This window comes from Phycisphaerales bacterium (genome assembly GCA_029268515.1).
In the GTDB taxonomy this organism is placed as follows: Bacteria; Planctomycetota; Phycisphaerae; order Phycisphaerales; family SM1A02; genus JAQWNP01.
This window is the reverse complement of the sequence record JAQWNP010000003.1, coordinates 57,672-115,342: the sequence shown is the minus strand read 5'-3', so window position 1 is coordinate 115,342 and position 57,671 is coordinate 57,672. Positions and strand designations below refer to the sequence as shown.

At 51.4% G+C, this 57,671-nt stretch carries 44 protein-coding genes and 2 tRNA genes (1 of these 46 only partly in view); 28 read left to right on the top strand and 18 right to left on the bottom strand.

The genetic code is table 11. The features are described 5' to 3' along the window. Positions 1-222 precede the first annotated feature (222 nt). Both P8J86_02840 and P8J86_02835 read right to left on the bottom strand, forming a co-directional pair. Complete coding sequence (locus P8J86_02840) at positions 223-1,188, bottom strand: hypothetical protein (GenBank protein MDG2053621.1); 966 nt, start codon at positions 1,186-1,188, stop codon at positions 223-225. A 76-nt stretch (positions 1,189-1,264) separates the two neighbouring features. Continuing rightward, positions 1,265-2,011, bottom strand: coding sequence for an SPOR domain-containing protein (locus tag P8J86_02835; protein MDG2053620.1), 747 nt, complete (start codon positions 2,009-2,011; stop codon positions 1,265-1,267). 161 nt (positions 2,012-2,172) lie between these two features. On the opposite strand from P8J86_02835, the gene P8J86_02830 reads away from it, so the two are divergent. From P8J86_02830 to P8J86_02820, 3 genes are all read left to right on the top strand, one after another. Then, on the top strand, positions 2,173-3,663 hold the full coding sequence (locus P8J86_02830) for an AMP-binding protein (GenBank protein ID MDG2053619.1): 1,491 nt from the start codon (positions 2,173-2,175) through the stop codon (positions 3,661-3,663). Then, entirely contained in the window at positions 3,660-4,577 is a 918-nt protein-coding gene (locus P8J86_02825; protein ID MDG2053618.1) for an ABC transporter substrate-binding protein, read from the top strand. Before P8J86_02830 ends, P8J86_02825 begins: the two co-directional genes overlap by 4 nt. A gap of 131 nt (positions 4,578-4,708) precedes the next feature. After that, positions 4,709-5,179, top strand: a complete 471-nt coding sequence (locus tag P8J86_02820; GenBank protein ID MDG2053617.1) for a hypothetical protein — start codon at positions 4,709-4,711, stop codon at positions 5,177-5,179. Positions 5,180-5,221: 42 nt separating this feature from the next. On the opposite strand, the gene P8J86_02815 is transcribed toward P8J86_02820, so the two are convergent. Beyond that, positions 5,222-6,736 (bottom strand): peptidylprolyl isomerase, encoded by a 1,515-nt coding sequence (locus tag P8J86_02815; protein ID MDG2053616.1) that lies wholly within the window; start codon positions 6,734-6,736, stop codon positions 5,222-5,224. A gap of 489 nt (positions 6,737-7,225) precedes the next feature. On the opposite strand from P8J86_02815, the gene P8J86_02810 reads away from it, so the two are divergent. After that, on the top strand, positions 7,226-7,966 hold the full coding sequence (locus P8J86_02810; protein ID MDG2053615.1) for a YdjY domain-containing protein: 741 nt from the start codon (positions 7,226-7,228) through the stop codon (positions 7,964-7,966). On the opposite strand, the gene P8J86_02805 is transcribed toward P8J86_02810, so the two are convergent. Both P8J86_02805 and P8J86_02800 read right to left on the bottom strand, forming a co-directional pair. Next, a complete protein-coding gene (locus tag P8J86_02805) occupies positions 7,941-8,474 on the bottom strand; it encodes a crossover junction endodeoxyribonuclease RuvC (protein ID MDG2053614.1) in 534 nt (177 codons plus the stop codon). The genes P8J86_02810 and P8J86_02805 overlap by 26 nt on opposite strands. After that, the gene (locus P8J86_02800; protein MDG2053613.1) at positions 8,471-9,205 is read right to left on the bottom strand and encodes an ABC transporter ATP-binding protein; all 735 of its coding nucleotides are present in this window, start codon (positions 9,203-9,205) and stop codon (positions 8,471-8,473) included. Before P8J86_02800 ends, P8J86_02805 begins: the two co-directional genes overlap by 4 nt. 78 nt (positions 9,206-9,283) lie before the next feature. Between P8J86_02800 and trpE the strand changes: the two genes are divergently transcribed. Continuing rightward, positions 9,284-10,831: an anthranilate synthase component I gene (gene trpE / locus P8J86_02795; GenBank protein ID MDG2053612.1), complete on the top strand. Its 1,548-nt coding sequence runs from the start codon at positions 9,284-9,286 to the stop codon at positions 10,829-10,831. On the opposite strand, the gene P8J86_02790 is transcribed toward trpE, so the two are convergent. Continuing rightward, positions 10,832-11,728, bottom strand: a complete 897-nt coding sequence (locus tag P8J86_02790; GenBank protein MDG2053611.1) for an NAD(P)-dependent oxidoreductase — start codon at positions 11,726-11,728, stop codon at positions 10,832-10,834. Positions 11,729-11,777: 49 nt separating this feature from the next. Between P8J86_02790 and P8J86_02785 the strand changes: the two genes are divergently transcribed. Genes P8J86_02785 through fahA form a run of 7 tightly spaced genes read left to right on the top strand, consistent with a single transcriptional unit; the run spans position 11,778 to position 23,050 of the window. After that, positions 11,778-16,187 carry a hypothetical protein gene (locus tag P8J86_02785; protein ID MDG2053610.1) on the top strand — a complete coding sequence of 1,470 codons (4,410 nt, stop codon included), beginning with the start codon at positions 11,778-11,780 and terminating at the stop codon, positions 16,185-16,187. Positions 16,188-16,194: 7 nt separating this feature from the next. Next, positions 16,195-17,244 (top strand): TIGR00730 family Rossman fold protein, encoded by a 1,050-nt coding sequence (locus tag P8J86_02780; protein MDG2053609.1) that lies wholly within the window; start codon positions 16,195-16,197, stop codon positions 17,242-17,244. Next, a complete protein-coding gene (locus P8J86_02775; protein ID MDG2053608.1) occupies positions 17,241-18,065 on the top strand; it encodes a hypothetical protein in 825 nt (274 codons plus the stop codon). Before P8J86_02780 ends, P8J86_02775 begins: the two co-directional genes overlap by 4 nt. 40 nt (positions 18,066-18,105) lie before the next feature. Beyond that, on the top strand, positions 18,106-19,044 hold the full coding sequence (locus P8J86_02770; GenBank protein ID MDG2053607.1) for a CDP-alcohol phosphatidyltransferase family protein: 939 nt from the start codon (positions 18,106-18,108) through the stop codon (positions 19,042-19,044). 39 nt (positions 19,045-19,083) lie between these two features. Continuing rightward, on the top strand, positions 19,084-20,769 hold the full coding sequence (gene gltX / locus P8J86_02765) for a glutamate--tRNA ligase (protein MDG2053606.1): 1,686 nt from the start codon (positions 19,084-19,086) through the stop codon (positions 20,767-20,769). Between the two features lie 13 nt (positions 20,770-20,782). Further along, the gene (locus P8J86_02760; GenBank protein ID MDG2053605.1) at positions 20,783-21,736 is read left to right on the top strand and encodes a hypothetical protein; all 954 of its coding nucleotides are present in this window, start codon (positions 20,783-20,785) and stop codon (positions 21,734-21,736) included. Between the two features lie 21 nt (positions 21,737-21,757). Further along, on the top strand, positions 21,758-23,050 hold the full coding sequence (fahA, locus tag P8J86_02755; protein MDG2053604.1) for a fumarylacetoacetase: 1,293 nt from the start codon (positions 21,758-21,760) through the stop codon (positions 23,048-23,050). 40 nt (positions 23,051-23,090) lie between these two features. Here the strand turns inward: fahA and P8J86_02750 are convergent, their stop codons facing one another. From P8J86_02750 to hppD, 3 genes are read right to left on the bottom strand one after another with little or no spacing between them, the layout of a single operon-like run. Continuing rightward, the gene (locus P8J86_02750; GenBank protein ID MDG2053603.1) at positions 23,091-23,930 is read right to left on the bottom strand and encodes a glycosyltransferase family 2 protein; all 840 of its coding nucleotides are present in this window, start codon (positions 23,928-23,930) and stop codon (positions 23,091-23,093) included. A 43-nt stretch (positions 23,931-23,973) separates the two neighbouring features. After that, the gene (locus P8J86_02745) at positions 23,974-25,206 is read right to left on the bottom strand and encodes a homogentisate 1,2-dioxygenase (GenBank protein ID MDG2053602.1); all 1,233 of its coding nucleotides are present in this window, start codon (positions 25,204-25,206) and stop codon (positions 23,974-23,976) included. Between the two features lie 19 nt (positions 25,207-25,225). Beyond that, positions 25,226-26,401, bottom strand: a complete 1,176-nt coding sequence (gene hppD, locus P8J86_02740; GenBank protein ID MDG2053601.1) for a 4-hydroxyphenylpyruvate dioxygenase — start codon at positions 26,399-26,401, stop codon at positions 25,226-25,228. 220 nt (positions 26,402-26,621) lie between these two features. Between hppD and P8J86_02735 the strand changes: the two genes are divergently transcribed. The 10 genes from P8J86_02735 to accC all read left to right on the top strand — a co-directional run bounded on the left by P8J86_02735 (position 26,622) and on the right by accC (position 36,713). Continuing rightward, on the top strand, positions 26,622-26,945 hold the full coding sequence (locus tag P8J86_02735) for a co-chaperone GroES (GenBank protein ID MDG2053600.1): 324 nt from the start codon (positions 26,622-26,624) through the stop codon (positions 26,943-26,945). A 30-nt stretch (positions 26,946-26,975) separates the two neighbouring features. After that, the gene (gene aroA, locus P8J86_02730; protein ID MDG2053599.1) at positions 26,976-28,271 is read left to right on the top strand and encodes a 3-phosphoshikimate 1-carboxyvinyltransferase; all 1,296 of its coding nucleotides are present in this window, start codon (positions 26,976-26,978) and stop codon (positions 28,269-28,271) included. A gap of 58 nt (positions 28,272-28,329) precedes the next feature. Then, positions 28,330-30,159: an ABC transporter ATP-binding protein gene (locus tag P8J86_02725; GenBank protein ID MDG2053598.1), complete on the top strand. Its 1,830-nt coding sequence runs from the start codon at positions 28,330-28,332 to the stop codon at positions 30,157-30,159. Between the two features lie 5 nt (positions 30,160-30,164). After that, on the top strand, positions 30,165-31,067 hold the full coding sequence (locus P8J86_02720) for a helical backbone metal receptor (protein MDG2053597.1): 903 nt from the start codon (positions 30,165-30,167) through the stop codon (positions 31,065-31,067). Next, positions 31,060-32,070, top strand: a complete 1,011-nt coding sequence (locus tag P8J86_02715) for an iron ABC transporter permease (protein ID MDG2053596.1) — start codon at positions 31,060-31,062, stop codon at positions 32,068-32,070. Before P8J86_02720 ends, P8J86_02715 begins: the two co-directional genes overlap by 8 nt. Then, positions 32,067-32,864, top strand: coding sequence for an ABC transporter ATP-binding protein (locus P8J86_02710; protein ID MDG2053595.1), 798 nt, complete (start codon positions 32,067-32,069; stop codon positions 32,862-32,864). Before P8J86_02715 ends, P8J86_02710 begins: the two co-directional genes overlap by 4 nt. Before the next feature lie 34 nt (positions 32,865-32,898). After that, positions 32,899-33,543: a hypothetical protein gene (locus P8J86_02705; protein ID MDG2053594.1), complete on the top strand. Its 645-nt coding sequence runs from the start codon at positions 32,899-32,901 to the stop codon at positions 33,541-33,543. Positions 33,544-33,636: 93 nt separating this feature from the next. Next, a complete protein-coding gene (locus P8J86_02700; GenBank protein MDG2053593.1) occupies positions 33,637-34,788 on the top strand; it encodes a Xaa-Pro peptidase family protein in 1,152 nt (383 codons plus the stop codon). 38 nt (positions 34,789-34,826) lie between these two features. Then, on the top strand, positions 34,827-35,306 hold the full coding sequence (gene accB / locus P8J86_02695) for an acetyl-CoA carboxylase biotin carboxyl carrier protein (GenBank protein MDG2053592.1): 480 nt from the start codon (positions 34,827-34,829) through the stop codon (positions 35,304-35,306). 54 nt (positions 35,307-35,360) lie between these two features. Continuing rightward, positions 35,361-36,713 carry an acetyl-CoA carboxylase biotin carboxylase subunit gene (gene accC / locus P8J86_02690; GenBank protein MDG2053591.1) on the top strand — a complete coding sequence of 451 codons (1,353 nt, stop codon included), beginning with the start codon at positions 35,361-35,363 and terminating at the stop codon, positions 36,711-36,713. Between the two features lie 4 nt (positions 36,714-36,717). On the opposite strand, the gene P8J86_02685 is transcribed toward accC, so the two are convergent. The 4 genes from P8J86_02685 to P8J86_02670 are packed head-to-tail and all read right to left on the bottom strand — an operon-like array spanning position 36,718 to position 41,666. Beyond that, positions 36,718-37,380 (bottom strand): hypothetical protein, encoded by a 663-nt coding sequence (locus tag P8J86_02685; protein MDG2053590.1) that lies wholly within the window; start codon positions 37,378-37,380, stop codon positions 36,718-36,720. A 40-nt stretch (positions 37,381-37,420) separates the two neighbouring features. Next, a complete protein-coding gene (locus P8J86_02680) occupies positions 37,421-38,782 on the bottom strand; it encodes a hypothetical protein (protein ID MDG2053589.1) in 1,362 nt (453 codons plus the stop codon). Positions 38,783-38,821: 39 nt separating this feature from the next. Further along, positions 38,822-40,507, bottom strand: coding sequence for an ATPase, T2SS/T4P/T4SS family (locus tag P8J86_02675; protein MDG2053588.1), 1,686 nt, complete (start codon positions 40,505-40,507; stop codon positions 38,822-38,824). A 13-nt stretch (positions 40,508-40,520) separates the two neighbouring features. Then, positions 40,521-41,666 (bottom strand): PilT/PilU family type 4a pilus ATPase, encoded by a 1,146-nt coding sequence (locus P8J86_02670; protein ID MDG2053587.1) that lies wholly within the window; start codon positions 41,664-41,666, stop codon positions 40,521-40,523. A 204-nt stretch (positions 41,667-41,870) separates the two neighbouring features. On the opposite strand from P8J86_02670, the gene guaB reads away from it, so the two are divergent. After that, positions 41,871-43,352, top strand: a complete 1,482-nt coding sequence (gene guaB / locus P8J86_02665; protein MDG2053586.1) for an IMP dehydrogenase — start codon at positions 41,871-41,873, stop codon at positions 43,350-43,352. Between the two features lie 30 nt (positions 43,353-43,382). Here the strand turns inward: guaB and P8J86_02660 are convergent. Beyond that, positions 43,383-43,456, bottom strand: a tRNA-Arg gene (locus P8J86_02660). Positions 43,457-43,543: 87 nt separating this feature from the next. Here P8J86_02660 and P8J86_02655 point away from each other — a divergent pair. Further along, positions 43,544-44,818, top strand: coding sequence for an MFS transporter (locus P8J86_02655; GenBank protein ID MDG2053585.1), 1,275 nt, complete (start codon positions 43,544-43,546; stop codon positions 44,816-44,818). Between the two features lie 10 nt (positions 44,819-44,828). Here the strand turns inward: P8J86_02655 and P8J86_02650 are convergent, their stop codons facing one another. After that, a complete protein-coding gene (locus tag P8J86_02650) occupies positions 44,829-46,880 on the bottom strand; it encodes a myxococcus cysteine-rich repeat containing protein (protein ID MDG2053584.1) in 2,052 nt (683 codons plus the stop codon). A 628-nt stretch (positions 46,881-47,508) separates the two neighbouring features. Between P8J86_02650 and P8J86_02645 the strand changes: the two genes are divergently transcribed. After that, on the top strand, positions 47,509-50,559 hold the full coding sequence (locus P8J86_02645; GenBank protein MDG2053583.1) for a zinc-dependent metalloprotease: 3,051 nt from the start codon (positions 47,509-47,511) through the stop codon (positions 50,557-50,559). A 114-nt stretch (positions 50,560-50,673) separates the two neighbouring features. Next, a complete protein-coding gene (locus P8J86_02640) occupies positions 50,674-52,317 on the top strand; it encodes a SpoIIE family protein phosphatase (protein MDG2053582.1) in 1,644 nt (547 codons plus the stop codon). Here P8J86_02640 and P8J86_02635 read toward each other — a convergent pair whose 3' ends face one another. Further along, positions 52,318-52,848 (bottom strand): hypothetical protein, encoded by a 531-nt coding sequence (locus P8J86_02635; protein ID MDG2053581.1) that lies wholly within the window; start codon positions 52,846-52,848, stop codon positions 52,318-52,320. Beyond that, positions 52,845-54,014, bottom strand: coding sequence for a hypothetical protein (locus tag P8J86_02630; GenBank protein MDG2053580.1), 1,170 nt, complete (start codon positions 54,012-54,014; stop codon positions 52,845-52,847). Before P8J86_02630 ends, P8J86_02635 begins: the two co-directional genes overlap by 4 nt. 191 nt (positions 54,015-54,205) lie before the next feature. Here P8J86_02630 and P8J86_02625 point away from each other — a divergent pair, with 191 nt between their 5' ends. Further along, positions 54,206-56,668, top strand: coding sequence for a protein kinase (locus tag P8J86_02625; GenBank protein ID MDG2053579.1), 2,463 nt, complete (start codon positions 54,206-54,208; stop codon positions 56,666-56,668). A gap of 34 nt (positions 56,669-56,702) precedes the next feature. Here the strand turns inward: P8J86_02625 and P8J86_02620 are convergent. After that, positions 56,703-56,789 (bottom strand) — tRNA-Ser (locus P8J86_02620). A gap of 445 nt (positions 56,790-57,234) precedes the next feature. Here P8J86_02620 and P8J86_02615 point away from each other — a divergent pair. Further along, positions 57,235-57,671: the beginning of a PQQ-dependent sugar dehydrogenase gene (locus tag P8J86_02615; GenBank protein MDG2053578.1), read on the top strand. It continues 3,232 nt past the right edge of the window; 437 of the gene's 3,669 nt are visible here — the first part of the coding sequence; the start codon lies at positions 57,235-57,237; its stop codon lies beyond the right edge, outside the window.

Below are 57,671 nucleotides of genomic sequence, written 5' to 3'. Positions count from 1 at the left end.
AGCCATACGAACCCCCCACAAATTTAGAGCCCCCCATGCAACCCCCCCCAAAGGGGTCGAATTAGGCTCTCTGTGAGTTCGCATGGCTTTCCGCCAGGACTTCAAGAGCGTCGAAATCGACTTCGTAGATGGTTACACATCTATAAAGGAACGTCAAGCATTGGTTTCCGCAAACGTTGTTTTAATTACCGATTCAACCAAGCAATATGCTTTAGGCTGCTTTCAGGGGCTTGTTGAGATATTGGATAGGCCCGATGATGTGTGGATTGTGGATGCTGGTAAGTAGATATCGTTGTACCAGGCCTGCCAACAGGGGAGATTCCATTCGCATTGGGGTGCTTCAATCCCTGGTAATGAGCCCGTCATGGCGATGAGCGAATCATTGACCACCGTTCGATACTCGATGACGACCGCATCAAGCACCCGCATCACAACGCCTTCATTCAGGACGCTGACGACCGGCTGGAAGGCGCCTGCGTTATCTCCGATGACCGGTATGAGGCCTGAGATATAGGCTGTTTGGGTCACGATCGCAATTTGAGCAATATCACCTCGTCCACCAGCACTGGGCGTGCCAGCATTTTGATTGCCGCTGGTGATCACCTGGGAGGTAATGAGCAGGGGAATCAGTTCGGTGATATTGAGTGTATGAGCGAGGTATGCAGCAACATTGGCTGGTTGATGTGCCTCGCTTCGCAAGGCTTCTTCCAGAATTGCGATGACAGGAGGAGGCGCTGGTTCAGTGAGTTCTAGAGCGGCTAATTCGTCAAAAGTCGCATCGTCACCATAAACAGCAATACGGGCCAGCTCGATTTGGCCTGGAATTCCCTGGTTTGCTAAGTGCTCAATGAGGGCCTCTTGGACATTTGGCAAGCAATGAGCCAGCTCCTCAGCCAGTGGGGCGAGTGCCAAGGGATCGCTCATTCGTTGGATTTGTTCAATCCCTTGAGCCTGGAGGGCCTCGCTCGCATTGCTTGAGAAGTGCTTATAACGCAGCGCGCGAACTTGTTGCCGTAGTTGGAGGGTTCGGCGTCGATTGGCTAGCAGGATCTCTTGGTCGACCTCTGGCGTGGTAACGATGGTGTTGATTTCAAAGCTATCTGGAATCGGCTGTGGACTAGAGATACCCGTTGACGGTTCAGCAGCAGTTGTCAGCCATAGACTGAGGAATATCGTTTGAATAAGCATAAGTCGCTCTCCTGCTCGCTTAAGTGTACACCACTAAAGGAGCGGGATTACAGGTTTTTATCTTTCCTAAGATTGCTCAGCGACTGCCAGAGGGAACAACAATGCAGCCCAGGCTCGCCAGCTTGTCCCGGTCGATATTGGCCATTTTTCGATCTTCATAGAGACCCATCTGCACCAGATAGAGGCCATCACCTTGTTTCGATGAAATGACATTGACTCGGCCGAGTTTGATCACTCGTGGATTCTTGACAAGACTGTTTTGGGCGCGGCGGGCTCGGGTCTCGCTTGCAAATGCACCAAATTGAATCGCCCATTCTCCGGTCGCGACTGTATCGCTGACACCGGCAAGTCTGCGAGCTGTATTGGCCCACCTTCTCGACTTAGAGGCGTCTGGTTCTTTTAATGCTTGGGCCGCAATGTCAAAGTGTGCGGCGGCTTGCTTGTAACGGGAATCACCAAGCGCGATTTGGCCGAGCATCGCATGAGCGCCTCCATTAGTCGCTCGGTCACTGCCATTCTTCGCATCGAGGAAGAGGATCCTCGCGTCAGATTCCTCGTCAAGGTTCCATGCAGCCAGGCCGGCTACATAGGCAGCAGTATGACGTTGTTCGCTATCGGGGCCTTTTCGGGCAAGATCTGCATAAATCTGAGCCTGGCGAAAGTCATTTCGGTCGTAAGCGGTGATGGCGGTATCAAGTGTTTGAGATTGGCGGCTGCTGCCACTGGTCTGGCAGGCAGTCAATCCCAAGGAGGCCACGGCCAAGGCGCCTAGGAAGAAGTATCTGATAGCCTTGAATGAGTCAATGGCGGTGGTTTGGGGCATGTCGTCATCCTGAAAAGGCGGCATTCATGAAAGGGGTGGGGTACAGTGCCTGCAGCCACGGTGATCTCGTACAGGTTGTATCGAACCAATAGCGGAGTGGGCCTGAACTTTGGCAAGCAGTCTGGTGATTTAGTCGTTTTTGCGTAGTGGGAGAGAGCATCATGGGACCGGTCCATTTAGCACTTCGGCGTTTGCTTTGGCGGCCTTTTCGGGTTGTTGCCATTGATGATCATCGGAGTTGGAGAGGTATTCACCTTTACCTAGGGGCTTTACATCTCGCTTCGATTATTGAGAAGGCAACAGATAACCAGAAGGTAGGCATTATGTTGCCAACATCTGGGTTCTTTTCCATGTCATTGCTGGCGACCTGGATGCTAGGGCGAACCGTTGTGCCTCTGAACTATCTTCTTAGTGAAAAAGAGCGGGCTTATATCTGTGAAGATGCAGGGCTTGATACGGTCATTACGGTTGGGCAGATGATTGAAGCAGTTGGCGATTTGCCGGCATCGATCAAGCAGATTCGCCTTGAAGATGAGTCCTTTAAGGGGCTGCCGAAATTTCGCAGGGCTGCGCGCATGCCGGATGATGCGAAGGCGGTCATCCTGTACACCTCGGGAACATCAGGTAAACCGAAGGGTGTGGTGCTCACGAGTAAAAATATCGCCGCCAATGTCATGCAGTGTGTGGAGTGGGCTGAACTCAACCGGCAGATTGTTTTTCTGGGGTTGTTGCCGCAATTCCATAGCTTCGGGTTTACGGTCATGACAGTGCTGCCACTGATGGTTGGATGTCGCGTTGTGTACTCAGCAAGATTTCAACCATCTCGGGTATTAGGGTTGATTCGTAAGCACAAGCCGACAGCAATGTTTGCCATACCATCAATGTTCAATGCGCTTCTTGCAGCCAAAGATGCCAAACCAGATGACTTTGAACACTTTATCTATCTGGTTTCTGGTGGTGAGCCTTTACCAGAAGCAGTTTCAGAGGGGTATCAGAAGCGTTTTGGGGTGACCATTGATCAGGGGTATGGACTCACTGAGACGGCGCCTGTTACGAATTGGTGCCGTCCTCAAGATCGGCGAAAGGGCTCAGTTGGCCAGGCGTTGCCGCGTGTGGAAGAACGAATTGTCGACACAAATGAAGTCGTGCTTGGTCCTAATGAAGATGGTGAAATTCGAATTAAGGGTCCGAACGTGATGCAGGGCTACTACAAGCTTCCAGACGAGACGGCATCAGTCTTTGATGGCGATGGGTTTTTTAAGACAGGCGATATGGGACGAATTGATGATGATGGGCATCTTTACATTACGGGTCGCATTAAAGAGATGCTCATTATTGGTGGTGAGAATGTTTTTCCTCGAGAAATCGAGGAAGTGCTCAATGCTCATCCAGATGTGCATGACTGTGCAGTGATTGGGCAGCAGGATCCGAATAGGGGTGAAGTTCCTTTGGCTTTTGTTGAACTCTTGGATGGGGCGGTCTTCGATTCGATGGCCATTCGAAAATTCTGTCGCAATGGTCTTCCTCAATTCAAGGTGCCGCGAGAAATTCGTCGGGTTGAATCCCTGCCACGGAATCCGACAGGCAAGATTATGCGAAGAATGCTGAGTCCCGATACACCATGTATTGAATCAGGTGTGGCAAACTCATGAGCAAAGATGCTGTAGAAACAATGGATGTTCGGCTTGGTCATAGCCCCGATGCGGACGATATTTTTATGTGGTGGCCGTTGGCTGGAACGGAAGATCAGCCCGCGGTCATTGACACGGCGCCCTTTCGTTTTGAGCTCGTGCCTGCAGACATCGAGGAGCTTAATGTTCGGGCTGAGAGCGGCGAACTTGAAATCACTGGAATCAGCATGGCGCATTATCCAGCTATTTCAAAGGACTACGCACTGACCACCTGTGGTTCTTCGTTTGGTTTGGGGTATGGTCCCAAGCTTGTGTCGCGGAAGCCGGTCTCAGTAGAAGAACTCCAAAAGCATGGCGGCGTGATCGGCGTCGCCGGTATGCGCACCAGTGGATATGCAACGGCGAGGCTTTTGCTTGGCGATCACAATCTAAGTTATTTGCCAATGGCGTTTGAGGCGATTCCAGACGCAGTTTGCAATGGGCAGGTTGATGCGGGTGTTGTTATCCACGAAGGGCAGCTCACCTACATGGATTCAGGCCTGCATCTTGTCAGTGATCTTGGGCAGTGGTGGCAACAGCATTCGGGCGGCCCATTGCCTTTGGGAGGTAATGTAATTCGCCGCGATTTAGATAAGCGATGGGGGCCTGGGTCTGCAGCACGTATCGTGGGTCTGTTGCGGCAGAGTATTGCTTACTCGATGGCGAATCGTCAGGTCGCGCTTGATCAGTGTCTGGCGTTTGAGCAGAGCGATCAGCGGCCAGCTGATCGAAGGCAGACAATCGATCGCTTTGTTGAGATGTACGTGAATCAACTCACGCTCGATCTTGGGGATGCTGGTCGGCAGGCTGTCGAGCAGCTTCTCAGCGAGATGGCAAGAGCAGGATTTGCGCCAGCTGTGGCTGAGGTCGCCTTTGTGGATCCAGAAGGCATCTAGAACTTATTCCTCATTTGTTTTTCTTGCCTTAGCGGATCTTTGAATGTTAGACTTTGGAGCTGTGGTCACTGTGCTACTGGGCATCCAGGGCATGGTTTATCGAACAGAGTGGTCGGGTTACTGAGGTGACTATGAGTCAGTTTAATGCTGCGGAAACGTTGCAGAGATATGCGCCGCCAACCGTTCGGCAGTTCAGTGTGTTTCTTGATAATAAGCCTGGTAAGTTGCTAGAGATGCTTCGGCATTTTGAGGACTCAATCACAGTCCATCTGTGCGCCTTTAGTGTCCAGGAGTCTTCCGATCACGCGGTCATTAGACTCATTCCCAATAATGCTGATGGTGCTCGCCAGTTGTTACGAGAACGTTCCCTCGCATTTACAGAAGTGGAGCTGCTCGTTGTGGAATTGGCCGAAGACCATTCATTGGCCAGCATGTGCATGCATCTGTTGGGAGCAGAGCTGAACATTAGGTTTGCATATCCATTGATGCTACGGCCAAATGGTACGCCAACAATTGCACTGTCTGTTGACGACTACGTGCTAGCGGGGCAGATTCTTCGACGCAAAGAGTTTAGGCTTGTTGGTGAGGCAGAACTTCCCTAGTGTGCTTTAGGGCGGTGCGAGCCCAATTCATATTTTGCAGTCTTATGGTGTCGTCGGGGTCAGCGTCGTGGGTGTCGTTTCGTTGAGTGGTTCAGCGTTGAAGAGCTGCTTCGGTGTGGCACCTTTGATCGGGCCATCTTTTGTGAAGTTCATATTGGTGTAAATCTTTGTGACCTCGTAGTCGTGATCACGCTTGCGAAGCACCATTGCGGATTCAATAATGTCCCCGCGATTGAGTGATCGGGCAATGTCCAGTCCGTCAATAACACGACCAAAGATTGGATGGAACTGGTCCCGACCAGGTAGTCGCTTGGAGGCCAAGAAAAACTGGCTGGATGTGGAGTCAGCTGCTTCATTGACAGGCGTGCTGCGCGAGTACATGCCAAGGCTGCCGGAAAACATTGGTCGACCTATTTCGTCGGGTATCCGGTATCTTACGCCCCATCGATCATCACCGGCGAGCCAAGCACCTTCATCTGGGGTCGGAGCGCCGGCGAATATTTGACCATTGGGTGTCAGGCGATTGAATTTGTTCTGGTTGTAGAAACCATCTTCTACAAGCTCAATAAAATTAGCAGTCGTGTTTGGGGCGTCATCCTCAAACAACTCTAGGATAATGCGTCCTTTGTTGGTAATAAATAGGATCTGAGGGTTGTTGTCTTCGGCCTCTTCTTCTGAGCGGCGGGCCTGTTCGGTGGTCCATAGCTCAGCAGAGCGATTAAGTTTAGTTTCGATGCTGGTGATCTGCTTTTGTTTAGCCTGATCATCATTTTGGTTCTGGATCGCTTTGGCCTTTGCGTAACTTTCTAAGGCATTCGAATACTGATCTTCCGCTTGAAAGGCATCTAGCTCGGCCATCAGCATTCCGAACGTCAGGTTGCCGTTGTCGGATTGGTAGCCAGCAAGCCAGTCATGGACTTGGCGATACTCGTTGATGCTGTTGAGCGTGTTTAATCTCATCTCAAGGAAAGTTGTGTCATCGCGAGCTTCAGTGGCCATGAGTTGCTCGAGGATCTCTTTGAGTTGATCTCTGTCTTTCATTCTGTAAGCAAATTCAATCCAGTTTTGGCGTAGTTGTTGATCTGCTGGATACGCGGCGTTTAACTTTTGATAGGTATTCAGTACATCATCACTCGAACCATTCTTTTTATTCAGTTCAAGCCAGTAGTCACCAAGTTTTCGATTGTCTTGTGCGGTCCGCCAGAGTTTTTCTGTGAGTTCATTGACTCTCGCGTTTTCACCCAGCCATAGTGACAATTGAATTTCCTGGGCCAATCCGGCCTGGTAATTCGGGTGTGCTTCATTGAACTGTCGCGTCTTCTCACAGAGCGTTTCAATCGTTGCTCGGTCTGATGGCTTCATGCCGCCTTGGCGATTGATCGCGCGAGAAAGGCGATTGAACGTCTCCCTGAGCCGGGCGAATTCTTCGTTCGTAGTTTTCGGCGCTGTAATAGCTGCTTGCCCATTGTCCGCAGCCTGGGCTTCTATTGGACTGGCTTGTTGTAGGGCGTTGCTATGGAAAGCAACGATGAGTGACGAGATCATCAACAGTGACATGGGGGCGATCCTCAGTTTTTTTATTCAGTGACAGTGATTTGGTGTGTAGTACGGTTCAGGTCGAGTCTTATTGCTCATTAGACATTAGTCCAAAATTCTAAGTCATGGCAAGCGTTATACGCTCTAAAGCCAACCGTGGTTGGGCCTTAGAAAGGCGATCGCATGGGATTAGATAAATAGTGGCCATGCTGTCGTAGCAGTCTTGAATGTGCCGCCTGCTTGAGTGTCCTGTATTAAAGGTGCCGTTAGGGCCGATGAGGCCGGTCATTTCCAGTGTGGAAAACATGTCTCGTTCAGAGTTCAGATAGCCATAATCCGATAACCTCAAGTGTAGCGGAGCGTGATCTCGCTCGCTGCTTTCTATGCCCCCGGAAGGGCTCGGTATGAAGCTCGTCTTCTGCCGGGCCTTTTTTATTGGCGGTGCCGGCCCCCATCAGAATAAAGTAATCCATGACCAAATATGCCGTGCGATCGGGGAGGACCAGAGCGATGCAAATGGAAACAGGCATCAGTCTGAGGCTGATTGTTTTGATATTGATCATACTGGCCATCGGTAGTGGTTGTCGGGCCTCCCCAAAAGGTGAGCGCCAGCAGCACCAAAGTCAAGAGCAGATCGTTCCGGTTGGCCAATACATCTCGGTTGACCTTGGTCGGAGACATGTGTTGTTGCAGGGCGTCACATGCTTGGAATCTGGCTGGCTGGAACAGGTCGTATGTGGTGTTGGTTCGCGAGAGCATGAATCCTTGGTGGTCACATCTGCTTTAGGCAGTGAGTTGCATGCAGCGCTGTTGCTTTCTGGTTTTCGCCCTGGATCGCCTGGGTATTGGCGTCATGGCCCAAGCGATCCAAATCTGATTGCGGTGGCGCCCACAGGAGATCTGATTGAGATCAGTCTCCTTTGGCAGGACGAACAAGGGCAGCAGCAGCAGCAGGTCAGTTCATGGATTAAGCAAGAGCAGGGCCAGCCCTCTGATCACAAGTGGGTATTTGCAGGTTCAAAGATGGCGCCACCCCCAGGGCAGGATTCTGGCGCAGAATTCTATTACGCGGATAGCTCGGGGTCACTTGTTGGCCTCGTTACCTTCGGTGATGAGGTAGTTGCCCATCGTGCAGTGGTTTCAGATCAGGTAGAGGTGATGGCGCCAATGTGGTCAGTTAACGAAAAAGCTATTCCCCCAGTAGGGACCCCAGTGACAGTCCAGTTTAAACCTGCGGTCTCGAATCCTTAGTCGCCTGTTTCGTGAGTTGGCTTGTGGCAAGGCGGCGAGCTGCGCAGAGTGCGATTGCCAGCGCATCAGCCACATCAGCAGGAGTCGGTGGCTCTGCGAGGCCGAGTTGCTCGGCAACGGAAAGTTGCATTTGAGCCTTGGTTGCGCGGCCGTTGCCAGCAATTGCCTTTTTGACGGCTGGAGCGGTGAGCTCATCAAATGCAATTCCACGGGATTCACCAGCCAAGAGAACTACGCCTCTGGCGTGCCCCATGATGATTGCTGTTTTTACCTGGCGAACATGCGAGAAGAGGGTTTCCACCACCATGAGATCAGGCTTTAGATCATCCAGGACACAACAAAGATCATCATTAAGTTGCTTTAGGCGATAGTTCATTGATCGCGAGGCAGTCAGTTTAATGGCCCCGCCTTCTACAAGCCGTGGCTCCATAGCGCCTTCGTCGAGATCGAGGCATCCGTAGCCGGTAATCACAAGGCCTGGGTCGATACCAAGGACACGCACGGTCATTGGTCTGCACCATTGGCCAGTAATTTGCTTTTGGGTTTTTTGGGCACGTCACGATCAATCAAGCCATCCTTGAGGTGGATTGATCGATCGCACCTATCTGCAACACTATTGTCATGAGTCACCGTAAGTATGGTTAGGCCCTGCTCATGAAGTTCATCAAGAAGTTTAAGGATGGCGAGGCCGGTTTTAGAGTCAAGGTTGCCCGTCGGTTCATCGGCAAGAACCATTGTGGGGCTTGTGACCAGTGCGCGGGCTATCGCGACGCGCTGTTGTTGTCCGCCGGATAGTTCTCTAGGGCGGTGCGTGAGCCGATCGCTAAGGCCGACCTTGTCGAGGTGCTCAATCGCCAGTTGGCGTCGTTCCTGGCGGCTTACTCCTTGGTAGAAAAGTGGTACTTCGACATTCTCGACGATGCTCATTTCACTAATCAGGTTAAACGCCTGAAACACGAAGCCAATTTTCTTTCCGCGAATTCGACTGAGTTGGTGGTCATCGAGATCTGAAATTCGCTCGCCATCAAGTTGATAAATTCCATCAGTAGGCTGGTCTAGGCAGCCGAGAAGGTTCATAAGCGTGCTCTTGCCGGAGCCCGATGGTCCCATGATGGCTAGGTATTCGCCGGGATCGATGCTCAAGTCAACGCCACGCAGTGCCTCAACAAGGATTCCACCGTCTGGACGGAAGTAGGTCTTGGTGACCTGCTGGAGTTGAATTAAGGGGCTCTGGGGCATGGGTTCTATTTCTCTCCTCTCTTATTGTACGGGGCGAGCCGAGGAGTGGCGGGCTTTGGTGGCTACACTGCTGAAGCAATGAGCACCATAGATCAATCCCAGTTTGAGCGTCTCTGCGAGCATGGCAATGTGATCGCTTTGCATCGGCAGATCACGAGTGATCAATTGACTCCGGTTCTCGCGTACCGTCGCTTGGTCGCACCCGACGATCGGCTTGCCCCCAGTTTTCTCTTGGAATCAGTCGTGAACGGCAAGATCATTGGCCGTCACTCTCTCATTGGTTCGCGGCCCATTGTAGAGGTTCTTGCTCGAGGGAATCAGTTGACGGTGATCGATCACCGAGCCGGCTCAAAGGAAGTCAGTGAAGTTGAGAATCCTATTCTTTCAGTCCGCGAGATAACGGGGGACTGGTTGGTCGCCGACGTACCTCCGCCTGATGCGCCCAACTTTCGTGGTGGCTGGGTTGGCTATGCAGGCTATGACACCGCTCGGTATAGCGAGCCAGGGAAGCTCCCTTTTTCAGCGGCACCACTTGATGATCGAATGCTTCCCGATCTGCATTTTTCACTGTATCTCGATCTCATTACCTTTGATCACGTTAAGAAAATTATGACGCTGACCACACATGTTGAGATCGAACGGCACAGTACGCGGGCTGCTGCATTAGAAGTGGCGAATGCCAAGCTCGATGAAATGGAGTTGCGGATTAGTACCTCAGTGCAAGAGTTGCCTGGAGGACGGTTAGACATCGACCTGCGTCAAGGTGCAGGTGAAATGATGAAGTCAAATGTACAGCGCAGCGTGTTTGAAGATTCGGTGCGCCGTAGTAAGGAATACATTGCTGCGGGTGATGTTTTTCAGGTTGTGGTCAGCCAGCGTTTTGAGCGTCGTACCTCGGCGGATCCTTTTGATATCTACAGAGCGCTCCGGGTGGTGAATCCCAGCCCGTACATGATCTACTTACAGGCGGAGGGCACTATTCTCGTTGCATCAAGTCCTGAGTTGCTTGTGCAGACCCAGGACAATCAAGTGATTACCCGGCCTTTGGCAGGCACGAGACCGCGCGGAAAAACGGATGAAGAGGACCTTCGCCATGAGCAGGAACTTCTTGGTGATGAAAAAGAGCGAGCTGAGCATGTGATGTTGGTTGATCTGGGTCGCAATGACCTAGGTCGGGTCAGTGAGATTGCCTCGGTCGAGCTCGATCGTGTTTTGGAAGTTGAGCGCTACAGCCATGTCATGCACTTGAGCTCAACTGTTCGTGGTGAATTGCGGGCTGGACTGGATGGCTGGGACGCGCTTGCTTCCACACTTCCCGTGGGCACCGTGAGTGGGGCGCCCAAGGTGCGCGCCATGCAGATTATTGATGAGTTAGAAACAACGCGCCGTGGCCCGTATGCGGGAGGGATTGGAGTAGCTAACTTTAATGGTGAGGTCGATATGGCCATCGCCCTTCGTACCATGGTCATTCCGACCGCTGAACGCACTCCAGAGGGATGGATGGTTTACATTCAAGCTGGCGCTGGTTTGGTGGCCGATTCTGATCCCAAGCGTGAATTTGAAGAGACTGTTGCAAAGGCGGCAGCATTGGGGCGGGCGCTGGATCTTGCAGAGCGTGCGTTTTAATCAAGCGTCATCGTGAGACTGTTTTATAAGCTCGCGAACATGTTCTCGTATGCCCTCAATACCTCGTGACATGGAAACACCTAATTGACGCGTTGCTTTCTTGCAAAATATATTAGCGCTTTGGGCTGGGCTCTTATGTTCAGGGCTTTGAGGAAGGTCCAGCTCTTCAGCAATCAGCTGAGCCCAATCAGACCATCGAGCATAGCAGTCGGCCATATTGAAAATATGACCGTTCGCTTCGGGATTGCCAATACTTTTGACAACCACGCTGGCAACATCCTCAACATGAACAAATTTGCCGCCACCATTTCGTTGGTATTCGCCATCCTTTGCCATGGCTTTGACGATGGGATGGCCGATTGTTCTTGAGGGGCTTGGGTCAATGCCATAAACAGCAGCTGGACGAATAATTGTGATTGGCTGCTGTGATGCATTGTGCGAGGACCAGAGGTGGGCCTCAAGCGCGGCTTTGCAAGCGCCATACAGGCTGCTTGGGCGCAACGGATGTCTGGGATCAATGATGCCGTTCCACTGAGGCAAAATGGTGTGATGGACGGCCACGGAGCTAATGAGGATGCACTGGCGGGGTGCCATGGCAGCCATGAGTTCGATGCTACGGACCAGATTGCTTTGTAAGTGCTCCTGGAGACCGGCCTTGAGTGCTGCCCAATCAAAGCTGTTGTGGACAAGGCAGTCTGAATCGTCCAGCAGGCTTGGCCAGCAAGAGGGATCAGCCTGATCGCCGACGACAAAGCGGTTCACGTAGGTTTGGATATGATCCCGCCGGGAGGTCGGGCGAACAAGCGCAATCACGCTGTGGCCCGCTTCCGCAGCAGCTCGGCAGATGAAGGACCCTAAAAAACCAGATGCACCCGTTACAGCGATTGTCATGCTCATATGGGTAGAATAGGGTCCCGCACGCTCTTTGCACATGCGATCGAAATCTATGACAGAAACAACACTTATCTCAGAGAGGCCGAGGCGTTGGATATGGTGGTGTGGTGGTGCCGTTCTCGCGATTGCCCTCATTCTCATTGCACTCTGGTTCATTGTGACCAGCGGTTGGTTCTTGGCTTGGATGATCCGCCCTGAACTTGAGCGGCGGCTCGGTGGCAGTGTCACTATTCGCGGAGCCAACTTTGATACTGATGGCACCTTTCAGTTCAACGAACTCATTTTGAGCGTTCCGGACATCGATGGGCCACCTGGTGAGATTCTGCGACTGAACCATGGTCGTGTTGTTCTTGATTCGAGTCTTCTTTGGCGTGGTGAGATCGAGGTTCTGGAGGCAGAGATTGAGCAGGCTTTGATTCGAATTAGCGAGGATGTGCAGAAAATTGGAGATGTGAATATTGCCCATTTGCAGCCCAAATGGGAGGCTATTGATGAGCCGCCGAAGTCGCTTCCATCGCTGGTCACAATCAAAGATGCGACTGTGCAGGTGGGACGCCATCAAGGTGAAGTCTTTGAAGTGGTTGGGCAACGACACTTCAAGGGGCAAATGACGCGATCTGCAAGTGATCAATCACAATATGACTTTGAACTGATGGAGATTGATGCCCCGAATACCGGGCAGAGCTTAGCCTTTGACGGAAGCTGGAACCTCATAACGAGTGAATTCACATCTGCTCTTCATGGATTTCGCCTCGATGAACAAGTGCGAGAAATGTGTCCGCCAGTTGCTCGTGCCTGGTGGGATCAAGTCAATCCGCATGGCGCCGTTGAGCTTCTGGAGTTTACGTCTAGTCCAGAAAAGGGGCTTGGGCTTAAGGTCACTGTGGATGATCTGGCATTGACCCTTCCTATTAATCCTGAGGGGGTCTGGGCTCGTTTTTCAGGCGGAAAACTTTACCCGACCGCCAGTCGGCCAAGAATGCAAGTGAGTCGTGGCACGATTGAGTTAGATCACTCCAAGCTCATTTTTGAAAATATGGTGGGAACGCTAGGTAGTTCTCAGCAGCAAAGCGGACTCGGATCAGTTCCATATCGTTTTGACTTCAAAATGACCGATCTGCCTGAGCCCACTTGGGGTACTGATTCACGTTGGATTGAACAGGTGATTGATGAAGCCCCATTCGTAATGACTTTTTCGACGAAGGGTTTTCAACTCGGGTCAGAAGTTGACGGAAGCAATGTGCCGATCGATCTTCCGTATGCAGTCGCCGATGTTCTGCAGCGATTTCAACTCACCGGTGGTAGCCTTGAGATGGAAATATCGCTCGCTCGTAGTCGATCAGATCAGCCAGGCGAATCGACAGAGATTGCTATCAATGGAAAGACATGGGTTCGAGATGCGACCGGTGCCTATGAGTATTTTCCATATCTGCTTGAGGAAGTAGATGCATATATTGACTTTAATACTGATGCCGCCAACATCCAATTCTTGACTGGTAGCGGCTCAGATGGTGCTACCGTTCGTGTGGCAGGAAACATAACGCCGCTGAATGATGATGCATCAGTCAGTTTGTCAATTGCAACATCTCCAGCACCAATTGATGATCGTCTTCGTGCTGCGATGCCACCAGAGCATCAGAAAATTTTGGATTCCCTGTTTTCCAGAAAGGCATACGAGCTACTTCATAAAGATGGTCTGCTTCCTGATCAGGCATGGCTGAAAGATATAGAAGCAGAGCGAAAGGATATTGTTTCCAAAATAAGAGCTTTGCAGGAACAAGATGTTGCCGACGAGAGGTTGGTTCCACTGCGGATGAAACGTGCCCGCCTCGACAAGCTGTTGGAAATGGGTGCGTTTGACATGGGTGGGCTGGTCGTGCTTGACCTGCATGTCAGTAGAGCTGAGGGTGAGGATAGGCCCACCTTTGTAACGGGTACTGTCGAGGGTAGTAAGGTTGGCCTGCTCTATGAAGAGTTTCCTTATCCGGTCTGGCTGATTGATTCTGTCCTTCGTTGGACCCAGGATGCGATTTATCTTGAGAGTAAATTGCCGGATAGCGAATCAGATGATGGCCTTTATGTCGTGACTTCGGGTGGCGGGCAGGGCGCCATGCGAGGGCGATTTGGCCTTGAGGTGATTGGTGACCAGGTGCTGCTTTCTCCTGAGCTGGATGTGCAAGTTCTGGGTGACCGAGTCACACCATTTCTAGAGAGCGCTATTCCTCCGATAGGTGCTATTCCGCCTGAGGAAACAGACCTGTTGAGTGGGGGCGGAGGCAAGGCGCTGATGTCAGCATTGAATCTCAATGCTGACCTTGATTACATCGGGCAAGTGACAGGCATCAATCCTGATGGAGGTGGAGCGATCTATGACGTGATGGTGCGTCTTGAAAATGGCTCAGCTGTGCCGCAGGGCGATCTTGCGTCCTTGGTTGGCGCTGCCGGTTTATTCTGGCCAGCAGGCTTTTCCTTGACGGATTTATTTGGACGGATTCACGTCAAGCCCGGATCGGTTGAGCTCATTGATTTAACAGGCCGGCATGATAGTGGAGGTGATATAGAGGGCGGTCAGGTCAGTGCTGAAATCAGTATTGCGCGGCGCGTTATTGATGGTGGCAGTGCAGCAGTCGATGCAAAAATCTCGTTTGAGGATCTGGCTCTTGGTTCTTATCTCATTAATTTGGCGCCCACCACCGAACTTGAGCAAGCTCGAAAACTTTGGAATCAGTATCGGCCGCAAGGGCGATTTGATGCTGTTGTCAATCTAGAGTCTCAACAAAGAGGTCCTTCAAGACTTCGTGTAGATATTGTCCCCAAGCAAATGGAACTTAATATCGATGGCTATCATGTTGAGTTTAGTCACACTGGCGGTGCTTTTGACATTAGTGATGCAGCAGTCAGGGCTCAGGAGCTGGCATTTGATGTGACGACTGATAGCCGGAAGGATGGCAAGATCACGCTTAATGGTTCTTATGGTTTGTCAGGAGAGAAGACAGAGGCGTTGGCACTTTCGGGTTCTTGGCTGAGTGGACAGTTTTCCAGTCCAGTGATACCTCAACTTCTGAGATTGATCGGAGATGGCAAGCAGGCTGACCAATACCTTTCATATGATCCAGATGGGCGTTTTAATGCAACATTTCAGTATGACACTCTTCCGGGCCGGTTGCAGACTGATTACGCCCTCGTCATTGAGCCAATCAACATTGGTTTGACCATTCAGGATGTGCGTGTTGTGGCCACACTTGATCCTGGCTCGAGTTTAGTTCTATCGCCCCGGCGTGTTGGTATTACCAAGCTAAGCGGCGCTCTCATGGAAGGTCGATTTGAGGCAATTGGTGATGTTGAGTTTGGTGAAGACCTCTTACTTCAGATGGCATTTGAGTACGATGGACCGCTCAGCAGATCGCTTATGACAACGCTTCTTCCTGCCGAAGCGCGTGATGCGATCGATGCGATTTCTTTCCAAGAGCATGGCATCAGCTCCTTGGCCAATTGCACGCTCAGGATTCAACAGGCCAAAGATGGGCCCAGACATATGCGATTCGGTGGGCGCCTTGAGACATCGGACATCTCCTTCAAGGCCGGGATTGACTTTGGTCGTGTTCAGGGCCGAACAGATCTGGTTGTCACAGCGAATCAGGATGGCACATTCTGGACCGCAGATGGCGTGGTCGATGCGATGCGGTTGCAGGGAAACTTGATTGAGCATGCTGAGTTCGGTGTGGCGATGAAACCAATACTGAATTCTGGTTCCTCCCGTATTGAGTTGAAGTCTGTTATCGGGGAGGCATATGGTGGCACACTGTATGGTCGAGCTTGGTACGACACGGGTAGCCAAGACTACGATGCCGAAGTGGAGGCGATGGATATATCACTCGACCAGTGGTTTGATGACCAGCCGGAAGGCGAGGCTGATCAGGATGAAAAAGCAGTGCCATCAGTTGGGAAAGGTTTGCTCTTTGGTCGATTGAGCGTTGCTGGACAGGGCAGTGACGCTGGCACGCGTCGTGGGCGTGGGTTGATTCAGATTCGTAAGGGGAATATGGCTGACAATCCAGTGACACTAGGGTTGGTGCAATTGGCCCAGCTCGGCCTGCCAGTTGCCAGCCGATTGGATTTTCTCAATGCCCCATTTTACTTGGCAGGAAGCCACTTGTTTTTCGAAGATATTCTCTTGGAGGCGACCGCTGGGGATAGCACTTGGTTGATGCTTAAGGGCGAAGGGACATTAGAGCTGGGTACCTGGGAGCTTGATACAAGGCTTCATTCACGCAGCGGCATGAGCATGTTGCTGAGCCCAATTGCTGATTTGGGCGATCAGTTTATTGCCATCAGCGTAAGTGGGGATCTACGGAAGCCAGAGACGGGCCTTATTGGATTCCCTGGGCTCTCAAATGCCACGCTCTTGGATAATGCGTGGTACCGTCACAGCGAGTTAGGCGACATGCCACCCCAGGAGTAATGAATCGATGGCAAGTGATCCAATTGATGTCCCCGGTGTTAACAACCCAAAGATTGAAGCCAGTATTGGCGAACTGATTGACCGTGTGGGCAGTGGTTGCACCAGTATCGAAAAAGATCTGGTAACGCAGATGATGAAGACCAGCTTAAGAATGTTGCAAGAGACGCATCACAGTGGTCAACTTAAGCTGATGTCCTCGGCGCTAAAAGAAATGCGCTATGCCTATCACATTTTTAATGACTATCAAGATACTCGCAAGGTTTCAATTTTTGGATCAGCGCGAACGCCAAGTGATCATCCTGATTATGTAGCAGCGAGTGTATTTAGTCAGGGGATGGCCAAAGCAGGCTGGATGGTGATCACAGGTGGTGGTGATGGGATCATGAAGGCAGGGCACGATGGCCTCACGTCTCAGAGTATTTTTGGTCTTGCGATACGCTTGCCATTTGAGACTTCTGCAAACGAGATTATTGAGGGTGATTCCAAGCTCATTAACTTTCGTTACTTCTTTACACGCAAGTTGATGTTCCTTACCAATGCCGATGCGATCGTCGCATTCCCCGGCGGGTTTGGAACCATGGATGAATTGTTTGAGACACTCACGCTGGTCCAGACTGGGAAGTCGCACATGCTTCCAATTGTGTTGGTTGAAGGCGAAGACGGTGTTTACTGGAAAAACTGGCTTGAGATGATCAAGGTCAACTTCGTGCAAAATGGCTGGATTAGTCCGGAAGACTTGGATCTTTTTTATCTTGCCCCAAGCCTAGATGATGCTGTTTCTCATATTACGACGTTCTATTCGATCTATCATTCCAGCCGTTTTGTGCGGGGTGACTTTGTGTTGCGACTCAATCAGAGTTTGAGTGAGCAGGCGGTAGCATCGCTGAATAGTGAGTTTTCTGACATTGTCGAAGAAGGCGAAATAACGCAAACTGACGCGCTGCCTGGCGAAACGCTTTGCCTAGATCTTCCTCGTTTGGTCTTTCGTTTTACGCGACGAAACATCGGAAGGTTGCGCATGATGATTGATCGAATCAATGAGCTGGGTAATAAATGAGAGTTCGCGTCTTGGGTTGCTTCTCGCAATTGATCATTATCGCATCATTGTGTTTCATCATCGGGTGTGAATCGGCGCAGGAATCGGCTGATTTAGCCAGTGCGACTGCTGTTCAGCGTGGACAGCGGCATAACCAGTTTGCGGTGCGGTGGGTATTGGTGAGCGACAGTAGCGGTAGTGTTGCCAGTACGCTTGATGCGTTGGCTCCGATTGCTGCAGATGAAATGACAGGTGTTGAATCTCTAAGAGATATGGGAATGCAGATTCGTCAGCTCTCCAACAAACCTGGTTCTGTTAAGGAGGTCGTGCGTAGTCTTGGACCAGCCGCGGCTGATTTGACCACATGGCATGGTGCTATTTATCAATGGCGAGCACTGCTCTTTGTGGCGATGGGGCCAGCTCCACGGGCAGTTGCAGTCGCGGGGCAAATGCAAACGTTGCCCGCAGGGGTGCTCTCGTTGGACTGTCGCGCATGGCCGCTCTTGACTGAGGCCGGTGAGCAGCTCTATTTGGAACTGGTGCCGGTCTATCAAGGGGAGCGATTCGGAGCCGAATCAAAGAGGGGGCTTGCTCGTCGAAGGCAAGTGTTTAGGTCAGCTGCAATCACGCTGTTGCTGCGAGCGGATGAGGCTTACGCCATTTCGAGTGCCTGCCCAGATTCAGCCCCAGCGAGTGTGCCAGCTGGGCCAGTTGATCCGCTTGATGTTCACGGGGATCGGCAGTGGACGCTTGGAGAATTGCTCTTCACTCGGGACATGCCGGAATCGGGCCGAGGCGTGCTTATTATCCTTCCGTGGGGTGCGGACCAGGCAAACTTTTAGCATGCCGACGTACATTGGCGGTCAAGGCTAGGATGCGTAGATGGAACTTGGCAACGGACATGATCGACCGGTTGGTGTTATGGAATCTTCTCTTGAGAACGATCCGGATTCCCCGCGCTCACGGCGACGCCTTCCATCGCCAGTTATCGCGCCCACGCTCCTGACTCTCGGAAACGTTATTGCAGGCTTTGCTGCAATTTATTTTGCGGCGAAGCCTACTGAATATAGTGGACCATTTGGTTGGTCGAGCCTGACCTGGGCTGCGGTATTGGTTTTGGTTGGCCTCTTTCTCGATTCTATTGATGGAATGGTCGCACGGATGACCAATGGAATGAGTGAGATGGGCAACCAGCTTGATGCGATGGCAGATCTCATTACCTTTGGTGTGGCGCCTGCTTTTGTCGTGCTACGGCTCACAAGTAATTACATCGGCCCTGAGAGCGATATGGTGGCAGGCCCTGATGCAGATAATATTGTGGCTAAGGTTGTTTGGGCAATCGCAGCACTTTATGTTTGCTGTGCGGCACTGCGTTTGGCTAAATTCAGCGTGGCTCATAGTGATGATCTTGAAACATCGACAATGACCTTTGAGGGACTGCCCTCTCCTGGTGCGGCAGGGACAGTTGTCAGTCTGATTATTTTCCATCAGTATTATCTGGGCCCATTGGGTCCAAATGAACCGCCAACCTGGTTCCCACAGTATTCGGCATTTGTCATTCCCTTAGTGATGCTTCTATGCGCCATTGGAATGGTCTCAGCTATTCCATACCCACATTTTGCCAATCGATTTTTGAAGGGCAAAAGTACCGTCAGCTATATCATTCGGCTTGCGGTCATCATGATTTTGATTGTGGTCGAGCTTGAGGTGACCTTGACAGTGAGCTTTGTGGTGTACGCCCTCTCTGGGCCCGCATGCAGTTTATGGCGATGGATGCATCGCAAAAAGAAGCCAGAATCATTGGGCCAACCTGGGAGCTAATCGACGGCAAGCCCGCTGCTGGTTAGGCTTTGCCTGATTATGTCACCACAAGAGCTTATTCGAACCCGTTTTGCACCGAGCCCATCTGGGCACCTCCATGTCGGTGGCGCCCGAACCGCTATGTTTTGCTTAGCCTTTGCCAAGCGATATGGCAGCGATCATGGTCAGATGCTTTTGAGAATCGAGGATACCGATCAGCGCCGCAGTTCTGACGCTGCTAGCATGGCCTTTCTTGAGGATTTGGAATGGCTCGGTATATCTTGGGACGAAGGGCCCAAGTTTGGAGACTCAGGCGGCGGAGATACTGGGCCATACTTTCAATCAAAAAGACTGAGTATCTATGAAGAGCATTTGAATGGTCTGCTTGAGAGGGGGCAGGCATATCGAGCCTTCGAGACAGCAGAGCAACTTAATGAAAAGCGAGCCGAAGCCCGTGCTGCCAAGCAGCCATATCGTTATGACCGGGCGGCGCTAGAACTCTCGGAAAAGCAGGTCAGTGATCTACTGGCTGCTGGTACGCCTTACGTTGTTCGTTTTAAGGTGCCTGATGAAGCTATTACTGTTCATGACGAAGTGCTTGGTGAGGTCAGGACAGAGGCTAGGCAACTTGATGACTTTATTATCTGGAAGGCCGATGGCTTCCCGACCTATCACCTTGCAGTTGTGATTGATGATGCTTTGATGGGCGTGACACATGTGATTCGGGGACAAGAGCATCTGAACAACACGCCGAAGCATGTGGTGCTGCAAGATGCGTTGGGATTTGATCGTCCCATTTATGCTCACCTCTCCTTGATCATGAATCCAGATGGTTCAAAGATGTCCAAGCGAGATCAGGACAAGGCACTGCGGCGAGCAGTCAAGGAGGCTGGCTTGGAAGAGTCGCCGAGTGGGGCAAGTGGCCCGGTGATTGAGGCAGCTAGCTGGTCAGCTTGGCTTGCGAGAAAGGATGCTCAGTTACAGCCAGACGAGACCGAGCGGCTTGCACAAGAGCTGGGCGTCCAACTTCCGGAAATCAACGTCAACGATTTTCGGCGGGCGGGGTATCTTCCTGAGGTGTTACTCAACTACTTGGCATTGCTTGGTTGGTCGCCTGGTGGTGACCTTGAGCAATTCGACATGGCCTTTCTTATTGAGAATTTTGATCTCAAACGGGTTGTCAAGAGTCCCGCAAGATTCGATCGAGACAAGTTGCTGGCCTTCAATCTAGACGCGATTCAGGCAATGTCTAGCAGTCAATTTGAATCTCGCCTGCGTACCTACTGCGAAGCAGAGGCGCCATTGTTCATCGAACAGCTTACTGATTTGCAGTTCAAGCAGGTTGCGGCATCGAATCAAGAGCGATCAAAGACGCTACGTGACCCAGTCGATGCCTGCCAGTTTCTGGTGTTGCCAACAGAGTCGATCAAAATTCAGGACAGCAAGTCTGTGAGGCGAGCAATGGCTGGAGGGCCGCCTACAGGTGCGGATCATTTGCGACAGCTCAAGAGTCAGTTAGCTGATTTAGATCTATGGGATGTTGCAACACTTGAGGGTGTTGTTGAGGCATATGCACAAGAACACGCTGATGGCAAGCTTGGAAAAGTTGCTCAGCCTCTGCGCGTTGCTGTCACGGGCACAACGGTCAGCCCACCAATTTATGACACGCTGGTGATGTTAGGGCAAACAGGGACAATAGCTAGAATAGAACAGTGCCTGGACCAAACTGGTTCACATGCGAAATGAAATGGTGGAAATCATGGGCAACGAAAATTCCAAAGATGGCATCGGTCAAGATACCGCAATGACCGGCGCTTCAGGTGCTGTTGCAGCGGCACTCTTAGATGGATTAATTGATTATGCAGGACTGTTTCCACCGGCGGACCTTTCACTTGAAGCCATGGTCGATCATTACGCCTCGTACCTAAAGTGCGAACAATCATGGGTTCTTGGACGAGTATTGGTTCCAGTGGGAATGCTTGAGGCGTTTGCATCATTGGCGCCGTTGCCTCGTGATCAGGGCGATGATCCCTGGTGTGTCAATGCCCTGGTGAGTCCTTCGGGCGATGCTCAGTTGTCCAATGATCTGGATGTGATTTCTGCTTTTAATCATAAGCACAGCGATCCAGCCAACGGCCACTGCCTCGTAGATGCTGTTGACCTAAAGGCATCTGATGCTCTTTCAATCGATACCGCTCTCGATTTAATGCCCGACGAACTGATGCCATTTTTCGAGCTGCCAGTGAATTCTGATATTCGGGGCCATGTTGCAGCGCTTTCTGGTTCAGTGGCTGGAGCGAAAGTGCGAACAGGAGGCATTGTTCCTGAAGCGTATCCATCGCCAGAAGCGGTATCGGAATTCTTGTTGGCATGCATTAGGGCAGACGTGCCTTTTAAAGCGACTGCAGGGTTGCATCATGCATTGTGTAGTCGCAATGAACAGGTCGGGGCTGACGAATTTGGTTTTCTCAATGTTTTTCTTGGTGCAGCACTGGCTCGCGCATGTCGATTAGATCATGAAGAGCTTGCGGAAGTGCTTCAGGAACGATCGTCTGAAGCATTTGTCTTTGAGGAAACAAGTATAAGCTGGCGTAATCATGAGATTGGAATTGAGGAGATCGTCCAGTCTCGAATAGAAGGGGCCATTAGCTATGGCTCATGTGCATTTGATGAACCACTGAACGATCTCCGTCATCTTGGGCTGATCATTTGATATTTTAGAAGGCATAAACTCTTGGGACGAATAGACCATACGCACGATCCATCCCTACAAAGCTGGGTTGAATCTGCCAATAGAACAGACAGCGACTTTCCGATACAGAACTTGCCATTTGGTGTTTTTCTGGGTGATGATCGCCAAGGTCGAATTGGTGTTGCCATTGGCGATCAAATTCTTGACGTCAGCAAGGCTATTGAGACTGGCTTGCTTGGGGATCTTTCCGGTGAAGCTGCTTGTGCTCTTTCTGCAACCACGCTCAATAGTCTGATGTCGCAAGGGCAGACTGTATGGAGCCAGGTGCGATCAGTCTTGTCAAAATTTCTGTCTAAAGCCGAGCAGCCAAATCCCGAGTGTCTTGTGCCCATGGCCAGCGCTACCATGATCATGCCGGTCGATATCGGTGATTACACAGATTTCTATGCATCGAGACATCACGCAACAAACCTGGGCAAGATGTTCCGCCCTGATGGCGATGCTCTGTTGCCCAACTACTTGCATCTTCCGGTTGGTTACCACGGTAGAGCGAGTAGTGTTGTTATTTCTGGGACATCAATTCAGCGACCTCAAGGGCAACTTAAACCCGAAGAGGGGCCTCCAGCATTCGGTCCGTGTCGCTTGCTTGACTACGAGCTTGAGTTTGCCGCGTTTGTGGGTGAGGGTAATCCAATTGGCACGCGTGTTGAAATGGATCAGGCGATGGATCATTTCTTTGGCTTGGTCATTCTCAATGACTGGTCAGCACGGGATATTCAGAAATGGGAGTATCAGCCGTTGGGGCCATTCAACGGCAAGAACTTCGCATCAAGTATTAGCCCTTGGGTTGTCACCATGGATGCCTTGGCGCCCTATCGGAGCTCTGGGCCAGCGCGCCTGCCAAGTGATCCTGAGATGCTGCCATACCTGAGGCCTGTTAATGATGACGCACTTGAGGTGACTGGTCAGGTATCTTTGGTATCTCAGCAAATGCGTGAGCAAGGACTAGAGGCCTTTGAGCTCAGCCGCGGTTCGCTTGGGGAACTGACTTGGACGTTTGCTCAAATGCTCACTCATCACACGAGTAGTGGTTGTCCAATGCGGCCTGGTGATTTGTTGGGATCAGGCACCGTGTCTGGCACGACCAAGGACACTTGGGGCAGCATGTTGGAATTAGCCTGGCGCGGGACCGATCCGATTGATCTTCCAGACGGCACACAACGAAAGTTACTTCAGGATGGAGATGAAGTCATTATGAAGGCTTGGTGTGAGTCAGAGGGTGCCGCGCGAGTTGGCTTCGGTTCATGTCGTGGCGTTATCACGCCAGTGATCTAGCGAGACGCCACGGCGTTTTGCGATGGTCTTTCGTGCGGGCTTAAAATTGCTCTCGCGTGGTATTGTCTCGAATCCAGATCTTTTGCCCGCTTTTTATGGCAGCTTTGGCCAGTTGCCTCTCACGGATCTTGACGAAGGCATAAATGGCAAGCGATGGCCATTCCCAGGGGCGAATGAGCATTCGCACAAGCGAGCTGGCAACCTGTGATTCATGATTATCGGTGAGTTCTGGATAGTGTTGGAAGAGTTCATAGATGCCGCGGCGAACACGTCCCTGTACCTTGATCATCGCCTTGATGTCCCGCGGTGGCATGACAGTCGCCACTGCTTCGCGCACAGTAATGGCCTCAAATTGTTTGAAGTGGCCATGTACAAAAGCATCATCAGCCATAATGTCTGGAAAGCGTCCCCATCGGTGGCGGCCTTCTTCTGTGAGTGCAAAACATCCGCTGCCATTGGGGGCGCCGTGTCCAAAGTAATGGTTAAAAGACTCTGCTCGCATGAACAGTCGCATAGGAAGTGATGTATTTCGCATGTTATAGACAGGCAGGGGCGACACGATGGGGTGGGGGCGGCCGCAGAGTGTGAGGAGTTCTGTAACGGCGCCAGGGGCAAGATGTATGTCAGCATCTAAGTAAATGCGCGGAAACGTAGTAACATGTTCCTCTCCCAGATTTATCGCATTGCATTTTCCTGGTACATCTGTGGAGATCACTTTGATGCGTGGGCTTAATGAACGGGCAATCTCTTCGGTGCGATCCGTGCAGGCATTCGCAACAACTACGATCTCAAGATCATCTGCAGCATCAGCAAGAACACCAAGCAGCGTGCGCTTGATGGAAAATTCTTCGTTATATGCTGGAATAATAATACTTGGCATATTTTGCCTTGGCGACGAAATTTATATCTAACGCCTGACCCTGTTAGGACCAAGTGTCCGTGGTTGTACTGTCGTGGTCTTTGTTTTCAGGTTTCCATGCCGCCCACGATGCCGGGTAGTTGGGGTCGTCTAAGCCGAGCGCTGCCTTGGTTGGAAAAAGAGGTCGGAATGTGTCGCACATCACGGCCAGTTCATCAGTCCATGTCGCACCAAGGCTTTTTTCAACCGTGCCGGGATGAGGGCCATGCGGAATACCTTGAGGATGGAGGCTGAAGGAGCCTGAAGAAATTCCTTTTCGAGCTTTGTAGTTTCCTTCTACATAATAAAGCACTTCATCGGAATCGAGATTGCTGTGGTTGTAGGGCACTGGAATTGCCAGTGGGTGGAAGTCAAGTGTACGGGGGCAGAACGAGCAGATTACAAAGTTGTGACCTTCAAAGGTCTGATGTGTTGGTGGCGGCATATGATGTTTGCCAACGATGGGAGAAAACTCATCAATATTGAAGCAATATGGGTAGTAGCATCCATCCCATCCAACAATGTCGAGCGGATGGTAGTCGTAGATATAACTGTGGACACGGTCTCGAGCCTTAATGCGCACTTCAAATTCACCCGCTTCGTCATAGGTCAACGGCAACGTTGGAGTTCGAAGATCACGTTCGCAGTAGGGTGCATGCCCTAGGAACTGGCTTGTCTTCTTTGACATGTATCGCGCTGGCGGCAAGATGTGCGATGTATTCATGGTCTCGAAACAAAGGAATCGCGGGTCTGGATCATCTGGACTTGCTTTCGCATCAAAGGTCATTCGGTAGATCACGCCCTTTGGAATGACGACATAGTCCTTGGGCCCAAACTTGAGTGTGCCCATGCTTGTATAGAGTGTTCCTGAGCCATGGTGGATAAAGAGTAGTTCATCTCCAGAGCCATTCTTATAGTGATAATCCATTGTTTCCGCAGGCAAGCAGATACTCATTTCTACATCAGCATTGCCAAGCAGGACCATGCGGCCTGTTACCGGATCGCCAGCCGGTTTCATTCCCTGTGACTGAATATGACGCATGCGCATGACATCGGTTTCCACAAACTCAGTTGCAGTGGAATAAAGCAGCTTCCAGCCAGTTACCTGAGTGGGCGCATGGATGTGATACATGATCGAAGTTGGGCCAACAAAGCCTTCGGTGCCGAACACCTCTTCGCTATAGAGCTCGCCGGATGGCTGGCGAAACTGTATGTGCCGTTTTGCTGGAATCTCGCCGAGCTGGGTGTAGTAGGGCATATGTGCTTCCTGCCATCAATTAGAGATTGCCGCGGCGTTCCTGTTCCAGTTCGAGCGACTCAAACAGCGCCTTAAAATTGCCTTTGCCGAAACTCTGGCTGCCACGGCGGCAGATAATTTCGAAGAAGAGTGTTGGTCGATCTTGCAGCGGCATCGTAAACAACTGAAGTAAGTAGCCTTCATCATCTCGGTCGACAAGAATGCCTAGTTCCTGAACCTTTTTGATGCACTCGTCGATATCGCCCACGCGGTCCCAGACAATTTCATAGTAGGCTTCAGGGATATTGAGAAAATCGACGCCTCGACGTCGCAGTTCGGCAACAGAGGCCAGTTCATCATCGGTTCGAAAAGCGAGGTGCTGAACGCCTGGAGAGTTGTTGTGCCAATCGAGATATTCCTCAATCTGGCTCTTCCTTCGGCCTTCGGCCGGTTCATTAATTGGCATCTTGATGAGGTGATTTCCTGACGCCATGACCTTACTCATTAGTGCAGAATGTTCGGTTGAAATATCGTTGTCATCGAAGTGTTTGAAGAGTCCAAAGCCCATGACATTTTCGTACCAGTTCACCCACTGATCCATCTTGCCTTCTTCTACATTGCCCACGCAGTGGTCGAGGAATTTGAGGCCGCACGGATTGGCTTTGTTGTAGTCATTGATTGACAAGTGGTGGTGCTTATAGCCAGGCATAAACAGCCCGCCTTTTTTTACCTTGGGAAGTTCATAGTCGCCATGGCGTGACACAAAGCTGTGAATAACCTCGCCATAGGTTTTGATACCGGCCATGACAACACGGCCGTTCTCATCAGTCGCTTCATATGGCTCGTAAGCGCTTTCGCCACCATTGGCGCATGCTTGCTTATAGGCTCGCTCGGCATCGAACACGCTGAAGGCAATGTCTTTGACCCCGTCGCCAAATCGATTGATGTGTTGTTGCGATTCGCCATCAGGGCAAAGTCCTGTGGTCAGGACGATTCGAATATTGCCTTGAGTCAAGAGATATCGGGCTTCTTTGCGGGCGCCAGTGGTGAGGTCACTTATCTGTGAGATATCAAAGCCAAAGCAGCTGGCATAGAAGTAGGCAGCTTGCTTTGCATTTCCGACGTTAAATCGCACATGATCAACATCTATCAGATGAAGTGGATCCGTGCTCGGGGCCGGGCTTTGCTTTGCGGGTGTCGGGGTTCCTTGAACCATAACTCGTTTGCTCCTAGATCACGCCACCACACGGAGAAACATCCGAAAGTAGGGGGAAGTATGGCCAGCCGTGATTGATTAGATCATTGTAAGGGCTGTTATGGTTGCTGTGGTGTAGCTTTTCGGCCCAAACTTATCCATTGGCTGTTATGGGGCCATGTTGCTCGCTTCTTGTGATTGTAGGTGGAGGCATCATGCGTTTCTTGGCTATGATAGGGGGATGGCAAAGGTACCCCAGAAAAAGCGTATGGCGATCGAGACTGTTGAGCCCATTGGAGATCGGGTTCTTATTCGCAAGGATGAGGATAAGAAGATTACGAAGGTTGGTATTCACCTGCCGGACAAGCTGGAGATTCCAACCCTCACTGGACGGATTGTGGCAATCAGTGCACAGATCGCCAATGATGAAGATTATCCTGTTGCTCAGTATGACAAAGTGCTCTTCAATCCCAAGCAGGGCATTCCTGTAGATTTTGAGGGTGACAACCGTCTCTTTGTCATACCAATAGCTGACGTGGTCGCCGTCTTTCGCAAGGGCGACTGATACGCTTGCTGATCCATCACCGAGTCCAATATGAAAGTTATTCCCCGTCATCGTCAGGCTTTTGATATCCCTGTGAGTGTGCCTGGATCAAAGAGCCTCTCAAATAGGGCGATCGTGATGGCAGCGCTGGCGGAAGGTCGATCCGTTTTGCAAGGAGCGCTGCGCAGTGATGATACGGATGGACTTCTCAAGTCGCTCAATGACCTTGGCGTGAAGTCAATCTATGAGGGTGAAGAGCTGGCGATCATTGGGTGCAGTGGTCGTTTGCCTTATGGTGGCGAGGTTCATTTGGGGCATGGGGGCACACCAAGTCGCTTTATGATGGCGGTTGCGATGCTCGCTTCGGAGGCGGTTGGAATAGATGGTAGTGCTCGTATGCGAGAGCGACCGATTGGGCAGCTCTCAGACTTCCTGAGTCAGATGGGCTGTGGCATTGAGTTTAAGTCTGCATCAGACCATCTGCCGTTAGTGATTACGCCGCCTTCCCCGCGTGATGTCATCAGTCGACTCTCTATTGGAGAGGTAGATTCAAGTCAGTTTGTATCTGCACTCTTGCTCATTGGTGCACATTTGCGAGATGGCTTGACCTTGCGGTATTCGAAACCATTGACAAGTCGACCATACATTGACATGACGCTGGATCTGCTCCGTGCTTGGGGGCAAATGCCTGTGGTACTTCCGATTGATGGGCAGGCTTCATGTGGTGGGGTTTTCTTTGTGCCTCCCAAGAACGTTGCTGGTCGAACCTATCAGATTGAGCCAGATGCAAGTAGTGCTCTCTATTTCCTTGCCGCAGCAGCAATGATTCCAGATGCAGTATGCAAAGTTGAAGGTTTGTCAGGGCACAGTACGCAACCTGATATGCATGTGCTCGAGGCTCTTTCAGAAATGGGCGCTGTTGTTGAACGCCAAGAGGCTTCCGTTACAGTGCGTGGCCCCAAAGAGTTGCGAGGTATTGAGTTTGATGCTTCAAGCTGCCCAGATGGGGCGGTCATGCTTGCCGTTCTTGCTGCGACTGCAAAAACGCCAAGTTGTATATCTGGATTGCAGACATTAAAGATCAAAGAAAGTGATCGTATTACGGCAATTGTTACCGAGCTCAATCGGCTTGGAGCTGATGCCCAAGGGGGGGCGGATTGGATACAGATCAAGCCCCAGCGATTCCCAGAAACACCTGTTCTGATCCGGACCTATGATGATCATCGGATGGCGATGGCTTTCGCGGTTCTTGGCCTTTGGCGGGGTGGTCTATCGATTGAGGATCCTGCCTGCGTCAGGAAGAGTTTTCCAGAGTTCTGGACGATATTTGAGATGCTGATTCAATAACACATAAAGGGATGTAGCCAGGCCAACCAGGGCACTGGCACATATACTGCCCCAACTTATGGATCGATCTTTCTGGCATTTTTCAAGGCAGTTGTTCCGTTACCGCACCCTGATTATTTGGGCAATCATCTTCGCCTTTATCTCAGCTGCTGGTTTAGGTGTTGGGCTGGTTAGCCTCGGGCCTGTCGTTGCAGAAATTGCGAATCCCGATGCAGCTAATTCTTTACGAGCACAAGCCAACAACTTTAATGCGGCTGACCACATGATCTCTATTCCGCAGTGGCTGGTCAGCATCCTGCCAACGGATCCATTCAATGGTGTCCTCTTCATGATGGCATTCCTCGCCGTCCTGACTGTGATCGGCGGGCTGGCCAACTTCTTGCATCTTTACCTGAGTAAGCTGGTCATCATTCGAACGATCGCAAACATCCGACAGGACGCATTCGATCAAGTAATTGCTATGCCGCTTGGCCGAATTATTAGCCGTGGCCCCTCAGAGTTTATTGCGAGAATCATTCGCGACTCGACGGCCCTGCAGGTTGGCTTTAACTCTCTTTTGAGCCGTGCGCTGGCACAGGTGACAAAAGGGGGTGCCGCGTTGATTGCGGCAATTGTGATCGATTTTCGTTTGGTCATAGTGGTCATTATTGTTGGGCCGTTCCTGATGTACTTCCTTAGAAAAATTGGTAAGCGTATCCGTCGTGGTACGCGCGGTTCGTTGGAGGCGCAGGAAGATTTACTTCGCGTGGCCAGTGAATCCCTGCAGGGCATGAGAGCAGTCAAAGCGAATACAGCTGAAGTTCGGGCAAGCCGTCAGTTTGATTCAGGGAATCAGAAGGTGGTTCAAAACGAATCAAAGGTCGCATTGATGCGTGCGCTCTCCTCGCCAGTTGTCGAGTGCCTGTCAGTCTTTGTTGTTGGCGTGCTGGCGATCATTGCAGCTTCTCAGATCATTAATGGAACGCTCGATTTTGATCGGTTCCTGCTTGGCATCGCCACCATTGCCATTGCTGGTGCCTCTTTCCGGCCACTCGCTGGGCTTGTTAATGAGATTCAAGCAGCCAGTGCACCGGCGAGTCGCCTGTTGGATATGCTTGGAGAGCAGCCTGAAGTGGCCAAGGGATTTAAAGCGCCCGTATTGGCTCGGCATTGCCAATCGATACATTTTTCGGATATCTCTCTCTCTTATCCTGGCGCCGACCGAAGTGCGTTAGAAGAGGTCGATGTCAATATCAAATTTGGACAGCGTGTTGCCATTGTCGGGCCAAATGGCAGTGGCAAGACAACGCTGGTCAGCCTTTTGCCTCGACTGATTCTTCCCGATGCCGGTTCAATCTGTATTGACGGCACCGATATTTCAGGTGTGGACTTGAAGTCACTCCGTTTACAGATAGGTGTTGTTACCCAGGAGACCGTTCTCTTTCGGGGAACTGTCGCCGAGAATATTTCATTTGGGCGAGAAGGAACGACACGAGAGGAGATCATCGAGGCCGCTCGGCGGGCACATGCAGATGAGTTCATTAACCAGCTGCCAGGTCACTATGATGCCGACTTGGCTGAACAAGGGGCCTCACTCTCTGGTGGACAACGGCAGCGACTGGCCATTGCCCGGGCAATCCTTCGTGATCCCACCATTCTGATTCTCGATGAAGCAACCAGTCAGATTGATGCACATTCGGAGGCGATGATCAATCAGGCGCTCAGTGAGTTCTGTCAGGGCCGTACTTCTCTCGTTATTGCCCATCGATTGTCTACCGTTCTCAATGCTGATTCCATAATCGTTTTGGATAATGGACGCGTCATCGACCAGGGATCACATGAGGAGCTCCTTTCTCGTTGTGATACCTATCGCCGTTTGAGTCACACTCAACTACAGACGACGACGTGAGGTGGATGATGGACTCTGTTAATGGCATCAGCACCCAGGGCAGCAGGCTTATTTCCTTTTGTGTGTTGCTGATTCTGATGACATTCCAGCTCATCATGCACACATCTTGTGCCGAGTCGTCGTCTCCGGATGATAGAAATGATCTGCGAGTTATCTCGTTGAGTCCTGCGTTGACGCGCACTCTTGAAGACATGGGGTTTGCTGATGTTGTTGTTGGTTGCACGCCCTTTTGTAGGCCTGAAAATCAACGAGCTGTCATTGTCGGCGATCTTTATGAAGTTGATTATGAAATGATGGTAAGGCTGGATCCCACGCATGTGGTTGTCCAGGCAACTGCCGCAGGGCCACTTCCTGAGCTTCACCAGTTGGCTGAGTCCCGGGGCTGGGGTATTGGGAGTTGGCCAGTCAACAACTTGGCTGATATTCGCGCCGTGCTCGCTGAGTTGCCAGAATTATTAGATGGAAAGGGCCAGCAGCAGTCGCGGAAACTGATAGCCGCGATGGATACGATTGGTGCCGGTGCACAACGCTGGTCTGGTCGGACTCTAGTTGTCACTGGTGGGCAGCCGCTCTTGGCGTTTGGTCCTGACACCTATATGGGGGAACTGCTGGCAGGCTTCGGCGTGCCGAATGCTCTGGAATCAGGAGCGTGGCGAACTTTGTCGGCGGAGGATGTGGTACGAATCGATCCCAAGGGCGTCATTGTGGTTGGAGCGGCTCAAGGGTCTGCTGTGGTTACTATTGAGATGCTTCCAATTGATGCGGTCTCTCAAGGGCGCGTCGTGCTACTTGATCATCCTGAAGCATTGATCCCCAGTAGTCGTGTCATTGAGGTGGCGACTGCGCTCAAGAAATCTATTGCCCAACTTGCAGAAGCGGATTTGCAAACGAGTACTTCTTATGAGTAAGCCACACAAGAGACAGGACCGTTTGTGGTGGATACTCGCCTTGTTTGTCGTGGCCATCGCGGTCTGTATCTTGCGATTGCTTATTGATCGCACACCCCAGGGTGAGGTTTCTTTGGCATGGCCTCAAGCCGGCCCGCAAGGATGGGCGGTATTCCGCTGGACAGCACTCGCCGTTGCCGCCATCGTAGGCTGTAGCCTCTCCACCTCGGGCGTGATGTTGCAAGCCCTTCTTCGCAATCCTTTAGCATCTCCATTCATTCTCGGGCTTTCTGCGGGAGCAGGCCTTGGTGTGATGATTGCAATGTATATAGCGAGCGAGAAACCAGGCGTTGGCGATCAAATGCGTGTCGATGCTGTGCCCGCTCTTGTGGGCGCGCTCAGTGTGATGTGTATTGTCTATTTGTTGGCACAGCGGCGGGGTGTATTAGACCCGCTCACACTTATATTGGTTGGTGTCATTGTCTCTGCAATTTGTGGCGCCGGCATTATGTGTGTTCAGTTTCTGGTTCCAACTGGAACCCGCGGTGAGTTTATGGGTTGGCTGATGGGCTCAATACCTCAGATTGTTTCCGGCCCAACTTTGGTCATTGCAGGTGGCATTGCATTGGGCGGCGTTCTGATTGGGCTGCTGATGGGGCGTGCTATGGACACAGCATCGCTCAGTGATGCCGAAGCACGAAGTGTCGGGCTTTGGATTGGCTGGCTGCGGCTGCTCTTGTTTTGTGTTGCTGGAATTCTCACCGCGATGACTGTAGCGCTTGCGGGGCCAATCGCTTTTGTCGGTTTGGTAGCGCCGCACGTTGGTCGTTTGTTACTTGGGCCAAAGCATGGGGGGCTGGTGATTGGCTCGGCTTTCATAGGCATCGCTTTGGTTGTCGGTGCAGATGCGGCAAGACAGGGCCTCGATCTTGGAGCAGGGAGAATGCCGATTGGCGTCTTCACTGCTTTATTGGGTGGTCCGCTATTTCTCTGGTTACTCTTGTCGGGACGGGGGCAAGCATGACCATTTGTGTAGCGAACCTGCATGTGAGCTATGGGCGATGGCGGGCCCTGCATGATGTCAGCTGTCAGGCCGAGGCGGGCAAGATTACCGTTGTTGTTGGCCCAAATGCGTCAGGAAAATCAACATTGCTCAGAACGATCGCTGGCGTGCAGCGACCGAGTCACGGCCGGATCACCATTCGAAGGCGAGGGAGCGTTCGTTCTATCAAGAGGCTCAGTCCAAAGAAGCGTGCAGCGGCTTTGGCCTACGTGGCGCAGCGCCCGACAATTTCAGCTCGCTTCTCAGTACGCCAAGTCGTTTCATTGGGGCGATATGCCTTGGGGCGGTCCGAAGATCGCGTAGATTGGGCCATGGAAATGGTGGGCTTGCAGCAAAGTCTTTTTCATCGACCTTTCGCAGAACTTTCTGTGGGGCAGCAACAATTGGTAGCCGTTGCTCGAGCGCTGGCTCAGCTTGGGCCTGACCCCCAGAAGCCATTCGATATGTCGGGGCGTTATCTCGTGTTGGATGAACCGACTGCAGCACTAGACCTCAAACATGTGGGGGCTGTGTCTGCTGTTGCACGAATGCTTGCAGATGCAGGAGCAACCGTTCTGATGGCTCTCCATGACCTGACCTTGGCTGCCCAGGCTGGTGATGAGGCTTGGCTCCTCTCTCAGGGCAGATTGATGGCTGCTGGAGATGTTGATCAAGTCCTTGAGCCTGGGCAGTTATCCGAGGTCTTTGGATGCGGTTTTCGTTTGGTAAGAGAGGTGGGTGGGGGCAGCTACTTACTGCCGGCCGCGCATTTGTGAGCGTTCGTGCGGATGGGGCTATACTGTCTACGCGATGCCTTCATGGGATATTCTCATCTTCCTGATCATTACGGCTGTATCCGTCGTTGGTGGCTTTTTACAAAAAGCCAATGACAAGAAGAACAAGGCAGCCCGTAAAACCGCCATCGCGCAGCAGAGCAAAACATCGCGTGCAGAAAAGTCACAAGCCGAATATAAAAAGTTTCGCACTTCGGTATTAGAGAAAATGGCGTCGAAATCGCCAGTAAAAAAGACGACTCAAGTTCGGGCAGGAGGGCGTTCGCCCGCGGCCCCAAAGGTGGCAGTCTCTCAAGTATCTGGCTCCGGTGTGCAAGCTTCAAGGCTCCAGAGGCGTCCGTCGGCCAAGCCAGTCAAACCAGTCAAGACGCCGGCGATGAGCTCTTCTAGAGCAAAGAAGCTTGGGACACTGCAGTCGCCAGCAGCTGCTCCGACGGCTCAGTTGCCAGCGACTGCTCCTGCGGCTATTTCTGCCCAGTCCAATGATGACCCGTTTGCCGCGAGCGAAAGCAGGCCCTACGTTGTAGATCAGGGCGAGATCGGACATCGCATTCATTCGCGACTCTCAAATCGCCAGGCTCTGGCAGATGCTGTTTTGCTGGCCGAGATCCTCTCGCCACCACGCTCGCTGCGTGAATATGGCCACGAAGATCGCCAGTAAAGAGGCGTTGTCCCAAGGACGCAAGTTCATTCCTTTTCGCTGAAGTACGGCCCAAGTTCGCAGCAATTTGGCGACATCGGTATACTTCGGCCCATGCAGGCCACTGTCCCATCCTCAGATCTCAGCCTCTCGACTTTCGCAGGTTGTAAGGCTCGGCAAGAACGCCTGCAATCCATTCTGGAGCAACATGGCCTTGAGGGGCTGCTCATATCCAATCCCACCGATATTTGCTATCTGACGAGCTTTCATGGAGATGAGAGTTTGGCGGTGGTGACTGGTTCTGGAGCATGGGTTGTTTCAGATAGCCGCTTTGAGGATGAGCTAGCCAGTTTCGATCGCGAGGCGACCGGCGCCGGCGTCATTATGGGCATACGGCATAAACTCAATGATGCGATTCGTGATCATCTAAAAAGCCTCGGCGTGCGGCGATTGGGCGTGCAAGCAGAAGTCATGCCCGTGGCAGAAATGGATGCAATTAAAGCAGAGCTCGAGCCAAGTGGTCTTGAGATTGTACCGATCGCGAATGTTGTTCCGGATATGCGACGCATCAAGGATGAATCTGAAATTGCGTTGATTTGCCATGCCATCAATATTCAGCAGCAGGCGCTGACTGAAGCTTTAGATGGGCTTCAGATTGGTATGACTGAACACGCCTTTGCGGCGAATCTTGAGTATGCGATGCGGCGACTCGGTGCCAGTGATCGTGGTTTTTCCACCATCGTGGCCAGCGGTGCGAATAGCGCGCTGTGTCATCATGCCGCTGATCAGACACCAATAACTGAGGGTGTGTTGCTCGTTGACTGGGGCGCTGCAGCCTTTGGTTATAACGGAGATTTGACCCGGACTTACGCTATTGGCTCTATGCCATCGCCGCTTGATGAGGTTTACGCAATCGTATTAGAGGCCCAGCTTGCAGGTATTGCGGCATGCCAGCCAGGCGCTATCTGTGCAGACGTGGATCGTGCTTCCCGTCAAGTGATTGAGAATGCTGGTTATGGTGATCAGTTTATTCATGGGCTTGGCCATGGTCTGGGGCGACAGGTGCATGAAGCTCCGTATTTCAATAATCTGGAAACCGGCACTGCTCTGGAGCCCGGTATGGTGATGACTGTGGAGCCGGGTATTTATTTGCCTGGCATTGGTGGGGTTCGAATTGAAGATGATGTGTTGATTACTGACTCAGGACATCGCGTACTTTCTGATATGAGCAAAGAACTAAAGGTCTTGGAGCTGGAGCTGGCCTAAGTAGGCGTTGGTATTACCAGTGACATGGAGCTAGGTGCATGATCGATATTCGTAAACTTAAAGAACTTGTCAGGCTGATGGTCACTAATGATCTCACTGAGCTAGATCTACGTGATACAGAAGAGCAGGTGACGTTGCGTAGAAGGCGTGATGAAGAGTCGCCAGTGGTTATTCAGGCCCCAGTAGCGGCTCCAGCAGCCGCTCCGGTTGCGGCGGCTCCCGCGGCAGCACCGGCGGCCTCTCCGCCAGTGACGGACGAGGCATCGGTTGAAGATCTTCCAAGTATTTCCAGCCCAATGGTCGGTACGTTTTTCGCCGCGGCAAACCCGGACTCTGATGCATTCGTAAAAGTGGGTGATGAGATTACTGCAGATACAGTCGTTTGCCTTGTTGAAGCAATGAAGATCTTTAATGAGATCAAGGCTGAAACCAGTGGCACCATTCGTAAAGTGCTTGTTTCAAATGGTGAATCAATTGAATTCGGGCAGCCACTATTCCTGATTGACCCTAGCGCATAGACAGCCGAATCTAGGATTGCTTCTCTGTTTGAGAAGCTGTTCAAGGTAAAAAAAATGTTCTCACGTATTTTGATTGCAAATCGAGGAGAGATTGCCCTGCGGATTATCCGAGCTGCAAAGGCTCTGGGCATTGATCCAGTTTGCGTCTACTCAGAAGCGGATGCTGATGGGCCTTGGCTTAAGCATGCATCTCAGTCTATTTGTATTGGTCCTGGGCCAGCTACTGAATCATACCTGCGTGTTGATCGAATTATTTCAGCAGCTGAAATAGCCAATGTGGATGCGATCCATCCTGGATATGGTTTCCTGGCGGAGAACGCTCATTTTGCGGAGGTCTGCCGAGACTGCCATATTGAGTTTATTGGGCCAAGTCCCGAAGCGATGCGATTGCTCGGCGATAAAGTCAGCTGTAAAAATATGGCTCGCGCGACCAAGACGCCGGTGTTCCCCGGCAGTGAAGGCGCCATTGAAGAGGAAGATGAGGCGTTAGAAGTTGCCGAGGAAATTGGTTATCCAGTCATTGTCAAAGCATCCGCTGGCGGCGGAGGTCGGGGAATGCGCGTTGCCCATGATTCAACCGAACTTTCTGCCGCAATGGGGCAGGCAAGCATGGAGGCGAAGGCTGCCTTTGGAAACGGTGCGATCTACCTCGAGAAATATCTTGAAAGGGCCAGGCACATAGAAGTGCAAGTGCTGGGCGACAGTCATGGTAATGCTGTTCATCTTTATAACCGAGACTGCACGACACAGCGTCGTCATCAGAAGCTCATCGAGGAGGGGCCTGCACCGAAGGTTTCGGAAAAGGTCCGTGATGCGGTTTGTGCTTCAGCCGCCCAACTGATCAAGCGTGCCCAGTATTCTGGGGCTGCGACAGTCGAATTTCTGATGGATGGGCAACAGAATTTTTACATGCTTGAAGTCAATACGAGAGTTCAAGTTGAGCACCCTGTTACAGAACTAATTACAGGTGTGGATATCGTTCAAGAAATGATTCGAGTCGCTGCAGGTGAGCCTCTTGGCTACAAGCAAGAGGACATCAAGCTTGATGGCCATGCCATTGAATGCCGTATTAACGCCGAAGATCCTTCACGTGGTTTTATGCCGCAGCCAGGATTAATCGAGACCTACCGAACACCGGGAGGGCCGGGTGTACGAATTGATTCGCATGCGGGTGTTGGCTATCGAATACCTGCAAACTATGACTCGATGATCGGGAAGCTCTTGGTGCATGCGCCAACTCGCACTGAAGCGATTGCAAGGATGAAGATCGCTCTTGATGAATTTGAGATCGGCCCAATCAAGACCACGATTGGTCTGCATCGGAGCCTTCTGGACAACAGCCAGTTTGTCAATGTTGAATTTGATATCCACTACATTGATCGGATGTTAGCGGAAGATTCTTTGTAGGCGACTAGTTTCGTGGGACCACCCAGAAATCAGCTGTGCCGACCAAGGTGTTGCCGACCGTCATGCCAACGATATGCGCATTGAGTGTGGGCTTGAAGAGAAGCTTGAGTTGGTTCTCTCCGCTGCTTGGTAGTGGAGGAAGATCTTTGAGGGTGCGAAAGTAGTTTCGAGAATCGAGGCCAATTTCAACTTCAGCTCCCTCTCGTAGCCAGTAGCCGAAGGGTGAAAAGGTCCAGCCATCCTCATCAACCAATGCAATATTCTGATCTCGTCCCATCGCTGCTTCAACTTGTAGGGCCAGCTGTGAGACGTCGACCTGAACAATCATGGTTCCATGTGGCTCATAGTATCCGTGGACTCGCAGTGTCTTTGATGGTCTTCGCCCAGAATTCCTGGCCACCATACGAAGCGTGCCTTCAGTCAAGAAGTTATCAATATGGCTCATGGTGCCAGGCAACATATTGGTACTCATACGCGGCGTGACGATCTTAAGGCTGACCTCAGACATCGGATTGATATTAACTGGGGTGAAATCATAGACCACCGCATCAGGCTGCTGGTCTTGCGTCGCTGACTCAGCTGGATCAGATGAGGTGTCGCTGCAGGCTGAAAGCCAGAAAAGTAACAGTGAAGACAGGGTGATTATGTAGAGGTTTTGTTGATACATGAATCCAGCCAGGAAGAGGGTCGTTTATGAAAGGAATTTATTACATGCTAGGAGGCCCACCAAAACCGAAGCCGGGGGGCGCCTGAGGTTGGAAAGCTTCAATGATCTTGGTGTTTGCTTCAAAATCGGAGATCGCCGGAAACTGGCCAGTCTGGCGATCTTCAAAACTATCAAGGTTATATCTTGTGCCACGGATTTGAATGAACTTTGCTTGCAGATCATTTGGAACAATAAAACTAAATGCAACAGAGGCCGCTTCTCGCCCCGGTACGCTCGTGACGTAGTACGTTTGCGAGTCAAATATGAAATTTGCAAATGGCGCCGTCGTTACAGATTGGCCCCACCCATATGGAAAGATAACTTCTGCGGTCTTACTGGCGCTGCCGTCACGCTCATGACAGATGAGTCTCACCTGGGCTTGTGAAAGTGTCAGTTGCTCGCCGAAGTCAATGGAATCCGATCCAAAAGAAATAAGCACGATGAGGGTGCTTTGGTCATTTCTCGGTTTACCAAGGTAGCGCTGTGTGCCGCTGCCAGATGCTGCGCTGAGCATGAGTTGCAGCTCAGGCGACATTTGTGCCATGAGTGATGGTGCAGCCTGTGGATCCGCCTGGATCCTTTCAAGAATTCGAATATCACTTCTTGCTGCGCCTGTATTTTTTAACTGGTCAATTAAAATCTTGAGAATGCCCATTTGAGCCAGCGACTCAAATTCCATTGAGGTGCCCCCAGCCTTTGGCTTTAGCTTGAACACGTCACTCACTGTGGCGCCATCAGGAGCCAGTGATAACTGCCCTTTGCCCTCGCCAAAGGAATCTCGAACAAGACTTGCCTGCCGGTCCAGAGATGGGTATTGCCTGGCTAAAGGCGCTCCTGAAATATTGGGATACAGTGAGCCGAGGCTCGTGTATTCGTAGAAATCGACCGTCCACTTCGCGACTGGCAGCCATGGTTTGGGTTCTCGTTCGACAATTGCCCTGGCATCGCGATCACGTCCCCATCCCGGATAGATGATTGAATCGGCGGTTTGAAAAAAGCCAGTTCCGATGACGATCATGCCAACCGTGATGATGCCTGAGAGGGCACCGCATACAAAGCCAAAGGTCATATTCGCCCACGGCGGAAGAAAAATATTTGCCTTTACAGCCTGGTCGCTGATGGAGCGTGCTAAGCCTAAGAAGACGGCAAAACACGCCAGAAAGATAGCGCCCCATGCGTAGTTGTCGAACCAGCCGCCACTCAGAATGGCTAGTGTGATTGGTTCCCAGACAGCGATGGTAATAGCGCCAGCAACAATAACACAGGTGAGATGAAGCAAGGAACTGAGCAGGCCTTGGTTTGCCCACCAGTATCCAATAAGTAACACAATTCCGATGATGATTACATTAAAAGTAAAAGTCATAATTGATCTCGACGGTCAAGTGAAGTCTGCTGCTGCATCTTAAGCAGGGGTGGTTTTTTCTTGAGGTGCGTTTTTCTTTGCCTTCTTTGCGCTGACACGGCCAACCTCTTCGAGTGAAGTTTCACCAGATACAACTTTAGCCAGAGCGCTCTCTTGAATGAGGATCATTTTTTCTCGGCGAGCCTGGGACAGGGCAGATTTGAGATCGCCCTGTGCGAGACTTTGTCGAATGGCCGCACTGACGACCATGACTTCATAGATGCCAGTTTGGCCCAGGTGGCCAGTTCCGCTGCACACCGGACATTCTTCAATCTTATTCTTTACCTGGATTTTACCACTGGCACGGTAGAACTGATTTGTTTTATCGCTGTTCATTCCAAGTGCTTTGAGCTGCGAATCGCTGGGCGTGTACGGTTGGCGACAATTCGGACAAAGCTTTCGCATCACCCGGCCATTAATGACCATCACGAGTGCATCTGCAGCCTGGCTTATATCGCCAACCTTTCGGACCCATTGGCGAATAATATCCGCGGTTGAAGTGGCTGGTTCTTCAACATAGATCAGCGGGCCTTTTCGGCCTGGTGCGCAAATGACTGAAGCAGTCGCTCGATCGGGCAGCGATCGACAGAGCATGACGTCAGGATCGCGCCTCAGTAGTGACTGGAGTGCTGTTGAAAAGTCGATGTCCGGATTTGTCGGGTCGTAGATATTCTGGTCGACGCCGGAAAGCTCACGGTCCAGACTCATTTCGAGGGTGCGAACATGTGAAGTGTAGGCATCATGGCTTGCGATTAGAGCATATGCCAGTGTCGAGGAGCCTTGTTCTGGCGGACACCCAACAAGCACGACTCCATGTCGTTTGTGTTCTTCTAAAAGGGCTGTGATGGGTTCAAGTTGTGATGGCAGGAATCCTAAGGAGTCCAGTGGCTTGTCGAGTCTGGTAGCCAGGTCGAATTCAAGTCGCATTGATTGGCCGGCGCTCGAACCAGCGGTCAGGATGACGGTATCAACTTCGCCGTTGGGGCCATCGATTTTGAAGTCGCCCTTTTGCCGCCTTCTGATCTCGTCAGGATTTGATCCCCCGAGCTCCTTGAGGTAAGCAAGGACAGCAACAGCATCCTCTGTACTCAAATTCGGCTGCTTGAATTGCATGCCATCGACGGTGCGAATGCTGGTGGCACCTTGCTTCGTGATCTTCATTTCGACACGAGAGGCACGTGCTGTCAGTGGGGGGCCTAGGAGGTCCTCGGTGAGCAGGTGCGTTGCGAATAGGTCGTCTTCCTTGGCTGGGAGTTGCTTCTTTGAGCCGGTGGAATCGGTGAATCGAAGAGCCGCTGATTTATTCGCCTTTGCGATCTTGCGAGCCTCTATCTTGTCGGTGAAGCTCGTTTTGGTGAGTGTGAATCGTTCTGCCTCTGGCACCTGCTTATTTCGGGCAAACCAGTAAGCAGCAATCGATGAACTCATGATCAAAAGGCCAGCGGGGAAGCTTGCCCAGAAAGTCGGAATAAAAAACATCGCAGCCAAGCCCGCGCATGCTGCTCCTGCATGAATGCTATTCCATTGCGTACGATTGAGATGAAACTTATCCGCATCTTTATCTAGATACGTTGCGACGAGCCATCCCCATGAAACAACGGCGGCCAGTATCAATACTGGCTTCCATGGGCTTAGGAGCATTTCAGAGGAGGCCTCTGCCAATAACAATTGGGTAAGATTCTGCATGGATCATCCAGGCCTAAGAGATGCCCTTGAGCCGCATCTTCAGTTCTTCGGGTCGTGGGGTCGCCTCAATGGCGATACGGTGGTGAATGTACTCTGATTCTACGAGTTCAACGAGTGAAGACGTAAAGTCAACCATGCCCTCTTCGCGGCTCTGCTTAATAATGTCAAGCAGTTCGCCTTCGCGACCCTCCAATATGTACTTCTGCACACCAGGGGTATTCAACAGGATCTCTACTGCTGGAATCCGCGGAATGTGCTCATGGAGTGTTGGCAGTAGTTTTTGATACACAATCGAGCGCAGATTGTAGGCCAGAAGCTTGCGAATCTGATCGCGTTCACCTTCTGGGAAGAGGTCATAGATGCGGCCAAATGTCTGCCATGCACTGGAAGCATGGATTGTTCCATACACAAGGTGACCTGTCTCAGAAGCACGAATAGCAGCTTCAAAAGTCTCGTGGTCACGCATTTCACCAACAAGTACAACATCTGGATTTTCTCGCACAAGTGCTCTGAGCGCATCATTGAAGTTCCGTGTATCAATGCCAACTTCACGCTGGTTGATGGTGGACTTTGCGTCTTTGAAAATGTACTCAATTGGATCTTCAATCGTCACAATGTGGACCCGTCGTCGCTCATTGATGTACTGAAGCATTGATGCGATCGAGGTACTCTTTCCTGAGCCAGTAACGCCCGAGAAGAGAATGAGCCCAGTGGCAGACATGGCTACTTCGCCAAGAATTGGTGGCAGATAGAGGCTGTCGAAGTCTTTGATATTTGAGGTAATCAATCGTGCTGCAAAGGATGGCTTGCCTCGCGCCATAAAGAGATTGACGCGAAAACGATTGTCATCGTCATAGTCATACGCAAAGTCGATCTGTCCATGTGAATGAAAGAATTTGTACTGTCTTTCATCAAGTACATCCTTAGCGATCTGAAACATCATGTTTTCAGAAAGACGATCAGTTTGCAGAGATTTCAGAGAGCCGCGGAGGCGGATGCGCGGCGGAAGATCGACTTTGACGATGAGATCTGAGGCCTCAAAACGAATGGTCGCATCAAGCATGCGCGACCAGGCTTTCATGCCCTCGCCATCCACGGTCCCCTTGTCGTGGTGAACGGGGTCTGCAAAGATCCCTGAATCAGTTTCAGCCTCAAGCACGCAAATCTCCCTACGCCTATTCTGATCGCTGAGTGTATGGACACTGCCATCATCTCAGTTCACTAAATCAATAAAAGCCCGACCGCTGAGACCCATGAAAAAGGGGGCCTCACGTGGGAACAATCCGCCCTCCAGAGTACCAGACGCAGGGGCTCAATGCCTCTGATCGTTGACAAATGCCTTCTATCCGACGATCCTTGGTCGATGGAATTGACTCAAATTCAAGAAGGCATCACTTTTGATGATGTGTTGCTGGTTCCACAGCGGAGCGCTTTTACGCCCGATCGTGTCTCAACAGCAACACGCCTTACACGTAATATTGATTTAAACATACCTCTGATCTCCGCCCCAATGGACACGGTCACTGAGGCAGCGCTCGCTATTGCTATTGCCCAAGAAGGTGGAATTGGCATTGTTCACAAGAATATGTCACCTGAAGCTCAGGCTGGTGAGGTGGCCAAGGCCAAGCGGAGTGAGAATGGCGTGATTACAGACCCAATCACGCTCAGTCCAGATGACACTGTGGCACGGGCTCTGGCTCTGATGGAACATGAAAATGTTTCGGGTTTTCCGGTCACTGCCAATGGAGAACGGACGGGCAAAATTGTTGGCATCCTAACCCGCAGAGATATCAAATTTCTGGAATCAACCCAAGCTCGGGTTGGCGACGCAATGACAGCAGATCCATTAATTACTGCATCTCCAGAAACAAGTCTCGAGGAGGCCGAGGGGACACTGACGCGTGCTCGTGTTGAGAAGTTATTACTGATGAATAATGATGGGTCCTTGGCAGGGCTTATCACGATGCGTGATATTGAGAATCTGCGTCGGCATCCACTGGCCTGTAGAGATCAGCGTGGCTGCTTGCGAGTTGGTGCCGCCGTGGGGGTATTCGATCTTGAACGAGTTGATGCGTTAGTCAATGCTGGTGTCGATGTCATTGTTGTTGATACGGCCCATGGCCACTCCGAAAATGTGCTCGATACCCTCAGAGACATCCGTAAAAAACATGACATCGATCTAATTGCCGGTAATGTCGCAACTGAAGCTGGCGCGGGCGATCTCATAGATGCTGGCGCTGATGCAGTTAAAGTTGGCATTGGGCCTGGTTCAATCTGCACAACAAGAGTTGTCAGCGGCGTTGGTGTGCCGCAACTGTCAGCGGTCATTAATGCTCGAAAAGCGGGTGGAGAAGAAGTTCCAATCATTGCTGATGGTGGTATTCGGCAAAGCGGAGATATTGCCAAAGCGCTTGCTGCTGGCGCGTCAAGTGTGATGATTGGTTCCTTGTTTGCAGGTGTCGAAGAGAGCCCGGGCGAATTGGTACTCCATCGTGGGCGTCGCTTTAAGGCGTATCGTGGAATGGGAAGCCTCGGTGCGATGGGCGCAGGTTCAAGTGATCGTTATGGGCAAGCAACGATTAAAGACACTGAAAAATATGTGCCTGAAGGTGTTGAAGGCCAGGTGCCGTATCGAGGGCTCCTTTCAGAAACGATCTATCAAATGGTCGGCGGCGTTCGTGCAGCGATGGGGTACTGTGGTTGCGAGACATTGAATACTTTGCGAAAACGTGCTCAGTTTGTACGCGTCAGCAGTGCAGGTTTGGTGGAATCTCATCCACATGACATTGTCATTACGAAAGAAGCGCCCAACTACATGGTCACGGCTCGCTCTTCTTTGGATTAACAAATTCTTTGTCGATTGGGGTGGGGCAAACGTCCCCGACAGGAGTCGAACCTGTAACCTCTGGCTTCGGAGGCCAGCGCTCTATCCAATTGAGCTACGGGGACTTCAGTGTCAACATGGGAATGATACCGCTCGAAGAGAGAGGGGCTTCGGTAGGTAGATACGAAAAGTAGTGGTACATTTACGCCCGCATGATCAAAGAGCCAGTTCATTCCAATGAGTACGTTCCGGAGCTGCCGCCAACACGACTTTGGGCGATCTTGTTATTCACGCTGTTGCTATCAGTCTGTACTGGAATGCTTTGGAGTGGCCTTCCGTTTATTGCTCGTGATGCATATGGCTATTTAGAAAGCGAAGTCCTGGTCCTGTTCCTGGCCATTGGGCTGACTTACGTCATAGCAGCGATGAGTGCTTCGCCGCTCCTATTCTTGCTCAGGCGTTGGCTGAGCCCGCGTGCATTCTTGTCGTGTCTCTTAGTGGCCCAAGCTCTTGTGTGCCTTACGCCACTGTGGCTCACATCGCCAGCGGTTGTCTGGCTCGTGGCATTGCCAACAAGCGTCCTTAATGCCTGGCTCTGGCCAGTGGTGGAGAGCTATGTATCTGCAGGGCGGCATGGCAGTCAAATGCGTCGCGCTATGGGGTGGTGGAATATCACTTGGACAACTGCAACGATGCTCTCGCTCTTTTTCATGGGACCCATCATGGAGACTTTTAGAGAGGCTTGGGGGCAACTTGGAAATGCAGCTCCAATTGTTTTGTTTGGTCCATTGAGCATCATGGGGCTCATTCCTCTGGCTTTTTTCAGGAGGATGCCAGGGGCCCATGACACACAGGAGGCCCAGGCATCAGTAGGGCGTGATTATCAATCATTGCTTGTTGTTTCTCGCATTCTTTTGCCTCTGAGCTACGTGCTCATGGCGGCACTGTCACCATTACTTCCATTCCTGCTGGATCGTTTGCAACTCGATGTCAGCTGGGAAACGGCGCTTGTGGGTCTCTGTTTGGGCGGCCGAGTCGCGGCCATGGTTTTCATGTGGCGCATTCCGATATGGCATGGCCACTGGTGGCCACTCTTTTTGGCAGCACTTGCGATGTCAGGTGGCTTCACGGTTGTGGTTTTGATTCCGACGCTAACGGCATCGATTCTGGGCCTGACCATCTTCGGCATTGGGATGGGGATGGTCTATTTCTCAGCCCTCTACTACGCAATGAGTGTTGGCCATGCACAGGTTGATGCAGGTGGCACTCATGAGGCCTTAATTGGATCAGGTTATACGATCGGGCCGCTGGCGGTTCTCGGAGGTCTTGCATTGGGCGGTGCTGCAGAGCAAGCTGGCTGGCCCATCGGGAAAGATGGAGGCATCGTCGTTGTGACCCTGGCGATCGTGGTCGCGGGATGCATGAGTGCTTGGTGGCTATACCAGCGCAGCAAGCCATCCCATGCAGGTCACTTAAACGATGCTTAAGACACTATCCTCAGGGGCACGGGCCAAAATCAACCAGGAATATCGAAAAGTCATCCAGCCCAACAGTGCCATTGTCATCGATGTCGCAAGTACCATTGAGTCCCCACTGGACAAGCATGACACTGAAGTCGTCGATGTCGACCTGGCCGTCATACGGGAAGGCACAATCAGAGTTGCATGCAATTTCGATTTCACACCCACTGCAGCCGTCACCTGAGTTGCTGTTGCCATCATCGCATTCTTCATCACCTTCAACAATTCCATTGCCACACACGGGTGTAGAGCTGCCGCTGACGATCAGGTTGTACTCGTTGCGGTGGTCGTTATCTAAATAAACCTTCAAGTAGTATTGCTGGGTTGAGCTTGATGTATTGGCCCAGCCGAGGAATTCATCACTTGAATTCGAGTTAGAAGAATCGACGACCGAGCCGCTGCATCCATTGTAAGCAATGGCGTCGATGTCACCGTAACCATCAATAAAATCTACTTGCACGGTTACGGTTTCTCCAGCGGCCGCCTCAATGCGATACCAATCGTCATTGCCAGATTTGGCGACAAGATTTGAAACGGTGCCTGAGCCAAGGTCTGCAGCGTCAACGCAGGAATCATTTGGTTCATATGCATCATCACTTCCCGCAGCCATTTTGGAAGAATGATTGCTGTAGAAACGATCAAAGCGGCCATAAGAATCAGCCTGGCCATTGCCGTTGGATCCTGAGCACGCAGAAGCGCCACAGGTCAGCGTGCCATGGAGTCGCTGGTCAGAGTCACGCCATACGCCACTGCCCGAGGAGCCACCTTCTGTGACACCGTCATTCCAGCTCATGCGAAAGTAATTTGAACTTGAGCCGCCGCAGTTTGGCGAGTTGCTCTTTTGGCCGAACGAGATCCGCATGTAATCACCTGATGGATGATGTAGGCAAGTGTTTGAAGATCCAGAGCTTGCGGCGGACGCAATCCAACCACTGAAGTAGCAGTATGAGGGCATCTCGCCAAGCACCATGAGCAGTGATGTATCAGAACTTGTGTTTGTTGCAATGAGTTGGCCATTATTTGATGTATTGCTAAAAGTGGCGCCTGAGCTAGAGCAGGACGTCTTTTCCCAGCGCCAGTAGAACTCAGTCGATGCCGCTGTGCTTGAACTGTTGACGCAGTGGTTTGCGGTCAAGAAATATGGCGTGTCATCGTTGGCATTGGTGGCCACCAACTGACCAGAGCAAACGTATGAAAATCCTCCACTTACGTATTGAATGTGCCCGACAGAATCAGCAATGTCATCCCAAGCCGAATAACAGGCAGGAACATTGTGGCAGGCGCCAGCACCACCACCAACCGAACTTCGGAGCGTTGGGTAATAGCCCCACGCTACTTCGGTCGTGAAGGGCATATCAGCAGGAACTGCATTGTCTGCTGGCCAAAGAACCTCGACAACAAGTGCTGGTTGCTGGCCTTCTTCAAATGCGTGGCTTGTGCGGCTATACGCAGTGCCGTCATTGCGGTGGCCAGCACCAGTAAATGGGCCCACGATTGCCGATGGATTATCCAATGGATAGATCACGAGCGAGGCGCCTTCGGGAAGTTGCATATTCGAGATTGCAATTCGCAGTGAATAGGCATCGCCTCGCACAATGGCGCGGCCGATTTTTTGGTTCGTGGCTGGAATTGTGATCCAAGGCGCAAAGTCCTCGGTATTGAGCTCTGAATCAATCAGCCCGGCAACTCGAAGTCGGGAGCCGTCTGAGAGTGCATCCTCAGCTCTCCATAACGGGACTTCTTGTGGCTCTAGAAGGATAAGAGAGGGGATCTCAATCGCTTCAAGGCCATATTCTATTGAGAGCGTGGACTGAGCCGGTTTCTCTTGCATTCCAAGGAATGGGTCATAGAAGCTGGTCCGGTACCCATCGATTCCATCATCAGCTGTACTGGCCAAGGCGGCGGTGGTCTTAGCGGGTACTCGAGACATTCGATTTCCCCGATCAGCCATTGCTGGGCTGATGGCCAGGGTTGTCAGAGTAAGGGCTGCGCCTGCCAGGAAGCAGCGATTTTGTATTGAATGGCTCATGTCTTCTCCTGTGATGAGTAAGTCTTGCTTACTCCTTGGAAATCTTCTCTTCGCACGGGGGATCTCTACGGCATACAGGCATTTTCACTTAGTTTCCTATTTCGCCAAGGCCAGACCCATCAAGAGTGGGCTAGGGCTCCTTTGCGACTTGAAGCAGAAGATCTTAAGCGAAATACCTCCAGGCCTATTCGTAGGCGTTTGCATTATTGGCAATTAAAAAACGCCTTTTTCCTCATTTTGGCCCCTTTTTAGAGCTTTCATAGAGACCTCTCGATAAAAGGTACCCCGAAATAGTCTACTCGCAACGTGCGAAACCTAATTTTCAATGCCTTCAAGTCGATTTGATGTCCGAGAAGAGCTTTTTTTTGAGGTCGACTGGCATAGAGGGCGTAGAATGACGATGGCTGGGTTGAGCGAAGATTTAGCACCCTTATGGGCTGTTGGGAGAACCCAATTGGTCTATTTGGGGTAGAGAATGCAGAGGATTCACTGAAAATGATGACAGCTCTATTGCTGTTTTCAGCGTATGCCTCTGTGTTGAAACATTGTCTAGGGCTGGAAATATGGACCATAGGTGATCGGTTCAGATGGAATTAGATCGCCTGAAATGAGGAGGAGCCAGATCAAGATGGCATATAAGAAGATGACCCGTCAGTTTGGAAAAGTTGCGATCATCGGCATCAGTGCCGTGGCTGCCGGCGTATTGTTGGCCGCAACAACTGACGAGACAACAGCGAACGTACCAGTGCAAATCAATGGCACTGATGCATTTATTGCTGGTGCCCCAGTTCCTGGTGGGCGTCGAGCCAGTGGTCAAGAGTTCCCCAGCTTCGACCAAGTGTCCGAAGGCTTTACCAAAGTGGTTTCAACTGCAGATGGTAAGAAGGGGATGTATACGCTTTATACGAACCCAAAGGACAGCGAGGTTCTTGCTGAGCTGCCGCGCGATTATGCAAACAAGAAAGTATTTCTTGCCTACACGATTGCTGGCGGCGTGCCCGAGTCAGGTGTCCAGGGTGGCGACGTCTACGCCTACTGGAAGCGTTTTGGTAATCGCTTGGCCCTCGTTCAGCCCAACTACGGCGTACGAACGACAGGCGATGAAGAGTCTAAAACGGGATTGCGCAGGGTGCACACAGATCGTGTTATTACTGATGTGCCGATCGTCACAACCGGACCGGGCGGTGGCCCAGTTATCAACTTGACCGACCTGCTCGTAGGACGATCGAGTCTCTTCTTTGGCGGTCGTACAGCGGGGGCTAACACTCGGCTCGCAAAGATTGCAAAGGCCAAGAGCTTTCCCAAAAACGTAGAACTGGCTTTTGAAATGCCGCTGGCTGGAGGCCAGTTTGGAACGATTTATTACTCGCTGGCAGAATTGCCCGAATCGACTGGCTATAAGCCGCGTGCGGCCGATGAGCGCGTCGGATACTTCACCACAACGCACCGCGATATTGGTGATGTAAAAGCAAATGACCCTTGGGTGCGTTACATCAACCGATGGAAGCTTGAAAAAGCAGATCCTTCACTGAGGATGAGCCCGCCGAAAGAGCCAATCGTGTTCTACCTTGAGAACACCGTACCAGTCCGTTATCGACGCTGGGTGCGAGATGGCGTTCTTGAATGGAACAAGGCGTTCGAAGAAATCGGCATCATTAACGCAATTGAGGTCTACCAGCAGGATGCCCGAACAGGCGCCCATATGGAAAAAGATCCTGAAGACGCACGTTACAACTATGTGCTCTGGACAAATGGTGACATGGGATTTGCGATTGGGCCAAGCCGAGTCCATCCCAAGACCGGCCAGATTCTCGATGCTGATATCGTGATGGATGAGGGCTTTCTCACTGGATGGGTAAAAACATGGGAAGACATGGTCCCGCAAGCGGTCATGGAAGGCTTTGGCCCCGAGACACTCGCGTGGTTGGCTGAACATCCAGATTATGATCCTCGCATTCTCTTGGCCTCACCAGCGCGTCGGCAAGATGTTCGTCGTGCTCTGAAGAGTCAATATGCGCAACAGGAAGCGCTTGCTTTTGCGGGACATCCTGCCGCTTCCATTGACCAGCAGCTCATTGGCGATGACAACTTTGATGGCTTGGGCTGCCGAATAAGCCAGGTCAATGGCAGTTGCCAGCATGCTGCGGTCAAGGCAATGGACATGGCGCTGGTTCGCCTCGATCCAGAAATGATTTCTCGTAAGTTGCAAGACAAGAAGAAGTCAGGCAAGAGGAAGCAGAAGGCAAAGAAAGACGATGCCGAAGATACTTCCACAGACGAGACTGCTACAACAGACGAGGAAACTACTGACGAGGAAACTCCACCACCACCACCGGAGCCTAAAGAGGAAGAGATCGAGATTATTATGCTCGACGGCGTGCCGGAAGAGTTCATTGGGCCACTGCTCAAAGAAGTCATCATGCATGAGGTGGGGCATACGCTTGGCTTGCGACATAACTTCAAGGGTTCGACGATTTACGACACGAGTGAAATGAACTCCAGTGACCTTAAGGGCCAGGCGTTGTCTGGTTCAGTGATGGATTATCTTCCGGTGAATATCAATATGGAAGATGGTCCAGAGCAGGGTGACTTCACAATGGTCACAATTGGCCCATATGACTACTGGGCCATTGAGTATGGCTACGGCAAGGGCAACTCCAAAGAGGTGGCCTCGCGCGGAACTGAACCAATGCTGGTTTATGGCACTGACGAAGATGCTTGGGGACCAGATCCTCGCGCAAGACGTTTCGACCTGGGCAAGAATCCTCTGGATTATGCGGATTCACAAATGCGGCTTGTGCAGGAGCTGCGAGGCCAAATTCTTGAACGCATGGTGAAGGACGGGGACAGCTGGGCAGAGGCACGTAAGGCCTATGACATGCTCCTTCGTCGACATACTGCAGCAATTAGCACGGCTTCAAATTGGGTGGGCGGAACGTATGTTCACCGTAATAAAAAGGGTGATCCAAACGAAGTCGATCCGATCATTCCTGTGGAAGCTGATCAGCAGCGACGGGCTCTACAGTTCATGATGGACAATAGCTTTTCAGATGAAGCCTACGGCTTATCACCTGAACTGCTGAGAAAAATGACACTCGATCGTTGGTATGACGAAGGTGGCATGTCTCAACTGTTTGATGATCCACCGTATCCAGTGCATGATCGAATTGGCTCCATCCAAGGCGCGGCCCTTTCGATGCTGCTCAACCCAGGCACCCTGAATCGGGTTTACGACAACGAATTCCGTGTGCCTGCTGATGAAGACACCTTGACGTTGCCCGAGATCATTGCACAGGTGAATCGGAATGCATGGTCAGAGGTGTATGATGTGCCTCAGGGCGACTTCTCGGAACGCAAGCCAATGATCTCGTCCCTGCGTCGTAATCTTCAGCGGCGTCATCTTGAGCGAATGGTTGATTTGGCGATGCCCGGTGGTATGACTGGACCCGCTGCTCAGCCAATATCCAATCTGAGTCGGATGCAGCTGCTTGAGCTTCAGGGCAAGATTAGGAAAGCGGAAGGCCGGGGTGATGCCTACACCAGAGCCCATCTGGCTCAAGCTGATGAGATCATCGAGCGTGTTATGAATGCTCAGCATATCTACAACACGGATGACATCGGTGGCGGCGGCGGAGGCATGATGTTCTTCCAGATGCATGAGGGCGCAGAAACCCCATAAGATACGGTGCAACTGAGTTTCAATCTTACGAGCCGTCACCAATCTGGTGGCGGCTTGTTTTTTGCGTTCAAGAGGGTGTGCTACACTCTTTGAGTCGACACGGAGTGAGTCAGCATGGCAAAAGTAAAAAAGGCGGAACAACCGGTCTCCGACCTTCTCCTTGAACCAATTGATGGCCCGAACATCGATCAGATAAGAATCTCTTCCAAATCACCAGCGATCATTGGCCGTGCCAGAGAATCACAAGTCATGCTGGCAGACAAGACGGTCTCTCGTCAGCATGCAGAGGTCTATTATCGTGATGGCAGTTGGTACATCAGTGACTTGGGCGGTCGCAACGGGGTTGAGCTCAATGGCATCCGTCTTCCAGTCAAAGAGCCAGCTGAACTGGCGCAAGATGATCTGTGCCTGATTGGCCCCTGGACACTACGTGTCATTGTCAATCCCAGCTTGCAAACAAATACGTTGCCAACGGATGATGGCACCAGTAATCAGATACGGGTTGCCCGTGTGAACGACAACCAGCTTGGCAGTATGGCCCAGCATCGACTCGAACGACTGATCGACTGCGCGGCCCGAATCAATGCTGCTGAGAATGTGACCGATTTAGCGAATGTTGCCGCTGAGGACGCTGTGGAGGGCAGTGGTTATCACCGAGCTGCATTGTTAAGCGCCGCGAGCCGGGATGGCGAAGTAACCGTCTTGGGGCTCTTTGATTCAGATGGTGCTGATGGGTCTGAAGATTTTGTTTTTAGCCGTTCCTTACTGAATGAAGCATCGAGCGGGCACATGGCTTGCATGATGGCTGACAGTGCCATGAACTATGGCCAGAGCATTGCCGATCTCAATATTCACTCCGCGCTCTGCGCACCAGTACACATAGGTAGCTCGGTCGCTGCGTACCTCTATTTGGATGCGCGCAGTCGTGAATCGGAAGTTCGGTCAGATGCCATGGGGTTTTGTCAGGCGGTTTCGAGAATTCTGGGTTTGGCTCTAGCCAACTTTAAACGTCTTGAGCTGGAGCGAAGGCAAAAGAGTCTTGAAGTTGATCTCGCAGCGGCACGAGAAGCGCAGCAGTTTATGACTCCTGCGGAAGAGGGTTCTTTAGGAAACTTGACCTATGCATCGATTATGCGCCCAGGGCGACACGCTTCGGGTGATCTCTTCGATCTTGTTCCTTTGCCAGATGGTCGAGCGGCGGTTCTGGTTGGAGATGTGAGTGGCAAGGGTGTTGGCGCGGCAATCCTAATGGCAGCAGCGCAATCGTTTCTACATGCCACGCTCATCCGATATGGTGATCCTGGCGAGGCTGTAACTCAGCTCAATAGGTATGTGACTGAGCGTTCGGCTCTGAATCGCTTTTTGTCACTGTGGGTTGGCGTCATTGATGTAAAGTCGAACCAACTTTCCTATGTTGATGCTGGCCACGGGCACTGGATGCGATGCCAATCTGGTGGATCGTGTTGGACACCCGATCGCCCAACTGGATTACTGGTTGGTATTGAGGAAGACAGTGAGTACAAAAGCGAAGTCACAGATCTTCAGGTCGGCGAGCGAATCATCTTATTCAGTGACGGGGTTGTTGAGCAGCCGGATCTCAGTGGAAGTCAATTTGGAATGGATCGTGTGATTGATATTGTCAAAAGCAATCAGTCGCCCATCCAAGATATTGAACAGATTTTTACTGATCTGCAGTCCTTTGCGCAGCGGCCACAGTTAGCTGATGACACGACCATTGTCTCTGTGGCGATTCACTAATTACCAGCCAGTTGGCGGCACGGTAAGCTGCTGAGAGGGTGTCTCAGAGACTGGTGAGGCGACTTCGGCTGCCGGTGATTGCGTTTGCTCATTCCTGTCAGCCTCTTCGATGATCTGAAGTTCATAGCGGTGTGGCAGAGTGCTGCCACTCATTGGTGTCCATGTATTCTCAATGGCATGGTCAGCATAAAAAATCTGTATATGACCTTGTTTATCAGTAATGATGATTTGAGCGGGGCCAATGGTCACCTGGTCAAACGCAATGAAGCCCTGGCTATTGGTGATTCCATAGGCCGTATTGCCAGGGCGCTGGAATGTAGTCAAAGAAAACGGCAATGTCCGAAAAGGTGGGAAGGGCAAGAACAACTGGTTTTGCCTGACGGCAACAGGGGTGTCCGCAATCGGCTTCTTCGTTGTTATCTCTCGGATTTTAATTTTCATCGGTACGTAAGTCGGCGCGCACGCATTTAGAAAAAAACAAGCAAGCCAAGAGATCGCCAAAAGCAGAAGGGTGCGAGGTATCTGATTCATTGCTTCGACATCTTTCTTATGCGTGCCATGGTGCGATTCCGAATGCCCCGCCTATGCCTGTCTTTGTGATCTGCAATATCTTCTAGGCTGGTAAAGCGAACCGCACCAAGGCCTCGAGGGCAAACAATGTCATACCGCCGGGTGGTTCTTACTGTGAACTCGTACGGGGCAGGCTCTGTTGGCCGAATGGTCGCTGAAGCCCCAGGGAGCAGTAATACATTGAGAGCTTGGGTCGTCTGGCCAAAACGAATGCTCTCGATCAATATGGCGTCACGATCACGGCAGGTAATTGTAAATTCGCCTTGCTTGTAGACCAGCTCAAGTTGGGATTGTTCTGGTAATGCGGCAACATCAGCAACATTGAAAGTCCATCTTTCTAACGCCTCATCTTCCATGGCATAAATCAGTACGTACTTGGAGGTATAGGCCACGAGGTAGCCAGGTAGTTCGGTGTTTGCTGGAGTCATTCCATCTGGATTTGCAAACGACAGTACGACGGGTAAGCCGAGGTGGCGTTCAAGCATCGGCTCGTAGGCTGTCGCTCCGACAATCGACTTTGAAAGCCCGGAGACACTCGATGATTGTGAACTGATTGCTGAACCCATCGCAGTGCCTCTGCTCACTTGGCCAACAGCCATGTTAAGCGCACTCGAGAACGCGTCACGAATTGAACCCATAAAGCAGTAGATACGACGTCTCGTTCGCCTGATCATTCCTGGGTTGGTGCTTTGGATGATTTGCTTGCGTCGTAATTGCCGTCCATGTTCAGTGAGACCTGTAACAGAGCGCACAATCCCACGACCTTGGCCAAGTTCATCTTCACTGACAAGTAGAGAGCTCTTGATCAAGCCCGATGCTGTTTTGTGTGGCTCGCTCCAGGCCAACTCAATGCCTTGTGAAAAGACATTGATCTTGCCCCAGTGGGCAGTGCTGGTGTTTGAAACAAATGTGACATTGAAGCCATTGATTCTCTTGAGACAACCGTCACGACTGCGGTACTGAAAGATGACGCCAAGGATGGCTGCGGCAAATACAACAAGAATCGTCAGCCAGAAGATATTCGTGAAATCAAAAAAGCTCCAGAACCATGCTGGCGCCGCTTCAGATTCAGGCGAGGTGGTGGCGAGGAAGCAATTAAGAACTTGGCTAGTAAGAACAGTGTTCATAGTGATGATTGTAATAGGGTGGGCACAAGCACAGAAATCCGTGCCAATAGTAGCTTCTGGACACCTTTGAGAACTCTCTGTTCGGTTTTCTCGTTCTGGCGGCTAAAGTATTGATTCTAAGGGGCCTAAGATTGACGCCAGAAGACCATCAGGAAAATCTTCCTCCGAGAGGACCTGCAAGCGAGAGCTTTATGCTGGGGTCAACCGGTGATGCCGCCAAGCCAGTTGGATGGTCGGGCTATGGGCAGCCCGACTTATCGCCTGGTGATCTTGTCGGTCACTTTGAGATTGAGGCTTGTGTCGGCGAAGGTGGTTTTGGCCTTGTGTACCGAGCTCGGCAGGTATCGCCCATCAAACGAATCGTTGCGATTAAGTTGCTGAAGTCAGGCGTGGAATCTCTCGTGATCATTCGCCGGTTTGAGCTAGAGCGGCAAGCATTGGCTCAACTGGCTCATCCCAATATTGCGAGAATTTATGAGGCTGGCCAAACCAATCACCATCGTCCCTACGTTGCTATGGAATACGTTGATGGCTTGCCGATCACAACCTACTGCGAGCAACACTCCGTTTCATTAGAGGGTCGCCTTGAACTTTTTTCGTCGGTCTGTGCCGCGGTTCAGCATGCACACGAACGTGGTTTTATACACCGCGATCTTAAGCCGGCCAATATCTTAGTTACGACAGAAGCGGCAGCCCCTGTGGCGAAGGTGATTGACTTCGGCATCGCGAAGGCAATTAGTTCGCACGAACCGTCAGAACATACAAAGGCGGGGCAGGTTGTAGGGACACTGGATTACATGAGCCCTGAACAGCTGTTGGGTACCGAGGGTGACATTGATACCCGCAGCGATGTCTACGCGCTTGGCGTTGTTCTCTATGAACTCTTGACTGCAGACCGCCCATTTGGATCAGAGTCGCTCAGTGAAAAAGGCCACGTTGAGGCTCACCGTATTGTGAGTAGTGTTGAGCCAATTAAGCCAAGCCTTCGTTCGCGCCAGCTGGCATTGGGCAAGCATGGAGACAGAAGAGAGGCACATAGATTGTCGTATCGCTCTATGCGGGGCGATCTTGATTGGATTGTGATGCGTTGCCTGGAAAAGGATCGTCAACGGCGATACGAATCAGCGCTCGCAATTAGAGATGAAATCCAAAGGGTGCTTAATAATCAGCCTGTGGAAGCGGGGCCACCCGGTCGCATCTATCACGCCAAAAAGTTTGTTCGGCGACATCGTCCACTGGTGTTCTCCTCGATTGCAATTTTTCTCATGTTGCTTGCTGCAGTGATTGCTACTTCAGTGTCGGCCGTTCGTGAGCGAGCCGCAAAAGCCCAGGCCCAGATTCGGCAAGCAGAAGCAGAGCAGCAAGCCGCTCAGTATCAGGCAATGGCAGAGTTCATGCAGGAGTCGTTCTCGCATGCAATGCCACATCTGGGTCGGCAATATGACACCACATTGCTCCGAATGATGCTTGATTCTTCAGTGGGCAGGATCGAGGAGCGATTCCAACAAGTGCCACTTGCTGAAGCTCAGGTCCGAATGACATTTGGACTTGTCTACCAATCATTGGGGCAATACATCGAAGCTGAGCGTCATTTGAGAGCGGCTTCGGAAATTCGGCAAGCCAATCTGAGTCCAAGTGATCCACGGCAAATTCAATCAAAAGTGGCCTTGGGTATTGTGCTTAATTACCAAGGCCGAATTCAAGAATCCATGGAGATCTTTCGTGATCTTTTGGCGACCGAAGGAAGCCGTGAGGCGATGACTGATGCCGAATATGTCGCGGTGCTCCTATGCACCAGTAAAGACCGAATTGCCAAGGGGCAATATGAGGAGGGGTTGACGTTGGCGAAAGATGCTCGCCAGCGATCCATTGAGGCCTATGGAAAATTTGATATTCAGTCGCTCAATGCTTTCTTGGCAGTGTCTTATGCTCAGATAGAAAAAGGCAACTACACGGAAGCAGCAAGAGAAATTGAAGAAGTAATGCCGCGACTGAAAGCGATCAGTTCACGTCATCCAAGCACGCTCTACGCATCTTCCCAGCTTGCGATCGCATATGCAGGGCTAGGCCATCTTGATGAAGCAAAACGTATGGCGACGGATGCCAAGGATATGACTGAGTTCGTTTTAGGTGCGGAGGCCCCGCAGTTCAAAGATGCAACTTTGATCTTGGCAAAGATATTGATTGAACAAAGAGAATTGCAAGCGGCTATCGAGTTGTTGGAATCAGTGGCTAGCTTGACTTCAGAATTAGAAGAGCGGCCCTCGCTTCAACGTCAGATTAGAGCAACTTTGGCTCGTGCCCAATTGCAGTCTGGGGACGCTGTCGCTGCTCTTACAAAAGCGACTGAAGCATTGGAAGAAGCGAACCGCCAGTATGGATTGATCAACAAAGAGTCAGTGCAGTATCTCAATCTTGTGGCAGCTTGTCTTTATGAGCAGGGGCAACTCAATGAGATTGTCTCTCTCTACAGGCAGATTGCGCTCGCTGAACCAAGCTCTGCTTGGCAAGTCGCACTGAAGGAACAAGCGATTATGGATTGCTGCAATTTCGTTGCCGATCTGAGTGGCCAGCAGGTGGATTGGCTCTGTGGCAATGATGGGGCACAGGAGGCCTCAGTCTTCGTCGAAGAAATTGGTGATCAGGGACCGTAAAGGTACGCCCGCCTGAGGGGCGAGCGTACCAAAGCGGTGGGGATGGGATTCGAACCCATGATGACCCGGAGGCCATACCGGTTTTCAAGACCGGCGCATTCAACCGCTCTGCCACCCCACCGAAGCAAAATGAGAAAATGGTCGTGGGCGGAATTCTATCTATTTTGAGCAGCTGTCGGTGTGTCTCATTAGTCTTTTTCGGGGTGCTTTTTGTGCAAAATCTCCTATCGGATGGAGGAAATCGGACGAGATAGAGCGATTTTTCGGCTCAAATACCACTTTTCTCTTTGGCTATGCCATCGTTCTGGGGCACCCTTTAGCGGATCGAGTCGTGCCTGGTAAAAATAGCCCTAGGCTAGATTCCAAGAAAATTTGAATCGCCAGCGGGCCACTTTCATTGGATCAAGTTGGTTTTTTCGCATCCGATACGCTTATGGGCTCGTATTGGATGAGGAGAGAAGTGTGTTCTGAAGGTCATTTGCCTTCGTTCATTCCCAAGATTTCAGAGAGATCAGAGAAGTAAATACCCAAACCCAATGGTATCGAGAGAAGGAGCATTGAATTCAATGCACATAAGAAGAGGCAAGTTCGTGGGGTCCGGATGTATTGCGGCGATGGCGTGTGGTCTTTTCCCATTAGCAACCTCAGCGCAAGAGTGTGGTCAAGTTGGCCCGGACGTTGTGGTCTTCGAGTTGCCAAGCATGAATAGCTATGGCTCAGAGGGTAACGTTGCCGCATTTTCGGTTGGCACCACATCTCTGAATGCGGGCGACACACCATTATGGTGGCGTTCAGGCACAAACGAAAAACCAGTGATCACTCAAAATATCTACCGACTTTGTAATGGTCGGCTCGAACATCTTGGCCAAAGTTGGCTCAAGCATGGGTTCTTCGCACTTCAAGGAAACTTTTGCGAGTGCGATCCAGATGATGATGGTTCTGAATTAGGTCCAGGATGTACTGATCCATACGGCGCCGGTCTCAATGGTGACCAAGGCGGCAT

What these genes read in the sequence shown, in the direction of transcription:
- P8J86_02820 (MDG2053617.1), top strand. Translation starts at nt 4,709, where the DNA reads ATGAGTCAGTTTAATGCTGCGGAAACGTTGCAGAGATATGCGCCGCCA.
- accB (MDG2053592.1), top strand. Translation starts at nt 34,827, where the DNA reads ATGATCGATATTCGTAAACTTAAAGAACTTGTCAGGCTGATGGTCACT.
- P8J86_02655 (MDG2053585.1), top strand. Translation starts at nt 43,544, where the DNA reads ATGATCAAAGAGCCAGTTCATTCCAATGAGTACGTTCCGGAGCTGCCG.
- aroA (MDG2053599.1), top strand. Translation starts at nt 26,976, where the DNA reads ATGAAAGTTATTCCCCGTCATCGTCAGGCTTTTGATATCCCTGTGAGT.
- P8J86_02770 (MDG2053607.1), top strand. Translation starts at nt 18,106, where the DNA reads ATGGAACTTGGCAACGGACATGATCGACCGGTTGGTGTTATGGAATCT.
- P8J86_02825 (MDG2053618.1), top strand. Translation starts at nt 3,660, where the DNA reads ATGAGCAAAGATGCTGTAGAAACAATGGATGTTCGGCTTGGTCATAGC.
- P8J86_02705 (MDG2053594.1), top strand. Translation starts at nt 32,899, where the DNA reads ATGCCTTCATGGGATATTCTCATCTTCCTGATCATTACGGCTGTATCC.
- P8J86_02775 (MDG2053608.1), top strand. Translation starts at nt 17,241, where the DNA reads ATGAGAGTTCGCGTCTTGGGTTGCTTCTCGCAATTGATCATTATCGCA.
- P8J86_02840 (MDG2053621.1), bottom strand. Translation starts at nt 1,188, where the DNA reads ATGCTTATTCAAACGATATTCCTCAGTCTATGGCTGACAACTGCTGCT.
- P8J86_02790 (MDG2053611.1), bottom strand. Translation starts at nt 11,728, where the DNA reads ATGAGCATGACAATCGCTGTAACGGGTGCATCTGGTTTTTTAGGGTCC.
- P8J86_02760 (MDG2053605.1), top strand. Translation starts at nt 20,783, where the DNA reads ATGGGCAACGAAAATTCCAAAGATGGCATCGGTCAAGATACCGCAATG.
- P8J86_02750 (MDG2053603.1), bottom strand. Translation starts at nt 23,930, where the DNA reads ATGCCAAGTATTATTATTCCAGCATATAACGAAGAATTTTCCATCAAG.
- P8J86_02720 (MDG2053597.1), top strand. Translation starts at nt 30,165, where the DNA reads ATGATGGACTCTGTTAATGGCATCAGCACCCAGGGCAGCAGGCTTATT.
- P8J86_02630 (MDG2053580.1), bottom strand. Translation starts at nt 54,014, where the DNA reads ATGAACACTGTTCTTACTAGCCAAGTTCTTAATTGCTTCCTCGCCACC.
- P8J86_02625 (MDG2053579.1), top strand. Translation starts at nt 54,206, where the DNA reads ATGCTGGGGTCAACCGGTGATGCCGCCAAGCCAGTTGGATGGTCGGGC.
- P8J86_02675 (MDG2053588.1), bottom strand. Translation starts at nt 40,507, where the DNA reads ATGCAGAATCTTACCCAATTGTTATTGGCAGAGGCCTCCTCTGAAATG.
- P8J86_02640 (MDG2053582.1), top strand. Translation starts at nt 50,674, where the DNA reads ATGGCAAAAGTAAAAAAGGCGGAACAACCGGTCTCCGACCTTCTCCTT.
- P8J86_02650 (MDG2053584.1), bottom strand. Translation starts at nt 46,880, where the DNA reads ATGAGCCATTCAATACAAAATCGCTGCTTCCTGGCAGGCGCAGCCCTT.
- P8J86_02685 (MDG2053590.1), bottom strand. Translation starts at nt 37,380, where the DNA reads ATGTATCAACAAAACCTCTACATAATCACCCTGTCTTCACTGTTACTT.
- P8J86_02815 (MDG2053616.1), bottom strand. Translation starts at nt 6,736, where the DNA reads ATGTCACTGTTGATGATCTCGTCACTCATCGTTGCTTTCCATAGCAAC.
- P8J86_02680 (MDG2053589.1), bottom strand. Translation starts at nt 38,782, where the DNA reads ATGACTTTTACTTTTAATGTAATCATCATCGGAATTGTGTTACTTATT.
- P8J86_02835 (MDG2053620.1), bottom strand. Translation starts at nt 2,011, where the DNA reads ATGCCCCAAACCACCGCCATTGACTCATTCAAGGCTATCAGATACTTC.
- P8J86_02725 (MDG2053598.1), top strand. Translation starts at nt 28,330, where the DNA reads ATGGATCGATCTTTCTGGCATTTTTCAAGGCAGTTGTTCCGTTACCGC.
- P8J86_02830 (MDG2053619.1), top strand. Translation starts at nt 2,173, where the DNA reads ATGGGACCGGTCCATTTAGCACTTCGGCGTTTGCTTTGGCGGCCTTTT.
- P8J86_02780 (MDG2053609.1), top strand. Translation starts at nt 16,195, where the DNA reads ATGGCAAGTGATCCAATTGATGTCCCCGGTGTTAACAACCCAAAGATT.
- P8J86_02645 (MDG2053583.1), top strand. Translation starts at nt 47,509, where the DNA reads ATGGCATATAAGAAGATGACCCGTCAGTTTGGAAAAGTTGCGATCATC.
- P8J86_02635 (MDG2053581.1), bottom strand. Translation starts at nt 52,848, where the DNA reads ATGAATCAGATACCTCGCACCCTTCTGCTTTTGGCGATCTCTTGGCTT.
- P8J86_02800 (MDG2053613.1), bottom strand. Translation starts at nt 9,205, where the DNA reads ATGCCCCAGAGCCCCTTAATTCAACTCCAGCAGGTCACCAAGACCTAC.
- P8J86_02785 (MDG2053610.1), top strand. Translation starts at nt 11,778, where the DNA reads ATGACAGAAACAACACTTATCTCAGAGAGGCCGAGGCGTTGGATATGG.
- P8J86_02805 (MDG2053614.1), bottom strand. Translation starts at nt 8,474, where the DNA reads ATGACCGTGCGTGTCCTTGGTATCGACCCAGGCCTTGTGATTACCGGC.
- guaB (MDG2053586.1), top strand. Translation starts at nt 41,871, where the DNA reads ATGGAATTGACTCAAATTCAAGAAGGCATCACTTTTGATGATGTGTTG.
- P8J86_02735 (MDG2053600.1), top strand. Translation starts at nt 26,622, where the DNA reads ATGGCAAAGGTACCCCAGAAAAAGCGTATGGCGATCGAGACTGTTGAG.
- P8J86_02715 (MDG2053596.1), top strand. Translation starts at nt 31,060, where the DNA reads ATGAGTAAGCCACACAAGAGACAGGACCGTTTGTGGTGGATACTCGCC.
- hppD (MDG2053601.1), bottom strand. Translation starts at nt 26,401, where the DNA reads ATGGTTCAAGGAACCCCGACACCCGCAAAGCAAAGCCCGGCCCCGAGC.
- accC (MDG2053591.1), top strand. Translation starts at nt 35,361, where the DNA reads ATGTTCTCACGTATTTTGATTGCAAATCGAGGAGAGATTGCCCTGCGG.
- trpE (MDG2053612.1), top strand. Translation starts at nt 9,284, where the DNA reads ATGAGCACCATAGATCAATCCCAGTTTGAGCGTCTCTGCGAGCATGGC.
- gltX (MDG2053606.1), top strand. Translation starts at nt 19,084, where the DNA reads ATGTCACCACAAGAGCTTATTCGAACCCGTTTTGCACCGAGCCCATCT.
- P8J86_02700 (MDG2053593.1), top strand. Translation starts at nt 33,637, where the DNA reads ATGCAGGCCACTGTCCCATCCTCAGATCTCAGCCTCTCGACTTTCGCA.
- P8J86_02745 (MDG2053602.1), bottom strand. Translation starts at nt 25,206, where the DNA reads ATGCCCTACTACACCCAGCTCGGCGAGATTCCAGCAAAACGGCACATA.
- P8J86_02710 (MDG2053595.1), top strand. Translation starts at nt 32,067, where the DNA reads ATGACCATTTGTGTAGCGAACCTGCATGTGAGCTATGGGCGATGGCGG.
- P8J86_02810 (MDG2053615.1), top strand. Translation starts at nt 7,226, where the DNA reads ATGCAAATGGAAACAGGCATCAGTCTGAGGCTGATTGTTTTGATATTG.